Source organism: Micrococcus sp. IITD107 (assembly GCF_041927415.1).
GTDB lineage: Bacteria > Actinomycetota > Actinomycetes > Actinomycetales > Micrococcaceae > Citricoccus > Citricoccus terreus.
The window spans coordinates 56075-111576 of record NZ_JBHFFN010000006.1 but is presented as its reverse complement, the minus strand read 5'-3'; the positions used below and the strand labels follow the sequence as shown (position 1 = coordinate 111576).

At 69.3% G+C, this 55502-nt stretch carries 54 protein-coding genes and 1 tRNA gene (2 of these 55 running past the window's edge); 21 read left to right on the top strand and 34 right to left on the bottom strand.

Annotation, left to right across the window (positions count from 1 at the left end; translation table 11 throughout):
- Both ACEXHE_RS11400 and ACEXHE_RS11395 read left to right on the top strand, forming a co-directional pair.
- Window positions 1-74 carry the final stretch of a hypothetical protein gene (locus tag ACEXHE_RS11400; protein ID WP_260062167.1) on the top strand. The gene continues 340 nt to the left of window position 1, outside the view, so only the last 74 of its 414 coding nucleotides appear in the window; its start codon lies off the left edge, out of view; it ends in the stop codon at window positions 72-74.
- On the top strand, window positions 71-250 hold the full coding sequence (locus tag ACEXHE_RS11395) for a hypothetical protein (RefSeq protein WP_260062166.1): 180 nt from the start codon (window positions 71-73) through the stop codon (window positions 248-250). Before ACEXHE_RS11400 ends, ACEXHE_RS11395 begins: the two co-directional genes overlap by 4 nt.
- An 11-nt stretch (window positions 251-261) precedes the next feature.
- Here the strand turns inward: ACEXHE_RS11395 and ACEXHE_RS11390 are convergent, their stop codons facing one another.
- Window positions 262-2190 carry a heavy metal translocating P-type ATPase gene (locus ACEXHE_RS11390; RefSeq protein WP_374785875.1) on the bottom strand — a complete coding sequence of 643 codons (1929 nt, stop codon included), beginning with the start codon at window positions 2188-2190 and terminating at the stop codon, window positions 262-264.
- Between the two features lie 310 nt (window positions 2191-2500).
- Here ACEXHE_RS11390 and ACEXHE_RS11385 point away from each other — a divergent pair, with 310 nt between their 5' ends.
- Window positions 2501-3004, top strand: a complete 504-nt coding sequence (locus ACEXHE_RS11385) for an Hsp20/alpha crystallin family protein (protein WP_091697266.1) — start codon at window positions 2501-2503, stop codon at window positions 3002-3004.
- Window positions 3005-3134: 130 nt separating this feature from the next.
- Here the strand turns inward: ACEXHE_RS11385 and ACEXHE_RS11380 are convergent, their stop codons facing one another.
- Window positions 3135-5360 carry an NADP-dependent isocitrate dehydrogenase gene (locus ACEXHE_RS11380; protein ID WP_374785874.1) on the bottom strand — a complete coding sequence of 742 codons (2226 nt, stop codon included), beginning with the start codon at window positions 5358-5360 and terminating at the stop codon, window positions 3135-3137.
- Window positions 5361-5469: 109 nt separating this feature from the next.
- Complete coding sequence (locus ACEXHE_RS11375) at window positions 5470-5982, bottom strand: hypothetical protein (protein WP_374785873.1); 513 nt, start codon at window positions 5980-5982, stop codon at window positions 5470-5472.
- Between the two features lie 157 nt (window positions 5983-6139).
- Here ACEXHE_RS11375 and ACEXHE_RS11370 point away from each other — a divergent pair, with 157 nt between their 5' ends.
- On the top strand, window positions 6140-6961 hold the full coding sequence (locus ACEXHE_RS11370; protein WP_374785872.1) for a LuxR C-terminal-related transcriptional regulator: 822 nt from the start codon (window positions 6140-6142) through the stop codon (window positions 6959-6961).
- Here ACEXHE_RS11370 and ACEXHE_RS11365 read toward each other — a convergent pair.
- From ACEXHE_RS11365 to ACEXHE_RS11350, 4 genes are all read right to left on the bottom strand, one after another.
- A complete protein-coding gene (locus ACEXHE_RS11365; RefSeq protein ID WP_374785871.1) occupies window positions 6915-7364 on the bottom strand; it encodes a hypothetical protein in 450 nt (149 codons plus the stop codon). The genes ACEXHE_RS11370 and ACEXHE_RS11365 overlap by 47 nt on opposite strands.
- Window positions 7365-7549: 185 nt before the next feature.
- A complete protein-coding gene (gene mgtE, locus ACEXHE_RS11360) occupies window positions 7550-8905 on the bottom strand; it encodes a magnesium transporter (protein ID WP_245760687.1) in 1356 nt (451 codons plus the stop codon).
- Window positions 8906-9004: 99 nt separating this feature from the next.
- Complete coding sequence (gene purH, locus ACEXHE_RS11355; RefSeq protein WP_374785870.1) at window positions 9005-10741, bottom strand: bifunctional phosphoribosylaminoimidazolecarboxamide formyltransferase/IMP cyclohydrolase; 1737 nt, start codon at window positions 10739-10741, stop codon at window positions 9005-9007.
- 128 nt (window positions 10742-10869) lie between these two features.
- Window positions 10870-12594: a CHAD domain-containing protein gene (locus ACEXHE_RS11350; RefSeq protein ID WP_374785869.1), complete on the bottom strand. Its 1725-nt coding sequence runs from the start codon at window positions 12592-12594 to the stop codon at window positions 10870-10872.
- 172 nt (window positions 12595-12766) lie between these two features.
- On the opposite strand from ACEXHE_RS11350, the gene ACEXHE_RS11345 reads away from it, so the two are divergent.
- Window positions 12767-14155 carry an MFS transporter gene (locus ACEXHE_RS11345; protein WP_374785868.1) on the top strand — a complete coding sequence of 463 codons (1389 nt, stop codon included), beginning with the start codon at window positions 12767-12769 and terminating at the stop codon, window positions 14153-14155.
- Between the two features lie 165 nt (window positions 14156-14320).
- On the opposite strand, the gene ACEXHE_RS11340 is transcribed toward ACEXHE_RS11345, so the two are convergent.
- On the bottom strand, window positions 14321-15007 hold the full coding sequence (locus ACEXHE_RS11340; RefSeq protein ID WP_374785867.1) for a DUF6308 family protein: 687 nt from the start codon (window positions 15005-15007) through the stop codon (window positions 14321-14323).
- A gap of 157 nt (window positions 15008-15164) precedes the next feature.
- On the opposite strand from ACEXHE_RS11340, the gene ACEXHE_RS11335 reads away from it, so the two are divergent.
- Window positions 15165-15812, top strand: coding sequence for a cysteine hydrolase family protein (locus ACEXHE_RS11335; RefSeq protein ID WP_260061954.1), 648 nt, complete (start codon window positions 15165-15167; stop codon window positions 15810-15812).
- Here ACEXHE_RS11335 and purN read toward each other — a convergent pair.
- Complete coding sequence (purN, locus tag ACEXHE_RS11330) at window positions 15803-16411, bottom strand: phosphoribosylglycinamide formyltransferase (protein WP_260061955.1); 609 nt, start codon at window positions 16409-16411, stop codon at window positions 15803-15805. The genes ACEXHE_RS11335 and purN overlap by 10 nt on opposite strands.
- Before the next feature lie 575 nt (window positions 16412-16986).
- Here purN and ACEXHE_RS11325 point away from each other — a divergent pair.
- The 5 genes from ACEXHE_RS11325 to ACEXHE_RS11305 are packed head-to-tail and all read left to right on the top strand — an operon-like array spanning window position 16987 to window position 20768.
- Entirely contained in the window at window positions 16987-17811 is an 825-nt protein-coding gene (locus ACEXHE_RS11325; RefSeq protein ID WP_260061956.1) for an ABC transporter ATP-binding protein, read from the top strand.
- Window positions 17808-18524, top strand: a complete 717-nt coding sequence (locus ACEXHE_RS11320; RefSeq protein WP_260061957.1) for an ABC transporter permease — start codon at window positions 17808-17810, stop codon at window positions 18522-18524. The genes ACEXHE_RS11325 and ACEXHE_RS11320 overlap by 4 nt, the downstream gene beginning before the upstream one ends.
- Window positions 18521-19204, top strand: a complete 684-nt coding sequence (locus tag ACEXHE_RS11315) for an ABC transporter permease (RefSeq protein WP_091697292.1) — start codon at window positions 18521-18523, stop codon at window positions 19202-19204. Before ACEXHE_RS11320 ends, ACEXHE_RS11315 begins: the two co-directional genes overlap by 4 nt.
- A gap of 60 nt (window positions 19205-19264) precedes the next feature.
- Complete coding sequence (locus ACEXHE_RS11310) at window positions 19265-20230, top strand: ABC transporter substrate-binding protein (protein ID WP_374785866.1); 966 nt, start codon at window positions 19265-19267, stop codon at window positions 20228-20230.
- A 22-nt stretch (window positions 20231-20252) separates the two neighbouring features.
- Window positions 20253-20768 (top strand): hypothetical protein, encoded by a 516-nt coding sequence (locus ACEXHE_RS11305; protein WP_374785865.1) that lies wholly within the window; start codon window positions 20253-20255, stop codon window positions 20766-20768.
- On the opposite strand, the gene ACEXHE_RS11300 is transcribed toward ACEXHE_RS11305, so the two are convergent.
- Both ACEXHE_RS11300 and ACEXHE_RS11295 read right to left on the bottom strand, forming a co-directional pair.
- A complete protein-coding gene (locus tag ACEXHE_RS11300) occupies window positions 20678-22264 on the bottom strand; it encodes a DUF6350 family protein (RefSeq protein ID WP_374785864.1) in 1587 nt (528 codons plus the stop codon). The two genes, ACEXHE_RS11305 and ACEXHE_RS11300, sit on opposite strands and share 91 nt — an antisense overlap.
- A gap of 88 nt (window positions 22265-22352) precedes the next feature.
- The gene (locus ACEXHE_RS11295; RefSeq protein ID WP_356968310.1) at window positions 22353-23090 is read right to left on the bottom strand and encodes a sulfite exporter TauE/SafE family protein; all 738 of its coding nucleotides are present in this window, start codon (window positions 23088-23090) and stop codon (window positions 22353-22355) included.
- A gap of 143 nt (window positions 23091-23233) precedes the next feature.
- Between ACEXHE_RS11295 and ACEXHE_RS11290 the strand changes: the two genes are divergently transcribed.
- From ACEXHE_RS11290 to gdhA, 3 genes are all read left to right on the top strand, one after another.
- Window positions 23234-24430: a glycosyltransferase family 4 protein gene (locus ACEXHE_RS11290; protein ID WP_374785863.1), complete on the top strand. Its 1197-nt coding sequence runs from the start codon at window positions 23234-23236 to the stop codon at window positions 24428-24430.
- Between the two features lie 37 nt (window positions 24431-24467).
- Window positions 24468-25505, top strand: a complete 1038-nt coding sequence (locus ACEXHE_RS11285; protein WP_374785862.1) for an aldo/keto reductase — start codon at window positions 24468-24470, stop codon at window positions 25503-25505.
- 115 nt (window positions 25506-25620) lie between these two features.
- Window positions 25621-26961, top strand: a complete 1341-nt coding sequence (gene gdhA, locus ACEXHE_RS11280; protein WP_374785861.1) for an NADP-specific glutamate dehydrogenase — start codon at window positions 25621-25623, stop codon at window positions 26959-26961.
- Window positions 26962-26982: 21 nt separating this feature from the next.
- Here the strand turns inward: gdhA and ACEXHE_RS11275 are convergent, their stop codons facing one another.
- The 6 genes from ACEXHE_RS11275 to ACEXHE_RS11250 all read right to left on the bottom strand — a co-directional run bounded on the left by ACEXHE_RS11275 (window position 26983) and on the right by ACEXHE_RS11250 (window position 31409).
- Window positions 26983-27273, bottom strand: a complete 291-nt coding sequence (locus ACEXHE_RS11275; protein WP_374785860.1) for a type II toxin-antitoxin system RelE/ParE family toxin — start codon at window positions 27271-27273, stop codon at window positions 26983-26985.
- On the bottom strand, window positions 27270-27503 hold the full coding sequence (locus ACEXHE_RS11270; protein WP_091697312.1) for a type II toxin-antitoxin system ParD family antitoxin: 234 nt from the start codon (window positions 27501-27503) through the stop codon (window positions 27270-27272). The genes ACEXHE_RS11275 and ACEXHE_RS11270 overlap by 4 nt, the downstream gene beginning before the upstream one ends.
- A 66-nt stretch (window positions 27504-27569) precedes the next feature.
- On the bottom strand, window positions 27570-28097 hold the full coding sequence (locus ACEXHE_RS11265) for an acyl-CoA thioesterase (RefSeq protein WP_374785859.1): 528 nt from the start codon (window positions 28095-28097) through the stop codon (window positions 27570-27572).
- On the bottom strand, window positions 28090-29289 hold the full coding sequence (locus ACEXHE_RS11260) for an App1 family protein (protein WP_374785858.1): 1200 nt from the start codon (window positions 29287-29289) through the stop codon (window positions 28090-28092). Before ACEXHE_RS11260 ends, ACEXHE_RS11265 begins: the two co-directional genes overlap by 8 nt.
- 42 nt (window positions 29290-29331) lie before the next feature.
- Window positions 29332-30861: an MDR family MFS transporter gene (locus ACEXHE_RS11255; protein ID WP_374785857.1), complete on the bottom strand. Its 1530-nt coding sequence runs from the start codon at window positions 30859-30861 to the stop codon at window positions 29332-29334.
- A complete protein-coding gene (locus ACEXHE_RS11250) occupies window positions 30858-31409 on the bottom strand; it encodes a winged helix DNA-binding protein (RefSeq protein ID WP_356968318.1) in 552 nt (183 codons plus the stop codon). The genes ACEXHE_RS11255 and ACEXHE_RS11250 overlap by 4 nt, the downstream gene beginning before the upstream one ends.
- 146 nt (window positions 31410-31555) lie before the next feature.
- On the opposite strand from ACEXHE_RS11250, the gene ACEXHE_RS11245 reads away from it, so the two are divergent.
- Both ACEXHE_RS11245 and ACEXHE_RS11240 read left to right on the top strand, forming a co-directional pair.
- On the top strand, window positions 31556-32509 hold the full coding sequence (locus tag ACEXHE_RS11245; protein WP_374785856.1) for an inositol monophosphatase family protein: 954 nt from the start codon (window positions 31556-31558) through the stop codon (window positions 32507-32509).
- A gap of 177 nt (window positions 32510-32686) precedes the next feature.
- Complete coding sequence (locus ACEXHE_RS11240) at window positions 32687-33163, top strand: pyridoxamine 5'-phosphate oxidase family protein (protein WP_245760688.1); 477 nt, start codon at window positions 32687-32689, stop codon at window positions 33161-33163.
- 73 nt (window positions 33164-33236) lie between these two features.
- On the opposite strand, the gene ACEXHE_RS11235 is transcribed toward ACEXHE_RS11240, so the two are convergent.
- The 3 genes from ACEXHE_RS11235 to ACEXHE_RS11225 form a co-directional block, all read right to left on the bottom strand.
- Window positions 33237-34982, bottom strand: a complete 1746-nt coding sequence (locus ACEXHE_RS11235; RefSeq protein WP_374785855.1) for a thiamine pyrophosphate-binding protein — start codon at window positions 34980-34982, stop codon at window positions 33237-33239.
- Window positions 34979-36010 (bottom strand): agmatinase, encoded by a 1032-nt coding sequence (speB, locus tag ACEXHE_RS11230; protein WP_091697326.1) that lies wholly within the window; start codon window positions 36008-36010, stop codon window positions 34979-34981. Before speB ends, ACEXHE_RS11235 begins: the two co-directional genes overlap by 4 nt.
- An 87-nt stretch (window positions 36011-36097) precedes the next feature.
- Window positions 36098-36673, bottom strand: a complete 576-nt coding sequence (locus ACEXHE_RS11225; protein ID WP_374785854.1) for a helix-turn-helix domain-containing protein — start codon at window positions 36671-36673, stop codon at window positions 36098-36100.
- Window positions 36674-36829: 156 nt separating this feature from the next.
- On the opposite strand from ACEXHE_RS11225, the gene ACEXHE_RS11220 reads away from it, so the two are divergent.
- Window positions 36830-38392, top strand: coding sequence for a sodium:solute symporter (locus ACEXHE_RS11220; protein WP_374785853.1), 1563 nt, complete (start codon window positions 36830-36832; stop codon window positions 38390-38392).
- Here ACEXHE_RS11220 and ACEXHE_RS11215 read toward each other — a convergent pair.
- The gene (locus ACEXHE_RS11215) at window positions 38370-38765 is read right to left on the bottom strand and encodes a DUF202 domain-containing protein (RefSeq protein ID WP_260061983.1); all 396 of its coding nucleotides are present in this window, start codon (window positions 38763-38765) and stop codon (window positions 38370-38372) included. The two genes, ACEXHE_RS11220 and ACEXHE_RS11215, sit on opposite strands and share 23 nt — an antisense overlap.
- 7 nt (window positions 38766-38772) lie before the next feature.
- A complete protein-coding gene (locus tag ACEXHE_RS11210) occupies window positions 38773-39234 on the bottom strand; it encodes a YidH family protein (protein ID WP_091697334.1) in 462 nt (153 codons plus the stop codon).
- Between the two features lie 85 nt (window positions 39235-39319).
- Between ACEXHE_RS11210 and ACEXHE_RS11205 the strand changes: the two genes are divergently transcribed.
- Window positions 39320-40453 carry a VIT1/CCC1 transporter family protein gene (locus ACEXHE_RS11205; RefSeq protein ID WP_356968337.1) on the top strand — a complete coding sequence of 378 codons (1134 nt, stop codon included), beginning with the start codon at window positions 39320-39322 and terminating at the stop codon, window positions 40451-40453.
- 287 nt (window positions 40454-40740) lie between these two features.
- On the opposite strand, the gene ACEXHE_RS11200 is transcribed toward ACEXHE_RS11205, so the two are convergent.
- From ACEXHE_RS11200 to ACEXHE_RS11175, 6 genes are all read right to left on the bottom strand, one after another.
- Window positions 40741-42174, bottom strand: coding sequence for an L-serine ammonia-lyase (locus ACEXHE_RS11200; RefSeq protein ID WP_374785852.1), 1434 nt, complete (start codon window positions 42172-42174; stop codon window positions 40741-40743).
- 63 nt (window positions 42175-42237) lie between these two features.
- Entirely contained in the window at window positions 42238-42642 is a 405-nt protein-coding gene (locus tag ACEXHE_RS11195) for an acyl-CoA thioesterase (protein WP_374785851.1), read from the bottom strand.
- Window positions 42643-42724: 82 nt separating this feature from the next.
- Window positions 42725-43639, bottom strand: a complete 915-nt coding sequence (gene sucD, locus ACEXHE_RS11190; RefSeq protein ID WP_091697342.1) for a succinate--CoA ligase subunit alpha — start codon at window positions 43637-43639, stop codon at window positions 42725-42727.
- 24 nt (window positions 43640-43663) lie between these two features.
- Window positions 43664-44827 carry an ADP-forming succinate--CoA ligase subunit beta gene (gene sucC / locus ACEXHE_RS11185; protein WP_091697345.1) on the bottom strand — a complete coding sequence of 388 codons (1164 nt, stop codon included), beginning with the start codon at window positions 44825-44827 and terminating at the stop codon, window positions 43664-43666.
- Window positions 44828-44991: 164 nt separating this feature from the next.
- On the bottom strand, window positions 44992-47544 hold the full coding sequence (pcrA, locus tag ACEXHE_RS11180; protein WP_091697348.1) for a DNA helicase PcrA: 2553 nt from the start codon (window positions 47542-47544) through the stop codon (window positions 44992-44994).
- Between the two features lie 79 nt (window positions 47545-47623).
- Complete coding sequence (locus ACEXHE_RS11175) at window positions 47624-47827, bottom strand: zinc ribbon domain-containing protein (protein ID WP_260061991.1); 204 nt, start codon at window positions 47825-47827, stop codon at window positions 47624-47626.
- An 81-nt stretch (window positions 47828-47908) separates the two neighbouring features.
- On the opposite strand from ACEXHE_RS11175, the gene ACEXHE_RS11170 reads away from it, so the two are divergent.
- A complete protein-coding gene (locus tag ACEXHE_RS11170; RefSeq protein ID WP_356968347.1) occupies window positions 47909-48607 on the top strand; it encodes a hypothetical protein in 699 nt (232 codons plus the stop codon).
- Window positions 48608-48669: 62 nt separating this feature from the next.
- Window positions 48670-48743: transfer RNA gene (locus ACEXHE_RS11165), tRNA-Arg, on the top strand.
- 150 nt (window positions 48744-48893) lie between these two features.
- Here the strand turns inward: ACEXHE_RS11165 and ACEXHE_RS11160 are convergent.
- The 6 genes from ACEXHE_RS11160 to ACEXHE_RS11135 all read right to left on the bottom strand — a co-directional run bounded on the left by ACEXHE_RS11160 (window position 48894) and on the right by ACEXHE_RS11135 (window position 54286).
- Entirely contained in the window at window positions 48894-49118 is a 225-nt protein-coding gene (locus ACEXHE_RS11160) for a hypothetical protein (protein WP_374785850.1), read from the bottom strand.
- A 54-nt stretch (window positions 49119-49172) separates the two neighbouring features.
- Window positions 49173-51047: an ABC transporter ATP-binding protein gene (locus ACEXHE_RS11155; RefSeq protein ID WP_374785849.1), complete on the bottom strand. Its 1875-nt coding sequence runs from the start codon at window positions 51045-51047 to the stop codon at window positions 49173-49175.
- Window positions 51044-51373, bottom strand: a complete 330-nt coding sequence (locus tag ACEXHE_RS11150; RefSeq protein WP_374785848.1) for a molybdopterin-guanine dinucleotide biosynthesis protein — start codon at window positions 51371-51373, stop codon at window positions 51044-51046. Before ACEXHE_RS11150 ends, ACEXHE_RS11155 begins: the two co-directional genes overlap by 4 nt.
- Window positions 51374-51419: 46 nt before the next feature.
- On the bottom strand, window positions 51420-51914 hold the full coding sequence (locus ACEXHE_RS11145; RefSeq protein ID WP_336705500.1) for an HNH endonuclease: 495 nt from the start codon (window positions 51912-51914) through the stop codon (window positions 51420-51422).
- A gap of 308 nt (window positions 51915-52222) precedes the next feature.
- On the bottom strand, window positions 52223-53275 hold the full coding sequence (locus tag ACEXHE_RS11140) for a C40 family peptidase (RefSeq protein ID WP_374785847.1): 1053 nt from the start codon (window positions 53273-53275) through the stop codon (window positions 52223-52225).
- A gap of 294 nt (window positions 53276-53569) precedes the next feature.
- Window positions 53570-54286, bottom strand: coding sequence for a metal-dependent transcriptional regulator (locus ACEXHE_RS11135; protein ID WP_374785846.1), 717 nt, complete (start codon window positions 54284-54286; stop codon window positions 53570-53572).
- 189 nt (window positions 54287-54475) lie between these two features.
- Here ACEXHE_RS11135 and serC point away from each other — a divergent pair, with 189 nt between their 5' ends.
- Window positions 54476-55502 carry the 5' portion of a phosphoserine transaminase gene (serC, locus tag ACEXHE_RS11130; RefSeq protein ID WP_091697369.1) on the top strand. Its footprint extends 101 nt past the window's final position, so 1027 of the gene's 1128 nt are visible here — the first part of the coding sequence; its start codon is at window positions 54476-54478; its stop codon lies off the right edge, out of view.

Genomic DNA, 55502 nt, shown 5'->3' with positions numbered 1-55502 from the left:
CCGCCGAGGACGACGTGATGACAGAGGCTGAACCGCTCAGCGACAATGGATCAGACGAAGGAGGCCTCTCATGACTGATCAGCAGAGCCGAGCCACAGGAACCGGACAGCGCGCCGCAGCCGGTCGGTACGAGGTCCGCCTCCCGTCACACGGCGGGAAGATCGTCTACGCCCGCACCCTGAACGAGAAACGCGTCTTGGAGACCGCGGAGCGGATCATCGCCAAGGCGGAACAGAAGCTCAGGAGCTGATCAGCCCCGTATCACGTACCTGCCGCCTCCCGGATCGACGCCAGCTCGGGATCGGCCAGGGAGCTGAAGTCCTTCAGCTCGCCGCGTCCGGCGCGCATGGCCCGCAGGGCGTTGAGGATCGCGACGACGTCCACCACCTCCTGGAACAGGGCCCCGACGATCGCGGGGATCACTCCGAAGGCGGCCACGCCCATCAGCACCAGGGACAGCGCGATGCCCACCCAGATGGACTGCTGGGCCACGGCCAGGGTGCGCTGACCCACCGAGACCGCCACCGCCGCACGGGAGATGTCGTCCGTCAGGATCACCACGTCCGCAGACTCGGAGGCGGCCGTAGAGCCCCGGGCGCCCATGGCCACGCCCACATCCGCCACGGCCAGGACCGGGACGTCGTTGACGCCGTCGCCCACCATCATCACCGGGCGGGGCTGGACCTCGCCCACCAGGCGCACCTTGTCCTGGGGCAACAGCTCGGCCTCCACCTGGGTGATGCCGGCCTGGGCGGCGATGTGCCGAGCAGTGGTCTGCGCATCGCCGGTGAGCATCAGGGTGCGGTGCACGCCGAGCCGGTCCAGCTCCCGCAACGTGGCCGAGGCATTGCCCCGCAGCCGGTCCGAGAGGATCAGCGTGCCGGCGAAGACCCCGTCCACGCCCACATACACCGCGGACTCTCCGGGGTGCAGCTCCGCCTGAGTCAGCTCCGTGGTGTGCGCGCGGACATAGGCGTGCTTGCCCACGATCACCGTGCGGCCTTCGAGCGTGGCGATGACCCCGTTCGTGGCCTCCTCACGGGCATCGTCCGAGGTGGCCAGCACCAGGCCTCGAGCCTCAGCGCCGGTGCGGATGGAGTCCGCCAACACGTGCACGGAATACTGCTCCGCGGAGGCGGCCAGCCGCAGCAGCTCGTCCTCGCCCAACCCCGCGCCGGGATCGGGACGGACGGCGAGCAGCTCCGGCCGGCCGTACGTCAGGGTGCCGGTCTTGTCGAACGCGGCGGTCTGCACGGAGCCCAGCTTCTCGATGATCCCGCCGGACTTCACGATCACACCGTTCTTGGCAGCCCGGGACATCCCGCCCATGAACGCCACCGGTGCGGCGATCAGCAGCGGACACGGGGTGGCCACCACGAGCACCTCTGCGAAGCGGACCGGGTCACCGGAGAACCACCAGGCCAGCCCGCCGATCAGGTAGGCCACCAGGGTGAACGGGACAGCGTAGCGGTCAGCGAGCCGGACCATGGGTGCCTGAGACTCTGCGGCGTCCTTCACCAGGGCCAGGATGCGCGCGTACTGCGAGTGCTCGGCCGTGGCCGTGGCGATCACGGTCACCGCCTGCTGGCCGTTCAGCGAGCCCGAGAGCACCGCATCACCGCTGGACCGGGTCACCGGCAGGGACTCCCCGGTCAAGGACGACTCATCGAAGTCCGCGACCACATCCACGCCTTCGGCACCTGCCGCCAGGGTGCCGTCCACGGGGACCACCTCGGCCGGGCGCACCAGCAGACGGTCACCGGGCTGGACCTGCTCCAGCGGCACATCCTGGACCGAACCGTTGGCCTGCAGCAGATGGGCCACCCGCGGGGCCCGCTCCAGCAGGGCGGACAGATCTTTCTTCGCCCGCCCAGCGACATAGTCCTCCAGCGCTTCCCCGCCGGTGAGCATCAGGCAGACCACCAGGGCGGCCAGGTATTCGCCCACGACGACGGTGGAGACGATCGCGGTCACGGCCAGGATGTCGATGCCCCAGTGCCCTCGCATCAGGTCCCGGACCATGCCCACCGAGGTCCACGCGGCGGTGCCCAGGGCGAAGACCGAGGCAATGAGCTGGGCCAGCTGCTGCTGGCCGGACAGTTCCAGCAGGATCACCACGATCAGGGCTCCCAGGGTGGCCAGCACCCACGGGTAGCTGCGCAGGGCACCGGTGATTCGCTGGACAGCCATGACGACCTCCTCGTTTCCCACGTCATCGTCGACACGTCGATTCTGGCCCGGAATGCCGGGGAACTCCACGAAGGTGAGGCAATCCTGAGCGGCGAGGGGCCGTCGTCGGGCCCTTGTGGTGAGGGGGTGGAACAGGACAGGCTGGACCGGGGCCGTCGGCTCCCTCTCGTCCGCTGACTCCTCGAACCTGGGAGTCAGCTGGGAGAATCCAAGTTGAGTGAATAAGACTCAACTCTGTACGGTTGAACCAGATGAGCGGCTCGGACCACCGGGGCGCGACCACCCTTCATCAACACCTCAGGAGGACCTCATGGCCACCCGAATCGATCCCTTCCGCGAGCTCGACCGCATGGCCAGCCAGCTGCTGTCTGGCCGCGGGCTGCGCCAGATGCCGATGGACCTGTACAAGGACGGCGAGAAGTACGTGGTGGAGGCAGATCTGCCCGGCGTCGACCCGTCCTCGGTGGACATCGACGTGGACGGCCAGCTGCTGACCATCCGCGCCGAGCGCAAGGCCTCCACTGAGCGTGAGGGCACCCAGTGGATCACCCGCGAGCGCGAGACCGGCTCCTACGTCCGTCAGCTGAACCTGGGTCAGGACGTGGACCTGGAGAGCATCAGCGCCGACTACAACGCCGGCGTGCTGAAGGTGACCATCCCGGTCTCCCCCAAGTCCCAGCCGCGCAAGATCAAGGTCAACGTGGGCGGAGGCACCGAGACCATCCAGGCCCAGTCCTCCACCGGCGCCGGCTCCCCCGGCCTGTCCTCCGAGGACCGCGGCCACACCGCACCCCAGGTGGACCCGAACCACTGATCTGACTGATCTGATCCGGGTCTGATCCCGGACATGAAACTGGAGGTCAGTTATCCGCGGCAAACCCTCGTTTCCGAGGGAATGCGGCGGATGACTGACCTCCAGTTGCGTTGAGCGTGTGAGACGTGGATCAGCGGGCGGCCAGGCCGTCCACGATCCGGTTCAGGGTGGCCGAGGGGCGCATGGCCTCCGAGACCTTCTCCTTGGACGGGCTGTAGTAGCCCTCGATCTCCACCGGGGAGCCCTGGACGCCGTTGAGCTCGTCCACGATCTTCTGCTCATTGGCGGTCAGCTGCTCGGCGATCTCCGCGTAGGCCTGGGCCAGCTCGGCGTCGTCGGTCTGCTTGGCCAGCTCCTGGGCCCAGTACAGAGCCAGGTAGAAGTGCGAACCGCGGTTGTCCAGCTCACCCACCTTGCGGGACGGGGAACGGCCCTCCTCCAGGAACGTGCCGGTGGCGCGGTCCAGGGTGTCGGCCAGCACCTGGGCGCGGGCGTTGCCCTGGGAGACGGCCTCATGCTCGAAGGAGACAGCCAGGGCCAGGAACTCGCCCAGGGAGTCCCACCGCAGGTGGTTCTCCTCCACGAACTGCTGCACGTGCTTGGGGGCCGAGCCGCCGGCACCGGTCTCGAACAGGCCGCCGCCGTTGATCAGCGGGACGATCGAGAGCATCTTGGCCGAGGTGCCCAGCTCCAGGATGGGGAACAGGTCGGTCAGGTAGTCGCGCAGCACGTTGCCGGAGACGGAGATAGTGTCCTCGCCGCGGCGGATGCGCTCCAGGGTGAAGGCGATGGCCTTCTCCGGTGCCATGATCTCGATCTGCAGGCCGTCGGTGTCATGGTCCTGCAGGTACTCGGTGACCTTGGCGATCAGGTTGGCGTCGTGCGCACGGTTCTCGTCCAGCCAGAACACAGCCGGGGTCTGGGAAGCGCGGGCGCGGGTGACGGCCAGCTTGACCCAGTCGCGCACCGGCACGTCCTTGGTCTGGCAGGCGCGCCAGATGTCGCCGGCCTCGACCTCGTGCTCCATCAGGACCACACCCTTGCCGTCCAGCACCTGCACGGTGCCGGCGGTCTCCAGGATGAAGGTCTTGTCATGCGAGCCGTACTCCTCGGCCTTCTGTGCCATCAGGCCCACATTGGGCACGGTGCCCATGGTGGTGGGGTCGTAGGCGCCGTGGGCACGGCAGTCGTCCAGGACCACCTGGTAGATCCCGGCGTAGGAGGAGTCCGGCAGCACGGCCAGGGTGTCCTGCTCGTTGCCGTCCTTGTTCCACATGTGGCCGGAGGAACGGATCATGGCCGGCATGGAGGCGTCCACGATCACGTCCGAGGGCACGTGCAGGTTGGTGATGCCCTTGTCAGAGTTGACCATGGCCAGGTCCGGACCGTTCTGGTAGGCGGCCTCGATCTCGGCCTTCACGCCCTCGGCGACCTCGGGGTCCAGGGCGTCCAGGCCGGAGAGGATCGCGGCCAGGCCGTTGTTGGCGCTCAGGCCGGCCTCGGCCAGCTGCTGGCCGTACTTCTGGAACAGGCCCGGGAAGTAGGCCTTGACCACGTGGCCGAAGATGACCGGGTCGGAGACCTTCATCATGGTGGCCTTCAGGTGGGTGGAGAACAGCACGCCCTCGGAGCGGGCCCGCTCCACCTGGGCGGCCAGGAACTGATCCAGGGCCTTGGCGCTCATGAAGGTGGAGTCCACGACCTCGCCGGCCAGGACCTTCAGTCCGTCCTTGAGCACGGTCTTCTCGCCGTCGGCGGTGACCAGCTGGATGGTGAGGGTGTCGTCCTCGGCGATGACCACGGACTTCTCGTTGTGGAAGAAGTCGTCGGCGTCCATGGTGGCCACGTTGGTCTTGGAGTCGGCGGTCCAGGCACCCATGGAGTGGGGGTGCTTCTTGGCGAAGTTCTTCACCGACTGGGGGGCACGGCGGTCGGAGTTGCCCTCGCGCAGGACCGGGTTCACGGCCGAGCCCTTGACCTTGTCGTAGCGGGCGCGGGCGTCCTTCTCATCCTCCGTCTTGGGCTCGTCCGGGTAGTCCGGCAGGTCGTAGCCGTCGGCCTGCAGCTCCTTGATGGCGGCCTTGAGCTGCGGCACGGAGGCGGAGATGTTCGGCAGCTTGATGACGTTGGCGTCGTCGTCCTTGACCAGCTCACCCAGCTCGGCCAGAGCGTCGTTGGTCTGCTGGTCCTTCGGCAGACGGTCGTTGAACACGGAGACGATGCGGCCGGCCAGGGAGATGTCCCGGGTCTCCAGCTCCACGCCCGCGGTGGAGGCGAAGGCCTGGACGATCGGCAGCAGCGAGGCGGTGGCCAGCATGGGCGCCTCGTCCGTGTAGGTGTAGATGATCTTGGACATGCAGACGTCACTCCTCAGTGGGGAGCGAGATCTGTCGCCCCCGGGTTTCGCGTGATGGTCACTCGGCGTCCACTCTACCGGCGCGGCGAGGCTGACACCGCTTGAAGAATCACGACGACGGCCGGCCGCCATCTGCACCCTCGGTGCCGGACTGGTACCAGTCCGGTTCACGGCGCCCACCGGCGCCCTGTCCGCTGTCCGGCAGGGGCTCACCGTTGAGCGTGGTGCCTCGAGGAGCGGCCGTTCCTGACGCCGGTGGCACAGGCGGTTGACCCTGGTACGCGGTCCGGTTGAGCTCACGGGCCAGATCCATGGCCTCACGGCGCCGCTGCTCGGACTGAGCGGCACCGCTGAACGCAGTGAACCCTCCGACCAGGAAGAACACGGCGAAGAGGATGCCCATCATCCCGAAGAAGGTGCCCAGCGCGGACAGGGCCGCGCCCGCTCCCGCGAGCAGGATGACACCGCCGATCACGCCCGGCGTGGTCCAGGCCTCTCCCCGTCCCTTCCGGGCGCCGGCGGAGCGCAGCACCGTCATGGCCACCATGGACAGGGCCATGCCGATCCCCAGGCCGGCGAATCCGGCGAACGGGCTCATCAGCCCCGGCCCTATACCTGACATGCCACCCATGTCCATCGGTCCCGCTCCCTCTCGCGCCGTCGTCGTGCCGCCCATCCTAGAGGTGACGAGGCGTGGACGGGTCCAGCGCGCGGTGGGATGCTGTCAGCACGGCTTGGGCCGCGCGGGAGGAGTGGACCGAGCGCTGCGGAGGTGCCCGGTGGACTCGTCCCGACTGCTGATGGATGTGGCCGAGCACGTCCTGCAGGTGAGCACTGCGGAGACCGCCCTGACCGAGCTCAGCCGCGGGCTGATGGAACGGACCGGGGCCGACCGCGCGGCCCGGGTCCAAGTGCAGCCCGACGGCCGAGTCTCCTGGTTCCTGAACGGGACATCCGTGCCAGCGGAGCTGCCCTCGCTTCCCCCGCCCGAGGAGCTGGCACAGCACCCCCTGCACCGCTTCCATCTGGGACCGGGCGGAGGGGCTCCGGCGCTGCTGACCGAGGTGATCCGGTCCGGGTTCGCCGTGCCGGTGCGGACCCGCCGGATCATCGACCAGCTGGGGCTGAGCATCCACCAGCTCTCCATACCGGTGGAGCACCCCTGCCCCGAGACGGGGTACCAGGGCTGGGTCATGGTGGGTGCGGACGGTCTGGCGCCGGACGCACCGCTGGTGGCCAGGGAGGCACAGGGACTGCTGTGTGGACTGGACCGGCACATCCGGCTGCTGCAGGTGCTGCCACCCGGCCCGCCCACCGGTCAGATGCAGATCAGGCTGACCCCGCGGGAGAGGGCCGTGCTCCTGCTGCTGGCCACCGGGCTCACCGCCCAGGGCATCCCGGTGCGCCTGACCATCTCCCCCCGGACGGTCCACAAGTACCAGGAGCACCTCTACCGCAGACTCGGCGCGGTGGACCGTCTCTCCACCGTGCTCCGGGCGCAGGAGGCAGGACTGCTCCCGGAGCCCGTGGGGACTGACGTAGACGGGGTGCTGCTCACCCGCTCACACAGTCCTGCAGATGACCCATCAGTGAGACGGTGAGGTCCTGGAAGTCGGCTTCGGTGAGATAGCTGAACGGCTGGGGCTCCTGGCCCTTCTGGTAGGCACCGCTGCCGACGGTGGTCTTGATGTGGATCAGCGGCTCCTGGGGCATGCCGCGCGATGTCCTGAAGTCCTCCACGGCCTCATCGGCCACCCAGGCGCAGGCCTGCTGGTGCTCCGGTGGGATCAGGAACTGGGCGCCCATGTCACTCAGTGGCATCCACGGGGTGCCGCCCTTGAGGTGCTGGGCGTGCGCGGCGGCTGACCAGTCGTCCTTGTAGCAGTGGTGCGCGGAGGCGGCGGTGGCGCTGGCCAGCAGAGCGACGGCGGCCAGGCCGGCGCCGACCTGGACCCGGCGGGAGACCGTGCGGCCCAGAGGTCGGGGATGTGGGGTGGTGCTCATGACGGATCCTGTCCGGAGGGGCTCCTGCCTGATGCCGATGCACTGCCTCCAGCCTCCTCCGCACCGGGCGAGGCCGGTATACGCCGTGGTGCGTACGGCCTCACACCTCTGATCACGTGAACGCTGGAGGTCGCGACTCGCCGAGGAGAGCGACCTCCAGCGTGCACGTGTTGGAGTGTGGGGGATCAGATGCCCAGGACCGCACGGGCGATCAGGAAGTAGACGACCAGACCCAGGGCGTCGACCACGGTGGTGATGAACGGATTGGAGAACACGGCCGGGTCCACACCGATGCGCTTGGCCACGATCGGCATCAGCGATCCGACCGTGGCGGCGACGGTGCAGATGGCCAGCAGGGTCAGCCCGATGACCAGCCCGATCCCCCAGGAGTAGACGAGCCCGGCGATCAGCAGGCCCACGGTGCCCAGGGCCGTGCCGAGCATCAGCCCCACCAGGAACTCGCGGCGCAGGACGCGCAGGGCATCCCTGGCGCGCACATCGCCCAGGGCCAGCGCGCGGGTCACCGTGGTGGCGGCCTGGTTCCCGGTGTTGCCGCCGGTGCCGATCAGCAGCGGGATGAAGATCGAGAGGACCACCAGTTGCTCCAGGGTCTGCTCGAACACCTCCAGCACCTGGACCGTGAGCGTGGCCCCGACAGCCAGGACGAGCAGCCAGACCACACGGGAACGCACCAGCCGGGTCACCGGAGTGGACAGATAGGGCTGGGCCAGCGGTTCGGCACCGGCCGAGCGGGCAGAGTCCTCAGACTCCTCGTCCTCCAGGATGCCCACGGCGTCGTCCAGGGTGAGCACTCCCACCAGCCGTCCGGTCTCATCGGTCACCGGCAGCGCCAGCAGGTGGTGCTCGGCGCTGAGCCGGGCCGCCGTCTCGTCATCCTCAGTGGCCAGGACCGACGCGCCAGCACTGGCGGCCAGCTCTTCCACCAGGTCCTCACCGGCAGCGCAGACCAGGTCAGCCAACCCCACCGTGCCCAGCACCTTGTGGTCGGCGTCGACCACGGGCAGACCCACCAGTCGGTCCCGATGTCTGTCGGCGATCCGGGCCTCACGGATCTGGCGGAGCGCGTGCTCGGCGGTGGTGCCGGCCTGGAGCTGGACCAGCACCGGGCTCATCCGCCGTCCCACCGAACCGGACGGGTAGCCCAGCACCCGCCCGGCGTCGGCACGCTGCTGCGAGCCCAGTCCGGCCATCAGCCGACGGGCCACCTCGGCGGGGACCTCGTCCAGCAGCCGGGCCTGGCTCGAAGCGTGCAGCTGACCGAACATCTGCTGCAGGTTCTCATCCCGCAGACCGCGGATCAGCTGGGACTGCTGGCGCGGGTCCAGGGCAGCGAAGACCTGGACCGCCAGCTCCTTGTCCAGCAGCCGGAACACGATCGGCACCTGGTGCGGGTCACTGCGGTCCAGGAACCGTTCGACCTCGACCGGACTGAGTTCGCGCAGCAGCCGCCCGGCGTCAGTCAGCCGTTCCTGGCGCAGGGCAGAGCGCAGCGCCACCTCCTGGTCCAGTTCCTGATCCACGGTCCCCTCCCCATCACGTGCACGCTGGAGGTCGCGACTCGCCGAGGAGAACGACATCCAGCGTGCACGTGATCATGAGGTGGGGCTGTTCTGCGGGGATCAACCGTGGAAGAAGTGGCGGGCCCCGGTGAAGTACATGGTCACCCCAGCAGCCTCGGCTGCGGCGATGACCTCTTCATCACGGATGGACCCGCCGGGCTGGACCACGGCCTTCACTCCGGCGTCGATCAGGATCTGCAGGCCGTCGGCGAACGGGAAGAACGCGTCCGAGGCGGCCACCGCACCGCGGGCACGCTCCGGGGCACCGCTGGCCGTCACGTTCTCAGCACCGCCGGCGGAGGTGATCTCCTGCGCGCCGGTCTGGGCCGCACCCAGGGTGTTGGCCCGCTCCACGGCCAGACGGCAGGAGTCCAGACGGTTGACCTGACCCATGCCCACGCCCACGGTGGCACCGTCGCTGGCCAGCAGCACGGCGTTGGACTTGGCGGCCCGCACGGCACGCCAGGCGAAGGCGAGATCGGCCAGGGTCTGATCGTCCGCGGCGGCACCGGCGGCCAGGGTCCAGGCCGCGGGGTCGTCCCCGGCGGCGTCGATCGCATCACGGGCCTGCAGCAGCATGCCGCCGGAGACCTGCTTGTACTCCACAGTGTCCCGGGCGTAGCCCTCCGGCAGCTGCAGCAGGCGCAGGTTCTTCTTGGCCGAGAGGATCTCGAGCGCCTCAGCGCTGAACTTCGGGGCCACCACCACCTCGGTGAAGATGTCCTTGACCGCACGGGCCATCCCGGCGGTCACCTCGCGGTTGGCGGCGATCACCCCGCCGAACGCGGACACCGGATCACAGGCGTGGGCCTTGCGGTGCGCCTCGGCGATCGGATCCTCCACCCCGTGAGCGTTCTCCTCCGCCACGGCCACACCGCACGGGTTGGCGTGCTTGACCACGGCCACGGCGGGCTGGTCGAAGTCGAAGGCGGCACGCAGGGCGGCGTCCGCATCCGCGTAGTTGTTGTAGCTCATCGGCTTGCCGTGCAGCAGCTCGGCCTGGGCGATCCCCGGAGCGGCCCCGTCCTCCACATAGAGGGCGGCCTTCTGATGCGGGTTCTCGCCGTAGCGCAGGGTCTCCGCACGCTGCAGGGTGACCCCCGCATAGGGCGGGAACAGGGAGACCTGGTGGGTGCCGCCGTCGGGAAGCTCCTGCCCGGTCTGCTGGGAGGCGAGCTCCTCCTCGTCCTCCCCCTCGAACTGGGCGGCGGTCCAGGAGGCGACCGCGTTGTCATAGGCGGCGGTGTGCGCGAAGGCCAGGGCGGCCAGTCGGCGGCGAGCCATCAGGTCGAACCCGCCGCTCTGCGCTGCGCTGACCACATCCCCGTAACGCGCCGGGTCCACCACCACGGCCACCGAGGGGTGGTTCTTCGCGGCGGCGCGGACCATGGAGGGCCCGCCGATGTCGATCTGCTCCACCACCGCGTCCTGCCCGGCACCGGAGCGCACGGTGTCCACGAACGGGTAGAGGTTGACCACCACCAGGTCGAAGGGCTCCACGTGCATCTGCTCCAGCTGGGCCACATGATCCTCGCGGCGGCGGTCGGCCAGGATGCCGGCGTGCACCAGCGGGTGCAGGGTCTTGACCCGGCCGTCCAGGCACTCCTGGAACCCGGTGACCTCGGAGACCTCGGTGACGGGCACGCCCGCGGCGGAGATGCGCTGGGCGGTGGACCCGGTGGAGACGATCTGCACGCCGGCCTGATGCAGCCCGGAGGCCAACTCCTCCAGCCCGGTCTTGTCATACACGGAGATGAGGGCTCGCTTCAGCGGGACGCGGTTAAGCTGGATGGTCACGGCGGTGTGCTCCTGGGGCTGGATTCCGAAGTGGTGACGCGGCGGTTCCGCTGGCGGGAGGGCCTGACGGCACTTCCCGACGACGGCACGCAGGGCGCGCAGTCCAGTCTAGGTCCGCTGGGGCCCGGTCAGCCTGCAGATGTCCCCGCCAGGCGAGCGAGCAGCTTCTCCGCCTTCTTCTCCTGCTTGGCCTGCACGGGCAGCTCGGCGGCGTAGAGGATCCCGTAGCCGAAGGTGTCCTCACCACGCTTCTCCGCCCGGCGGGCCGTGGCCAGCACGTGCTCCTGGAACATGATCGAATCACGGTGGATGCCCAGGGCCTCCTGCAGCTTCTTGGCGGCCTTCATCCGGTCCACCAGCTCGGCGCCCCACTCCAGCCCGGCGGCATCCCGCACGGCGGTCACGGCGTAGCGCAGCCGCTTGGCCTCCTTGCGGACCTCATGCATCAGCTCGATCCGCTGCTCCGGGTCCTGCTCCTGTTCGGCGGTGCGGGCCAGTTCCAGCACGGACTCGACCTGCTGGACGGCCAGGGGCTCGAGGGCGGCCAGTGCCTCGGCTGCCTCGCCTGTCTCGCCGGAGCTGTCCGTCCCGGCGGCGAGCGGCACCTGCCGGGCGTACTCGTCGATCACGTCCAGCACGGCGAAGTACTCGGCACCGCGCATCTGCTCCAGCAGCTCGTCATGGGCGGCCTGGAACTCCTCCTGCTTGGCCCGGCGCAGCCGCTTGACGGTCCGGGCGGAGACCAGGGCGGCCGCGGGTCCCTCGGGTCCCCCCGGCAGGGCATCGACCTTCTCCTGGACCTGGTCCCGCACCACTTCGGCGTCCCGGGCGGTGGAGAGCAGCCGGCCCAGCTGCTTCAGACCCTCGTTGACCCGGGCCGTGGCCTCGGTCTCCAGCAGTGGCTCGTAGGTCTGCAGGATCGAGCGGAGGGTGCGGCTGACCACGCGGAACTGGTGGATGGCGTCCTCCACGTCCCGGCGCATCAGCGGGTCCCAGCCCTTGAGCATCTTCACCTGGGTGCGGACGGTGCGGGTGAGCACGTCCTGCAGGGTGGTGGGGTCCTCCACCGCGGCCGGATCCAGCGGATCGTCCAGCCTGCCCACCACCTTCTCCACCTTGGACCCGGCAGGCGAGGGTTTCGCGCCGGCGGCCTCCAGCACTCCCCCGACGGCGTCCAGGAACCTGACTGTTCCGGTCACCGCGTCCTGCGGGTCACGGTCCGGGCGGTCGGCGTCCTCAGCGTCGCCCTGGCCGCTGATCTGCTCGGTGGTCTCCACCCCGGCCGCGACCTCCTGGGGTGCCAGAGCCGTGTCCAGCAGCTCGGCGTCCACGATCTCCAGCTCCCACTCCCGCCAGTGCTGGATGCGAGACTCGGCCCGGCGCCCCACGGCCATGGCGGCCACCTGGTCATCGGCCAGTTCGGCCATCGGACGGCCCTTGGCATCGACCAGGTCCACCACCGCGCGCAGGGTGTTCAGCTGGGCCACGGGGCGCAGTCTGCGGCCCCGCACATGCACCTGCACCAGGTCCAGGATCCGCCGCGGGACCTTCACCTGATCCGGCCGGGCGCCGGCACGGTCGGCCTTGCCCAGCGGCTCGTGCAGCTCCAGTCGATGCTCACCGGAGGCGATCTTCACGTGCCACCCCTCATCCGGCCCGCCGGTGCGGCGCCGCAGGGTCACCCGGTTCGCCGCCAGCGCACGGTCAGCCGTGTCGAAGTAGACGGCCTCCAGCGCCACCGGTGGGCGGTAGTGCACCCGGGACACCCCGGCCACCCCGCTCAGCTTCGGCAGGGCCAGCTGACCCACCACGTCGTACTTGCGCTCGATCTCCACCTGCATACCGGTACCCATGCACCCATTATCCGCCCGGCGCCTCACACAGCGTCAGGGGAATGTGAGCCGCGCTATAGTCTCCCCATCGGCCGACGGGCCCGGGCACCTGCCGGTGCGACCGTCGTCGTGCATCTGAATGCTCGCACCACTCATGGCGCCGCTGGTATGGCGCCCCGCTCAGGAAGAAATGATGAGTCACTCCCCCAGCTCGGCGCCCTCTGGCGCGTCCACCCTGCCCACCGGTGAAGAAGTCGTCCAGAACCTGCCCTGGCGGTGGAACACCCAGGGCCGGGTGTTCCTGGTGGGCGGACTCGGCTTCATGTTCGACGCCTGGGACGTCACCCTCAACGGCGTGATGATCCCCCTGCTGAGCAAGGAGTGGGACCTGGAGCCCGGCCAGGCCGCCTGGATCGGCACCGCGAATCTGATCGGCATGGCGCTGGGCGCGTTCGTGTGGGGCACCATCGCGGACCGGATCGGCCGGCGCAAGGCCTTCACCGCCACCCTGCTGATCTTCTCCCTGTTCACCCTGGCCGGCGCGCTGACCGGGGACATCGTCTGGTTCGCCGTGTTCCGGTTCATCGCCGGGTTCGGCCTGGGCGGCTGCATCCCGGTGGACTATGCCCTGGTGGGTGAGTTCACGCCGCGCAAGCACCGCGGACGGGTGCTGACCGCCATGGACGGCTGGTGGCCGATCGGCGCCGCCGCCTGCGGGTTCCTCTCCGCCTGGCTGGTGGCCACTTGGGGTCACTGGCAGCTGCCGCTGCTGGCCATGGTGCTGCCGGCGCTGCTGGTGTTCTTCGTGCGCCTGTTCGTGCCCGAGTCCCCCCTGTTCCTGATCCAGCAGGGGCGGGAGAAGGAAGCCCGGGCGGTGATCGATGACATGGTCCACCGCGTGGGCCTGCCCCCGCAGGAGTACGTGCTGCCTCCGGTCCCGGCGCCCAAGCCCCTGACCCTGGGCTCTCTGGGTGAGCAGGTGGCCATGCTGTGGCGCTACTCGTCCCGGATCACGTTCGTGGCGTGGAGCCTGTTCTTCACCATCATGCTCGTCTACTACATCGCCCTGCAGTGGCTGCCCAAGTTCCTGATCGACGCCGGCTACGAGCAGTCCCGCGCGTTCATCACCACCGGCGGCATGGCGGCCGTGGGCCTGCTGGGCGTGATCGTGGCGGCCTGGCTGGTGGAGCACACCGGCCGCAAGTGGCTGCTGGGCGTCACGGCGATCGCCTCCTCCTTCCTGATGGCCTGGCTGGCCGCCATGCTGGATGTCCCGACGGCGGTCCTTCCCCTGGTCTTGGCGTTCGGCTTCGTGGTCCAGCTGGCCATTCCCGTGCTGTACACCTACGTCTCGGAGCTGTACCCCACCGAGCTGCGCGGGTCAGGCTTCGGCTGGGCCTCAGCGGTCTCCCGCATCGCCGCGGGCGTGGGCCCGCTGATCTTCGTGACCTGGATGGTCCCGGCGATCGGACTGGCCTGGTCCTTCGTGGTCACCGGGTGCCTGGTGGTCGTAGCCGTGCTGCTGATGGCGTTCATGGCACCGGAGACCACCGGCAAGGAGCTGGAGGTCACCGAGGCGTGAGCGGGCAGGAGTGAGTGGCCAGGGGGCTGTTCCGGGCCGCTCCGCCTGGGCCAGGACGTCGATGTCACACCTCGTGGTGCGCACAGCGCTCATGCCCCACACCGGGTGTGACATCGACTCCCTCTGGCGATCGTCGGCAGGTCCGAGGGTGCTGGAGGGGTGGCCTCAGTCCTCGTCTGCGACGGTCTCCGCCACGTCACCTGGCCCCCTGTTGTCCTGCCACAGGACAATGTCGAGAACGCGCAGGAGTGAGAGATGATGCTGCCCCGTTGCGGCTCTCACGCGTCTCAATGAAGCCACGAGGTCCACTCCTTCCGGCCCGGTGAGGGCTCCACGCCATATCTGCCAGTATTCGCCGGAATGGCGCAGGTGCACGGCTTTACGGACGACCGAATCGTAGATGGGGATGAGGCGCGGGCGTTTGCGCGCCATGATCTTGCTGGCCGTGGTCTCGCCCACCCCCCACCGACCTGCAGACGAGCCGTTCTGACGCAGCAGATCCCAGAGCTGAGCACCCGGGGATTCATTGCTCCCCATGAGTCCCTCGAACTCGTTCTCCGACAGCTCATGAAGGTCAGTGTTGGAGGGCAACCGTGCCAGCAGTTCAGAGATGTCATCTGCACAACGCCCTGTGATTCCCACAGCCGCCTGGGCCGGCACATGGACGGACAGCATGGACACCGCGGTGAGGTCGTCGGCTGTGATGCGATCAGGGGCGACAGCTCCGCCCCCACCGAAGGTTTCGAAACGTGAGCCGGTGAACACAGGACGCCCGTTGTTCGCCATCTGGAAGTACTCGCGGATGTGACGCTCTGCGCTCCCAGCTGCCCTCTGCCATGCTTCGTACAACATTGTCTCTCCCCTGACCGATCGCATACGCCGAATCTAGGTTAACCTCGGCTGGCCTCCCGGGCTCCAGGAAGAATCTCGCTTTCTGCCCCTGGAGCCCGCCCCCACCCGGGGTCTGCGGACCTAGACTTCTGGGATCCCTTCACCCCGAGGAGTCCCCATGGCAGACCAGACCGATCCGTCCGACGCAGAGCACCACGACGACCAGCCGATCCTGCGCGATCCGGCCCACCCGGACAAGGGCACCGGCATCGCCGTGGTGTTCATCGACCTGCAGAAGGGGTTCTTCGAGGACCCGGCGCTGCAGGACAACCGTGAGCTGATGGTGCTGGAGTCCAATCGGCTGGCGGCGATGGCTCGCGCCGGCGGGCACGAGATCGTGGTGGTCAGCACAGTGCATGACCGCCGACGCTCCACCTGGACCCTGAAGATGCTCGAGGACGACCAGGGGTTCAACTTCGCCGGGACCGACCAGGCTTCCCTGCTGGATGGACTCGAGCTCGACGCGGCCGTCCACGTGGAGAAGACCCGGGACAGTGCCTTCCACGGGACCTCGCTGGCCCAGCGCCTGCGGACCATGGGCGTGCAGCGTCTGGTGCTGGCCGGTGTGACCGCGGAGTCCTGTGTCTCAGCGACCGGGCGGGATGCGTTCTCCCATGACTTCGACGTGGTCTACGCCCGTGAGGCCATCGCCTCGAGCGACTCAGAGCGCGGCTGGCGCGTGGTCGATGAGTCCTGTGAGTCCTACCGGCAGACGGTCCTGGACCGCCCGGATCTGGAGCGGCTGCTCGGCACAGGTCAGGACTGAGCCGTGGCGGTGCCGCTGAAGTAGTCCTCGGGCCTCTTGCCCCCGGCCAGCTCTCCCAGCACGGTCAGCAGCAGGTGACGCTCCTGGACCTTGATCCGCTCGTGCAGGGTCTCCTCCGTGTCCCCGTCCACCACCGGCACGGCGGCCTGGGCGAGGATGGGCCCGGTGTCCACGCCGGCATCGGCGATGTGCACGGTGCACCCGGCGATCTTCACGCCGTACCGCAGAGCATCCCGCACGCCATGGGCCCCCGGGAAGGCGGGCAGCAGCGCGGGGTGGGTGTTGAGGTACCGTCCGCCGAACTCGGCCAGGAAGGCCTCTCCCACGATCCGCATGAACCCGCTGGAGAGCACATAGTCCGGTGCGTAGCTGGAGCACTTCTCGGTCAGCGCCTGGTTCCAGGCGCTGCGGTCCGAGAACTCGGCGAAGTCGACCACGAAGGTCTCGATGCCTGCTCGAGCGGCTCGGTCCAGCCCGCCGGCGTCGGGGCGGTCTGCTCCCACCGCGGCGATCTCCACGTTCAGCTGACCGGCCGCGACGGCGTCGATCACCGCCTGGAGGTTGGTGCCGGATCCGGAGACGAGAGCCACGATGCGCATGCCTCCATCGTAGGGTGGCGCAACGCTGGGTCATTCCCCGTCAGGGAGACCCGAGGATCCAGGGCGATGAACCCCGGACCCCGGTGCATCACCCGCGCTACGCTGTGCGCATGTGTCTTCCTGATCGCTCGCGGGACAGCATGTCGCACCGTGAACTGCGAAATGAATCCGACCGCGTGCTTCGTACTGTCAGTGGGGCGTGCACGTTTGTACCGACCAACAGCGAGGTTCCCGTGGGACGCTTAGCGCCGCTTGGAGCGGTCGATGACGGACTCAACATCTCCCGCCCTGCGCGTCGGAGAGCGGGTTGGAAGGCACTGGGTATCCACCGGAAGCAGATGGATCGAACGGCGTCCCAGATGCTGGACGAGCTGCGAGGGGATCGACTGTGAACGCGGTAAGCACCCTCTACCTCGACACCTCAGCGTCAGGTGCCCTGCTCGTCGACCAGCCGCAGCGCGCGGGATCGGCTTGGAGATGATCACCTCAGGCAGTGCCGGCCGACTTCGGACCACGTGAGCAGCCACAAGACTGCCCCACCCGTGCAACGGACATGATGCCCCTAGTGTTGACCCATGATCTCCTACAGGTCCGTCACCAAGCGCTACCCGGACGGCACCGTGGCCGTGGACGACTTCTCCCTGGAGATCCCCGACGGCTCCTTCACGGTCTTCGCCGGCTCCTCGGGCTGCGGCAAGACCACCCTGCTGCGCATGGTCAACCGGATGGTGGACCCCACCGCCGGCACCGTGACCGTGGACGGCCAGGACGTCTCCACGCATGACCCCGTGACTCTGCGCCGTCGCATCGGCTACGTCATGCAGAACTCCGGACTGCTCCCCCACCGCACCGTGGCCCAGAACATCGCCACCGTGCCGCGACTGAACGGCATGAACCGGCGCGACGCCGAGGACCGGGCCACCGAGATGATGCGCCTGGTCGGTCTGGATCCGTCCATGGCGCACCGCTACCCGGCCCAGCTCTCCGGCGGACAGCAGCAGCGCGTGGGCGTGGCACGAGGTCTGGCCGCCGACCCTGACATCCTGCTCATGGACGAGCCCTTCGGCGCAGTGGACCCCCTGGTCCGCGCCGAGCTGCAGCAGCAGATGCGCGAGCTGCACGAGCGCCTGAACATGACCGTGGTGTTCATCACCCATGAGATGGACGAGGCCCTCACCTTGGGCGATCGGATCGTGCTGCTGCGCACCGGAGCCCAGATCGCCCAGCAGGGCACCCCCCAGGAGTTCCTCACCGAACCCGCCGATGACTTCGTGCGGGAGTTCTTGGGGCTGGACCGCGGCCAGCGCACCCTCACCCCGCGCCCGGGCCCGAACGGATCGGTCCTGCTGGTGGACTCCCACGGCCGGCCCGCCGGACTGCTGGAAGGCCAGACCCCGTGAACTGGGTGATCGAGAACATCCCCCTGATCGCCGACCGCACCTGGGCCCACCTGGCCACCAGCATCCCGGCGATCATCCTGGCCCTGCTGATCTCGATCCCCCTGGGCTGGGTGGCCCACCGGTTCCGCCCCGTCAAGGGCACCCTGCTCGGCGCGGCCGGACTGATGTACGCCATCCCCTCCCTGCCGCTGTTCATCGTGCTGCCCATCCTGATCGGCACCGGTGTGCGGGATGTGGTCAACGTGGTCATCGCCCTCACGCTCTATGGGATCGCCCTGCTGGTGCGCAGTGTGGCCGACGGACTGGACAGTGTCCCCGCCGACGCCCGCAACGCCGCCCTGGCCCTGGGCTATCCCCCGCTGCGCCGGTTCTTCGCCGTGGACCTGCCCCTGGCCGGCCCGGTGATCCTGGCGGGTCTGCGCGTGGTGGCCGTGTCCACGCTCTCGCTCTGCACGGTGGGTGCGGTGCTGGGCATCCCCTCGCTCGGACTGCTCTTCACCGACGGATTCCAGCGCGGGATCCTGGCTCAGGTGGTGACCGGGATCGTGATGACCGTGGTGCTGGCCCTGCTGGCCGATCGACTCCTCGTCCTGGCCGGGCGGCTCGTCATGCCGTGGACCCGCCCCATCGGCACAGGTGAGCGTCCCAGCGCTCGCCGCCGGCCGTCGTCGGGACGCCTGGGGATCTCCCAGGCGCCGGAGGTGCGGGCATGAACCAGCTGCTGGAGGCCTTCGCCTGGATCTCTGAGCCCTCGAATTGGACCGGCCCGTCCGGGATCCTGGCCCGCTCAGGCGAGCATCTGGGCTACACCCTGCTGACCCTGCTGATCGCTGCGGCCATCGCGGTGCCGATCGGCTGGTGGGTGGGCCACACCGGGCGTGGACGTGGCCTCACCGTGGCCCTCTCCGGCGCCGCCCGGGCCCTGCCGACTCTCGGCTTGGTCACACTGATGGGGCTGCTGCTGGGGATCGGACTGATCGCCCCGCTGACCGCGTTCGTGGTGCTGGCGATCCCCTCCGTGTTGGCCGGAGCCTATGCAGGATTCGAGGCGATCGACCGAGGAGTGGTCAACGCCGCCCGCGCGCAGGGCTTCACCGAGTCCCAGATCCTCTGGCGTATCGAGGCACCGCTGGGACTGCCCCTGCTGATCGGCGGACTGCGCTCGGCCGCCCTGCAGGTGGTCGCCACCGCCACCCTCGCGGCGTACGTGGGGGCAGGTGGGCTCGGCCGGTATCTGTTCCTGGGCCTGAAGACCCAGGACTACGCCATGATGCTCGGTTCCTCGCTGATCGTGGTGGCCCTGGCGATCCTGCTCGAGCTCGCCTTCTCCGCCGCCGCCTGGCTCTCCGTCCCCACGGGCGTGAAGGTGGCACGCCGTGGCGCCGCGGCGTAGCGTCGTAGCACCACAGACCGCAGACGGATCACACCCCGCCGCCCCGGAGAAGGACACCCCATGAGCACCACACCCCGCACCGTCATCAGCCGCCCCCTGTTCGCCGGAGTCGGCCTGGCCGCCCTGCTGGCCCTGTCCGCCTGCGGCAGCTCCGACCCTCTCGGCGGCGGTTCCAGCTCGCCCGCCGGGGACACCGGCACCGCCTCCGGCCCGGCCGAGGGTCAGACCCTGGTGATCGGTTCCCAGCAGTACTACTCCAACGAGATCATCGCCGAGCTCTACGCCCAGGCCCTGGAGGACGAGGGCTACACCGTGGACCGGCAGTACCAGATCGGCCAGCGCGAGGTGTACCTGCCTGAGGTCGAGTCCGGCGCGATCGACGTCTTCCCCGAGTACTCCGGCAACCTGCTGCAGTACTACGACAAGGACACCGAGGCCGCCTCCGCCGAGGAGGTCAACACCGCGCTGACCGAGGCCCTGCCGGAGGGGTTGAGCGCCTTGAAGCCCGCCGAGGCCACCGACCAGGACTCCTACAACGTCACCCAGGAGTTCGCCGACGAGCACGGCCTGTCCTCGCTGGCGGACCTCTCCACGGTCGGCTCGGCCCTGAAGGTCGCCGCCAACTCCGAGTTCGAGGCCCGCCCCTACGGCCCCCAGGGGCTGTCCGAGACCTACGGTGTGGACGTCACCGTGGTCCCCGTGGAGGACTCCGGCGGACCACTGACCGTCAAGGCCCTGACGGACGGCGACGTCCAGCTGGCCGACATCTACTCCGCAGACCCGTCCATCGAGACCAACGGCTTCGTCACCCTGGAGGATCCGGAGAACCTGATCCTGCCGCAGAACATCACCCCGATCGTCTCGGACAAGGTGGACCCGGGCGCGGCGGCGGCCATCGAGGAGGTCAACGCCCTGCTCACCACCGAGGAGCTGATCAGCCTGAACCGCACCTCCGTGGAGGACCAGGCCGCCAGCAAGGATGTGGCGCGGACCTGGCTGGAGGAGCAGGGACTGCTGGAGGGCTGATCCGGGCCAGTAGGGTTGGACGGTGAGCCATTCCGCCCCGCCCCAGCAGTCCGCACCCCCGCAGCCACCGGCACCGCGCCCCGATCCCTCCTCCGGCACGCCCGAGGAGCAGCTGGAGCGCTACCGCCGCGTGCGCACACCCCTGCTGTGGCTGATGGGCGTGCTGCTGCTGACCTACCTCTCCAGCAGCCTGGTCCTGCCGTGGAAGGGCCTGACCCTGCTGCTGGCGGCGATCGGCATCGGCCTGGGCGTGCTGGTGATCGCCCGGTCCGGCCGGATCGTCTCGACGTGGGTGGTCCGTGCAGCCGCGGTCTTCGCCATGCTCGGCTGCGCCATGTTCGCCCTGGTGGTCACCGCCCAGATGGTCTTCTGGAGCGCCACCGCCGAGCACGAGTCCTGCATGGCCGGCGCGCTCACGGACCGGGCCCGGGTGGCCTGCGAGAACGCCTACTTCTCCGAGCTCGGAGTCTCTTCACCCTCAGAATCCGGTCCGACGCCGGCCCCGTCACCTGAGGGCTCCACCTCACCGGAGGACTGACCTCGCCGCAGGCGGCGCATCCGCGCCGCGAGGCGGTGCTTGACGGTGCTGGAGCCGGAGGGCTGATCGTCCGCCGGGGCCTCGTCCGAGGCATCGTCGGCGGCAGTGACCTTCTCGGACTCGCCCTCGCTGGAAGCCGCGCCGTCCTGCGTACTGGCCGGGCCGTCGTCGTGCCCGTCCTCTGCAGGTTCCTGGCCCAGCCAGGAGTCCGGGACCACATAGCGGTACTTCTCCCAGAGCGGCGCCGCCAGGTAGCCGATCATGGCGCCCACGCCGATCTCCGCGCCGAGCAGCAGGGCGGCCACCCAGGGATTCGGGCCGAGGTCAGTGAGCCGTCCCACTCCCAACGAGCCCCGCGAGAGCCACAGCGGCAGGATCACCGTGAGCGCGGTGGCCAGTGCCACCAGCAGTCCCATGGCCAGCGTGGAGAGGCTGAGGGAGATCCAGCGGGCCTGGAACTTCAGTTCGAGCCACTCGTCCAGGTGGTTCTCGGCCTCACGCAGCAGCCACCACCCGGCGAGCGCACCGGCCAGGACCGGCAACAGCAGGAACAGCCAGCCGAAGCCGCCGATCTCCGTGGGAACGGCCACCAGCAGCGGCAGGGCCGGCTGCGGGCCCACCGCGGTGACCAGGGGCGAGACCAGTGTGTCCTGACCCAGAGCGAATCCGGCACCGGAGGTCCAGGCCAGGGACCACATGGACAGGTTCGGCATGATGCCCAGCTGGACGCCCGTCAGGGCGGCACCACCCCAGACCCCGGCCTCCAGCTGCTGGTACACCTGGGCCAGGTCCCCCCAGTGCACGGCCAGCTGGACGGCGAGCAGGGCCGAGGCCAGCCCGAAGGCGGCCAGCAGGCCCACGCCTGCAGCGCGCACCACGGACCAGACGTAGGACCCGGCCCAGCGGGAGTACTGCGAGCGCTTCGAGATCCGCTCGGCCAGGTCCACGCCGATCAACCGCCCCCAGGTGCCCGCCTCCCGGCGGACACCGCCCATCACGGCCAGGGTGTGCAGGGCGGTGGGGATCAGGGCACCCCAGAACGGGTTGATCGCCACCATCCCGTTGCCCACCAGCAGGGAGGTGATCAGGGCGAAGACGGCGTAGGTGCCGGCCGCGCCCAGCAGGGCCTGCCAGAGCTGGTCGGTGTAGGAGGCCCGTCCCAGGCGCCGTCCGGCCCGCCACCCCAGCCAGAGGGGGATCAGTGCCAGCCCCCAGGCCAGGAACCAGAACGTGCCCGTGACCGGCTCGGACGAGACCGTGGGCAGGTCCATGGTCAAGTGCAGGGGGACGCCGTGCAGGGCCAGCCAGCCCTGGCCGGCCATCTGGGCGATGAAATCCACCGAGGTGTCACGGAACCCGCCGCCGAGCCAGACTCCGCCCAGCACCAGGACCACCAGGACGGCGGAGGCCAGTGCCGCCAGCAGTGCCTCCACACCTCCCTGGAGCCAGAGGGGCATGGGCAGAGAGAGGCGAAGGGTGCGGGTGCGTGGGTTCATGTCACCGTCCATGGTGCCACCGCGGCAGGCTCCTCCCGGTCAGGGCGCACCGGCTGACGTCCCGTGGGCCAGGCGATGCCGGTCACGCTCAGGCAAGCAGCCCGAGGACGCCCTGCACCAGGGCCAGCGCGGCTCCGATGAAGCCGATCACGATCACCAGGATCCGCACGATGCGGTCCGGCAGGTGCGGCTCCAGCTTCTCCCCCACCCAGATGCCAGCGACGATCGCCACGATGGACCCGACCCAGCCCCACCACGGCAGCTCCGGCATCTGCGCCGGGTCCAGCAGCAGTTTCATGCCGAAGCCCACCACCCCGATCACCACGAAGAACGGCTGGATGGTGGCCGCGAAGGTGCGCAGGTCCCATCGGGACACCAGGGCGTAGGCGGTCAGGGCAGGACCGCCGACACCGGCGACCGCACTGGTCAGTCCGGCGGCCGCACCGGTGGCGTACTGCAGGCCGATGCCGTCTCGCGGCCGACCGGAGGCTCGCATGCCCACAGCCACCCCCAAGCCGACGATCACCAGCAGACCCACGGCGATCGACATCGGGGCGGTGGGCAGCACCAGGGTCAGCAGGACCCCGGGGACGGTGGCCACCACCGCCGGGATGACCAACCTGCGCAGGATGACCGGGTCGATCCGGGATCGCACCCGGGGGATGATCATGGCCGGGGCCACCGCGCCGAGCAGGTTCACGAACAGCACTCCCCCGTGCGGGCCCAGCAGCACCACCATGAAGGGGGCCAGCATCATCGCGAACCCGATCCCGGCGATCCGCTGGAACACGGCACCGGCGAAGGTCGCCAGCACGATCACGGTCACCAGTCCTGCATCCACCCGGCGGACGTTACCAGCACGGGTGGACTCTCCCTGTTCCTGTCCGTCACCGACTGTTCATCGACCCGCCACGGCGAGGCCACCCCCTGGGGGTCGACCGGCAGGAGTGTCTCCGTAGTCTCCAGAGTGTGAGAGTCGCTGTGGTCGCTGAGTCCTTCCTCCCGCACATGAACGGGGTCACCCACTCGATCCTGCAGGTGATCCGTCATCTCAAGGCCCGGGGCGACGAGGTCATGGTCATCGCCCCCACCTCCTCCTGGCTGGATGATGAGGCCCCCGCTGAGGTGGAGGGCTTCCCGGTCCACCGGCTTCCCTCCGTCCCGCTCTCGGGCTACTCCTCCGTGCGGGTGGCCGCGGGCACTGTGGCCCGCGTCCGGAGGATCCTGGCCGACTTCGCCCCGGACATCGTGCACATCGCCTCCCCGTTCGTCCTGGGCTGGCGAGCCGTGCAGGCCGCGTCCTCCCTGCAGCTGCCCAGCGTGTGCATCTACCAGACCGAGATCCCGGCCTACGCCGCCCGGTACGGCGCACCCTGGCTGGAGGAGGTGCTCTGGCAGCACGTGGAGCGGATCCACGATCAGGCCACCATCACCCTCTCCCCCTCCAGCTTCTGCACCGATCAGCTGCACCGGCGCGGCATCCAGCGGGTGCACCGGTGGGGCCGCGGCGTGGACACCCAGCGCTTCCACCCCGGCAAGCGGGACGAGGCCCTGCGCGCCGAGCTGGCCCCGACCGGCGAGCGGCTGATCGGCTTCGTGGGCCGGCTGGCCGCGGAGAAGCAGGTCGAGGACCTGGCCGTCCTCACAGATCTGCCCGGCACCCGGCTCGTCATCGTCGGGTCCGGCCCCCTGAAGGAGTCCCTGCGGCGGCGGCTTCCCGGAGCCCACTTCGCCGGGTTCCAGGGCGGGGAGGACCTGGCCCGGCACATGGCCAGCCTGGACCTGTTCGTCCACCCTGGGGAGTCGGACACCTTCGGCCAGACCCTGCAGGAGGCCATGGCCTCGGCGGTGCCGGTGGTGGCGGTGGGCCGCGGCGGCCCCCTGGACCTGGTGGACCCCTCCCGCACCGGTTGGCTCTATGCCCCCGGTGATCTGGCGGGCCTGCGGGACCGCGTCACTGACCTGGTGTACGACGACGGCAAGCGGGCCGCGTTCTCCGAGGCCGCCTTCGCCACGGTGCAGGGACGCACCTGGCCGGTGCTCTGCGAACAGCTGATCGGTCACTACGAGCGGGCCATTCGAGTACGCGAGCGCCAGAGAGGCGTCCAAGCCCGCACCTATCTGCGCCAGAGCTCCGGCTGGGACGGTGGGGTGCTGCCTCGCTGATGAGCCCGGGGAGCCTGAACGCCCCTACGCTGGGGCCATGAGCACACCCGCAGCGCTGACCTCTGATCTGTCCACACCGCGTCGCCTCGGCCACAGCACGGTCCGCCCAGTGGGCCTGGGCTGCATGAACATCAACCACGGCTTCTCCTCCCGGTTCCTGTCCGAGCAGGAGGGCGTGGACTTCGTCCGGTCGGCCCTCAACGCCGGCGTGGACCACCTGGACACGGCGGCCCTGTACGGCGGCGGGCGGAACGAGGAGGTCGTCGGGCAGGCCTTGAAGGGCAGGCGCGACCAGGTGTTCCTGGCCTCCAAGGGCTCGCTGCTGCCCGCCGGTGACCCACGAAGGCTCGACGGCAGCCCGCAGGACCTGCGTCGCCAGCTCGAGGACTCCCTGCGCCGATTGAAGGTGGAGACGCTCGACCTCTACTACCTGCACCGCCTGGACCCGCAGGTCCCCGTGGAGGAGAGCGCCGGGGCGATGGCCGAGTTCATCGCCGAGGGCAAGATCCGCGCCTACGGACTCTCCGAGGTCTCCGGTCCCACCCTGGAGCGTGCTCACGCCGTGCACCCGGTGGCCGCCGTGCAGAACGAGTACTCCCTGTGGACCCGCAACCCCGAGTGGGGGCTGCTGCGGGCCTGCCGCCGCACCGGGACCACTCTGGTGGCCTTCTCACCGGTGGCCCGCGGCTTCCTGGCCGGCGCGGTCACCGACCCTCAGGCCCTGCCGGAGGAGGACATCCGCCGTTCCCAGCCACGGTTCTCTGCGGAGAACTTCCCTCTGAACCTGGCCCTGCTCGACCCGCTGCGCGCTGAGGCCGAGCGGATCGGCTGCACTGTGGCCCAGCTCGCCCTGGCCTGGCTGCTGGCCCAGGGCACCGATGTGGTCGCGATCCCCGGGACTGTCTCCCTGGAGCATCTGCGCGAGGACCTCGACGCCGAGCAGGTGCAGCTGAGCGCGGTGGATGTGGAGCGATTGGACGCGATCGTCAACCACTCGACCGTCCGCGGCCACCGGTACGGCCCGGAGGCGCGGAAGCAGGCCGACACCGAAGACACGCCGCCCACCCACGGCTGAGCCGGTCATGTCATGCAGGCCACACTGCAGCCTGTGCTCAGCCCCACTGGGTACAGTGGACCCGGCACCGGCCCCCGGCGATTCGCCTCGGGCCCACCCGAGAGTGAGGACGACCATGGAAGCTGGCCTGGAGACGCTGCGGCGAGAGGTGTTCCACCGCAACCCCGGCGAAAGTGAGTTCCACCAGGCCGTGACCGAGGTCTTCGAGGCACTGGGCCCGGTGGTCAAGCGGCACCCCGAGTACGTGGAGTCGGGCATCCTGCGCCGGATGTGCGAGCCCGAACGCCAGATCATCTTCCGGGTGCCGTGGGTCGACGACGAGGGCGGCATCCAGATCAACCGCGGCTTCCGCGTCGAGTTCAACTCCGCCCTGGGCCCCTACAAGGGCGGACTGCGGTTCCACCCCTCGGTCTACCTGGGCATCATCAAGTTCCTGGGCTTCGAGCAGATCTTCAAGAACGCACTGACCGGCATGCCGATCGGCGGCGGTAAGGGCGGTTCTGACTTCAACCCCTCCGGCCGTTCCGACGGCGAGGTCATGCGCTTCTGCCAGTCCTTCATGACCGAGCTCTACCGCCACATCGGCGAGTACACGGACGTTCCCGCCGGCGACATCGGCGTGGGCGGACGAGAAATCGGCTACCTCTTCGGCCAGTACAAGCGCATCACCAACCGCTTCGAGGCCGGCGTGCTCACCGGCAAGGGCATGTCCTGGGGCGGCTCCCTGGTGCGCCCCGAGGCCACCGGATACGGCGCCGTCATGTTCGCCGACCAGATGCTCCGCACCCGCGGACAGTCCATGGACGGGCAGAAGGTCCTGGTGTCCGGCTCCGGCAACGTGGCGTTGAACGCCATCGCCAAGTCCCAGTCCCTGGGCGCCACCGTGCTGACCGCCTCTGACTCCTCCGGTTACGTGGTGGATGAGGACGGGATCGACCTGGAGCTGCTGCGCCAGGTCAAGGAGACCGAGCGCGCCCGCATCGGCGAGTACGCCGAGCGCCGCGGCGGCAAGGCGCGGTTCGTGCAGGACGGCACCGTCTGGGATGTCCCGGGCACGGTGGCCATCCCCTCCGCCACGCAGAACGAGCTGGATGACCGCTCGGCCAAGACGCTGCTGGAGAACGGGATCGTTGCCGTGGCAGAGGGCGCGAACATGCCCTCGACCCAGAAGGCCACCGAGATGTTCCTGGCTGGCGATGTGCTCTTCGGACCCGGCAAGGCCGCCAACGCCGGCGGCGTGGCCACCTCCGCACTGGAGATGCAGCAGAACGCCACGCGCGACACCTGGAGCTTCGACTTCACGCACGAGAAGCTCGAGCAGATCATGACCGACATCCACGACCGCTGCCTGACCACCGCCGAGGAGTACGGCTCTCCCGGCAACTATGTGGCCGGGGCGAACATCGCCGGGTTCGTCAAGGTCGCCGACGCCATGCTCGCTCAGGGCGTGGTCTGAGCGACCGCCTTCACGTTCTGACTAGAGGTGCCTACCAGGGTCCATCCGCTGGTGGAGAATGCGGATGACGTCGACGGTGGCCTCGGTCTCCACGTAGAACACGAGATGGCTCCCGATGGCATAGCGCCGATAGCCCGTGCGGACGTCGTCGCACTGTCGCCCGAGGGAAGGATCAGCCGCGATACGTTCAACAGCACTCCACAGGTCGCCGATATACGTCTCGGCCTGGCGCAGATCCCACTGTTCCTCGGTGTAGTCCCAGATCTGCGAGAGATCTCGCTGAGCCGCTGGAGTGAGTCGGTAAGGCTTCACGGCCGCTTGGCCGAGATGAAGGCGTCGAAGTCGAACTCCTCCGGTTCCCCGGAGTTCTCACCCGCCACCAACGCCGCTCGCAGGGCCGCAAGGTGCGCCTCCTGGTCTTCAAGCAGCCGAAGTCCGGCGCGGACGACCTCGCTGGCCGACCGATAACGACCGGAGGCCACCTCTCGGCCGAGAAAGTCGACGAAATGGTCGTCCAAGCTGATCGACGTGTTCTGAGCCATGGCCCAACGGTACCAAGAAATGGTATTCAGGCGGTGAGGTCAGCGCCCAGGGCGTGGTCTGAGCGCTCAGCCCTGCAGGGCCGCAAGGGCCGCGCGCTGCTGGTCCGTGAGGCGGACCGGGCGGCCGGTGCTCGGGTCGGCGAACACCATGGTGGTGGTGGCGCTGACGCACTCTGTGCCCTCCACCCCGTCCCGCACGGAGTAGGCGATCTCCACCGAGGCGCCCTTGACCGCTGAGACCCAGACCCATACCTGGACCGGGACCGTGCGGTACTCCAGGGGTTTGCGGTACTTCACCGTGTGCTCGGCGATCAGCGCCTGGGTGCCTTCCGGCATGCCCTCGCCCAGCAGTGACACCGGTGCGGCCAGCCCGGGGGCGCCGGTCCCACCGGGGACGCCGAACGCGCCGATGCGCGCCTCCTCCAGCACCCGGGCGACCTGGACATTGTTCACATGCCCGTAGGCATCCATGTCTGCCCAACGCAAGGCGACCTGGACCAGGACAGCCGGGTGGCCGTCGTCGGGATGAGACAGGACCTGTCCTGTCTGACCACTCAGCACGAGGTCCGGAAGCGAGGAAGTAGGGTCAGCCACGGGCCTGCTCAGCGTGGACAGAGCCTTCCGAGGTGTCCCCCTTGCCGCCGCGCGGCCAGGTCAACGGAGTCTCGCTGGCGGTCTCCGGGTCCACCAGGCCCAGTTCCTCGAGCTGACCGGCCAGGGCGGCGCCGTCCGGTCCGTAGCACCACGGCACGCCCGGCGTGGTGTCCCGAGTGTCCGAGGCACGACCACCGGCCAACAGGGCCTCAGACGGGGTCAGCTGACGGATCACGATAGCGCGGACCTTGTCCGGGTGCCGGCGGGCGAAGTCGGCATAGATCTCCGGGTCGTGCTGGCCGTCATCTCCGACCAGCAGCCACTTCATGTGCGGGAAGTCCTGGGCCAGACGCTCCAGCTGGGTGACCTTGTGCTCCATGCCGGAGCGGAACCAGCGGTCCTCGGTGGGACCCCAGGCGGTCAACAGCAGCGGACCGAACGGGTAGAGGTTGCGCGAGAGGAACCGGGAGAGGGTCTGGGCCACATTCCAGGCGCCCGTGGAGAGATAGATGACCGGCGAACGCGGGCTGGACTCCAGGACCCGGTGCAACAGCACGGCCATCCCCGGGGTGGGAGTGCGGGCATGCTCATCCAGCACGAAGGAGTTCCAGGCGGCCAGCAGCGGACGGGGCAGCGCGGTGACCACCACGGTGTCATCGATGTCCGAGACCAGACCGGTGGTGACGTCATCACGGACGATGAAGATGTCCGAGGTGGAGACCTCCCCGTCAGCAGCGGCCAGCTGGATGGTCTGCCAGCCCGGCTCCATGGCGACCTCGACGCGGGCGTCCACCACACCGCCGCGGTCGGCCCGCACGGTGAAGGTCTGCTCGCCCACGTGCACCTCGACCTCGGCGTACGGGACCGGAGGCGAGACGAAGTTGCGCCAGCCGCGCACCCCGTCCTCCACCACCTTGGCCAGACGACGCCCGTTCTCGAACGCCTCATCCGGGGCCATCACCACGCGGGAGAGCACACGGATCCAGGAGGTGGTGCCGTACCCGGTGAAGGAGAGCACGGTGGGCTGGTTGCCTCGGCGGATGGCGAAGTTGCGGCGCATCTCCTCGAAGCGGTGCTGGACGGAGGTGGCCAGGCGCTCCGGGGCCGAGGGGCCGCGGCGTTCCAGCAGAGGCGAGACGATCTCCGCCGTGGTGTACCGCTGGTCCGGGGACTGAGAGGGGGTGTCAGACATGCCTCCAGTATTCCGTACCGGAGGGGTCCAGGGCACACCGGGTCAGACCGTGCGGCGCAGCGGGACCTCCTTGATCAGCAGCACCGCCACCACCGTGGGCAGGGCGATGAACGCCGCAGCCAGGAACAGGGTGCCTGAACCGTTGGAGTAGATGGAGGACATCTGCTGGGCGGAGGCGGCTCCGATCAGCTGGATCGCCATGATCGAGCCCAGCACCGAGTTGCCGATGGCCCCGCCCACGGTGCGGAAGAACGCCACCGCCGCCGAGGCCGCCCCGATCTCCGTCACCGAGACGGTGTTCTGCACCGCCAGCATCACGTTCTGCACCACCATGCCCAGGCCGAGGCCGACCAGGAAGATCTTCACGCCGATCACCCAGAACAAGGTGGCCTCATCCACCGAGGCCAGCCAGAAGGTGGCGGCCACAGCCACGGTGGAGCCGACCACCAGGTAGATCTTCCAGCGCCCGAACCGGGTGATCAGCTGCCCGGTGGCGATGGAGCCGATCAGGTTGCCGGCGATCAGCGGCAGGGTCAGCAGCCCCGAGGCGGTGGGCTCCAGTCCGCGGCCGTTCTGGAAGTACAGTCCCAGGTAGGCCGGCAGGGAGAACATCAGCACGGCGGAGCTGATGGCCGCGATGATGGCCAGCAGGGTGGTGCGGCTGCGGAAGATGCCCAGGCGCATCACCGGCTCCTTGGACCGGGACTCCACCATCAGGAACAGCACCACCAACACGAGCACGGCGCCGACCAGGGCGGCGGACTGCCAGGAGACCCAGGGGAAGTAGTCCGGGTTGCCGGCGAAGGACACCCAGATCAGCAGCAGGCAGGTGGCCAGAGCCAGCAGCGTGGCGCCCCACCAGTCGATGTGCACCTCGCGGCGGTGGTGGACCAGCTTGAGCGTCTTGGCGATCACCACCATGGCCAGCACGGCCAGGGGCACGCCCACCCAGAAGGTCCAGCGCCAGCCGATGGTGTCCACGATCAGACCTCCCAGCAGCGGACCGGCCGCCGTGGCCGTGGCCATCACGGCGCCCATGTAGCCGGCGTAGCGGCCACGTTCACGCGGGGAGATGATCGCACCCATGATCGCCATGGACAGCGCGCCCAGGCCGCCCACACCGATGCCCTGCACCACGCGCCCGGCGATCAGCATCTCCATGTTCGGTGCCGCTCCGGCGATGATCGAGCCGGCGATGAAGATCAGCAGGGTCAGCTGGATCAGCTTCTTCTTGTCCACCAGGTCGGCCATCTTGCCCCAGATCGGGGTGGTGGCCGCATTGGCCAGCAGGGTTCCGGTCAGCACCCAGGAGTACTGGATCTGGTTGCCGCCCAGGTTGTTCACGATCACCGGCAGAGCGGTCACCACGATGTTGATCGAGAGCATCGAGGCGAAGAATCCGGCCAGGATGCCGGTGAGCGCCTCGAGGATCTCCTTGTGGCTCATCTGCCGGGTGCTGGCCGGCTGGACGGGGATGGTGCCGGTCAACGGGGCCTTCACCCGCTCCTCGGGCTCGTGCTGCTCCGGTTCGTCCGGCGTCTGGAGCTCAGGGGTGCCGGGAGTGCGGCTCATGCGGTGTCCTTCGAATCTGTCAGGTCTGTTCGGCTCGGGGCGGCCACGGAGGGCAGGGCCTGAGTGCTCGGTGGCGGGACGGTGGGGCGTGTGGGTGACTGTCCGATCATCTCGGCCAGTCCGTCGCGCATCTCCTCAACCACTCCGCGCAGGGCCGTCACGGCCGAGTCGGCGGTGGTGGCGTCCATCTCCGCCAGGGACTTCTGGATCACCGTGATCCGGCGTTCGCGCAGGGCCAGCACGGTGGCCCTGCCCTCTTCGGTCAGCCGGATCCGGGCCGCGCGGGCATCATCCGGGTCCGGCTTCCTGCTGATCAGACCGTTCTGCTCCAGATCGGCAAGCTGACGTGACTGCGGCGCCGCCCCGATCCCCAGCCACTCGGCGATGTCCTTGGCCCGCGCCGGTTCGTTGCGCAGCAGGTAGAACAGGGTGGCCTGCGCACCGGGGCCGGGGTCATCGGGCTGACGGTGGGCTCGGAATCCCCAGCGGAGCACGCGGTCGAGCATCTGCAGCGTGCCGAACAGCTCCTCCGCCGTCTCATGACTCATGCCCACCGCACACCCCTCCTTTAGTTGCCTTCGGCAAGCAAGTGTACGACTGGTTGCCTCAGGCAATCAAATCCGCGAGGTCGCGCGGGGACTCGACCGGCCGTCGTCGGGAAGCCCTGAGCGGACCGCGCACCTAGGCTGGCCTCATGGCCGTCACCTCCACTCCTTCCCCTGCTGAGCTGCGCCGGATCGCCTGCGACGCCGCCGCCACCTGTGCCCCGGAGCTGGCCCGGGCCTTCCGGTCCACACCCGCCGAGCTGCAGGTGGCGACCAAGCGCAACACCCACGACCTCGTCACCCTGCATGACCGCGCCACCGAGGACGCGCTGGTGGCGTTCCTGGAGCAGGCGGTGCCCGGTTCACGCTTCACCGGCGAGGAGGGCGGCTCCCGCGGAGGTCACGGGCTTCCCGACGACGGCCCCGTCACCGAGGCGACCGGCTCGCCGGCAGCAGCGGGCGGGCAGGTGGAGTGGATCATCGACCCGATCGACGGGACCTCGAACTTCGCGCACGGCTTCGCCATGTTCTCCGTCTCCATCGCCGCCGCAGTGGACGGCGAGGTGGTGGCCGGAGTGGTGCTGGACCCCGTGGGAGGGCTGGAGTTCTCGGCGGACGACTCCGGCGCGTACCTGAACGGCGAGCGGTTCGGAGCGGGTGCGCCCGTGGCCGAGCCCGAGGGCGCTGGGCCGGTGGATGAGTCCTCACTGAACGTGGTCACCTCCTACCCCTCGGCCGAGGCGCTGGAGCTGGACGGCACTGCCGCGCTGGAGCGGTTCGGGCGGCTGGTGGACACCTACGCCACGGTGCGCCGGACGGTCTCCGGGGCTCTGGAGTGCGCGTTCACCGCGATCGGCTGGGCGGATGTGACCCTGGGCGTGGACACCAACCCGTGGGATGTGGCCGTGGGCCAGCTGCTGGTGCGCCGGGCCGGCGGGACCTACGTGCCCCGGTTCTATGACACGGACGGACCGGAACGGCGGGCCGCCCATCTGGCCCCCTGCTATGTGGCGGTGGCGCCCGGGCGGCGGGCCCCCACCGCAGTGCGGGTGCTGGAGGAGACGGTCACCGCCCGCCGTGCCGCCGGATACCGGGGTCGGTGACCCGCGGTTCCACACCCCCGGACCGGAACGTCACCGTCCCGCAGGACGAGGAGTTTCCGGTGAGGCGGTGCGGAATCGTCAGGCAGCCGGGACCCTGTGCGGGCACCCCTGGCCGGGGGACCGCTGACAGGGCAGAATGGGAAGCACGAACATGAGACACGAGCACAGGAGGCCGCGATGACCGAGTCCACCGCCAACGCCCGCACCCACGGAGTGCTGTCCATGTTCGAACACGAGGACGGCGAGCCTGTCCTGGTGCTGGATGACGCCCAGTGCTGGAAGCTGCTGGAGCACACCCGGCACGGTCGCTTGGGGCTTCGGGTCAACGACGAGCTGGATCTGTTCCCGGTGAACTTCGTGGCCCGCGATCAGAAGATCTACTTCCGCACCGCGCCGGGCAGCAAGCTGGCCGAGCTGACCATCAACCCCAAGGTGATCGTCCAGGCTGACGGCATCCTCTCCGATCAGGGCTGGTCCGTGCTGGCCCGCGGCACCGCCCGCGTGCTGGAGAACGAGGACGAGATCGAGTTCGCCGAGGGCCTGGGCATCCAGCCGTGGATCCCCACCTACAAGGACTTCTACGTGGAGGTGGACGTGTCCCGGGTGACCGGCCGCCATTTCATCTTCGGTGAGCAGCCCGAGCGCTTTGAGTAGTCGCTGACGGCTTCACCGCAACCGCTGACCCCCGGCCGCTGACGCGATGACCGGGGGTCAGTGGTGTCTGGGATCAGTCCTCCAGGTGGCTGGGGGCCCACATCTTCAGGCGGGTCTGGACCACGACGACGTTGGGCCCCTCCCCCGCAAAGGCGCGGGTGAGTGCCGGGCCGACCTCCTCCACGGGGACGGCCTCCGCCGGGACGCCGAAGGACTCGGCGAGCGCGACGAAGTCCGGGCGGGCCAGCTCCGTGGCAGTGGCCTGGCCGAAGGTGTCCTCCATGTACTCGCGCAGGATCCCGTACCCGCCGTCGTCCACGATCAGCCAGGTCACCGCGGCATCGTGCTGCCGGGCTGCGGCCAGCTCCGCGATCGAGTACATGGCCGAACCGTCACCGGCCACGGCCAGCACCCGCCCGTCGGCACCGGAGCGCCCCTGGGAGGCCAGGCCGAGTGCTCCGCCGAACGCCGCCGGGAAGCCGTAGCCCAGTCCGCCGGCCCCCTGGGCGGAGTGGAACTGCCCGGACTGCGCGTCCCAGACGTTCCACGCCCAGTAGGCGGCGATCGTCATGTCCCAGAAGGTCTGCATGCCGGAGGGCACTGCCGAACGGACGTCGGCCATGAAGCGCTGCTCCCGGTTCAGGTCCTGTCCCTCCAGGCGCTCCTGGACCTTCCGGTTGACCTCGGCCACCACCTGCGGGGCACTGCGCCCGCGCCACTCCGCGCCAGCCCAGGTGCCGTCGTCGGGTGATCCTGCCGCGCCCTGCCCTGCCGCGGCCTCCAACGCGTCCGCCAGGGCACCCAAGGCCTGGCCGGCGTCGGCACGCACACCCAGGGTGGGGAAGTTGGTCTCCAGCACGCGGGGCTCGGCGTCGATCTGGATCAGCTTGCCGCGCGGCTCCAGGGTGAAGTAGTTCGAGGTCACCTCGCCCAGGGAAGATCCGATGACCAGCAGCACCTCGGCGTCCTCCAGCACCTCGGTGACATGCCGGTCCTCCACCCAGGAGCCCATGGAGAGCTCGTGGTCTGAGGGGAAGGCGCCCACGCCGCCGGGGCTGCACACCACGGGGGCCTGCAGCAGCTCGGCCACCCGCAGCAGCTGCCGTTCTGCCTCAGCACCGGAGCGCCGCACGCCTCCGCCGGCCACGATCGCCGTACGGGTGGACGCGGCCAGCCAGCGCACCGACTCGGCCACGAGCTCCTCGCGCGGAGGGTGGTCGTAGGGCACGGCCAGCGCATCCTGCACGGGCGGGACCATGACCTCGCCCAGCAGCACGTCCTGGGGGACCTCCACCCACACCGGCCCCTGCGGAACGGTGATGGCGTCCGCCCAGGCATCCTGAATGGCCGAGGGGATCCCGGAGGCGTGGTGCACGGTGATCTGGGACTTGGTGACGTTGCGGGCCGAGGCCTTCTGGTCATCGAGCTGGTGCAGCATGCCCTTGCGGCGAGCGCCGAGTCCGGACAGCGGGATCTGTGAGGCCACCACCACCAGGGGCACCGCCGTGGCGTAGGCCTCCTGCAGCCCGGCCAACGAGGTCAGCGCGCCGGGTCCGGTGGAGAGGAACAGCACGCCCACCTCACCGGTGGCGCGGGAGTAGCCGTCCGCGGCGAAGGCGGCATTGTTCTCCACCCGGTTGGAGACGAACTGCAGGTCGGACCGGGACAGGGCGTCGAACAGGCCCAGGGCATGCTGACCGGGGATGCCGAACACCGTGCGGGCGCCCAGGGCCTGCAGGGTCTCCACCACCAGGTCTCCGCCGTTGCGCTGATGCTCAGCCGGCTGGTTCGGCTGGTTCGGCTGGTTGTGCTCGCTCATGCGGTCTCCCCCGTCTGCTGGGTACCCTCGGCACCCTCAGCACGGCCAGCCCGCAGGTCGGCCATCAGGCTGATCAGGTCGTAGGCCACGTGGGAGGCGGCGATCCCGGTGAGCTCAGCGTGGTCGTAGGCCGGGGAGACCTCCACCACGTCGGCGCCCACCAGGTTCATCCCGCGCAGGCCACGGATGATCTCCAGCAGCTCGCGGCTGGTCATGCCACCGGCCTCCGGAGTGCCGGTGCCGGGGGCGTGAGCGGGATCCAGCACGTCGATGTCCACGGAGATGTACAGCGGGCGGTTGCCGATCCGGTCGCGCAGCCGGCCGACCACCTCGTCCACGCCCTGGCGGAAGACGTCCGAGCTGGTGACGATCCCGAAGCCGAAGCGGCGGTCGTCCTCCAGATCCTTCTTGCCGTACAGCGGACCGCGCGTGCCCACGTGGCTGATCGCCTCGGTGTCCAGGATGCCCTCCTCCACCGCCCGCCGGAACGGGGTGCCGTGGGTGTACTCGGCGCCGAAGTAGGTGTCCCAGGTGTCCAGGTGCGCGTCGAAGTGCAGCAGCGCCACGGGCTCACCGGCGCGCTGGGAGGCGGCACGCAGCAGCGGCAGGGCGATGGTGTGGTCCCCGCCCAGGGTCATCAGCGAAGCGCCGTCCTCGGTCAGGTCCAGGGCGTCCTGCTGCACGGCCTCGATCGCCTCGTGGATGTTGAACGGGTTCACGGCCATGTCCCCGGCGTCGGCCACCTGGACCTGGGCGAACGGGGAGGTGTCCGTGGCCGGGTTGTACGGGCGCAGCAGCCGGGAGGACTGGCGGATGTGCCCGGAGCCGAAGCGGGTGCCGGAGCGGTAGGAGACACCGGCGTCGAAGGGCACGCCCACCACCTTGATGTCCGCGCTCTGCCCAGCGGCGGCCACCTCGTCGAGGCGGGGCAGCAGCGCGTAGGTGGGGGCGCCGCCGAAGCGCGGCACCAGGGCGGAGTTGACGGGTCCGATGTTCCCGTTCTCGGTCACGCGGGGGATCTCCAGCATGGTCGGGTCCTTTCAGCAGGGTTTCTGTCTCAGGGTCGAGGGCAATCAGGGGTTCAAGGGGTTCAGGTCTTCAGGAGTGCGGCACGGTCACCGGGAGCGCCTTCCGGCCAGGATCCAGAGCACGACGGCGGCTCCGTCGCCCGGGTTCTGCCAGGAGTGCGGTTCCGTGCCAGGGAACGTCACGGTGTCCCCGCTCTGCAGGGTCAGCTCACCGTCGGGCGTGATGAGGGTGAAGGGGCCGTCGATCACGTGCAGACTCTCCACCGTGCAGTCCACGGTGTACAGGTCGTTCTCCCCGCGGCCACCGGGGGCGACCACCGCGCGGATCACCTGCAGCTCGCGCTGGCCGGGCGGCGTGACCAGCTGTTCGGTGATCCCCTCGCCGCCCAGGCTGACCCGGGGTGCATCGGCCAGACGCACCACGGAGAGCTCAGGGGCGTCGAGCACCTCTCCGGGGGCCACGCCCAGCACCTGGCAGATCGAGATCAGGCTTGTCACCGAGGGACTGGTCAGGTCCCGTTCCACCCGGGAGAGGAACCCTTTGGTCAGCCCGGCGAACTCGGCCACCTGGTCCATGGTCAGATGCCGGTCCTGGCGCAGCTCACGCAGTCGCCGGCCGAGCGCCTGCCCAGTGCCAGTCGGCTGGATCGGCAGGGACTTCACGCGGACTCAGCCCGGCGGTCGCCCACAGCAGGTTGTCCAGAAGTAAACATGGGTTTACCGTATACCCGTCACGGTGTGGTGGACAACACAGCCGTCCACCGCTGTGCATCCGTCCGCCCCGCCTCCCCCTCCTCCCTCCCACCTCTGAGGTTCCCCATGCAGACGTTGAACATCGTCATCATCGCCGTCTATCTCCTGAGCATGCTGCTCTTCGGCTGGTGGGGTCGGCGCCGCACCCAGGGCAGCTCCGACTACCTGCTGGCCGGCCGTCGCCTCGGCCCCCTGCTCTACACCGGCACCATGAGCGCCGTCGTGCTCGGCGGAGCCTCGACCGTCGGCGGCGTCGGCCTGGGCTATGTCCACGGCATCTCCGGCATGTGGCTGGTGACCGCCATCGGGGTCGGCGTCCTGGCCCTCTCCCTGCTCTTCGCCCCGGTGCTGCAACGCCTGAAGATCTACACCGTCTCCCAGATGCTCACCCTGCGCTACGGCTCGGAGGTCACCCAGGTCTCCTCCATCGTGATGCTGGCCTACACGCTGATGCTCGCCGCCACCTCCACCGGCGCCTACGCCTCGATCTTCGTGGTGCTCTTCGGCTGGGACCGCTGGCTGGCCATCGTGGTCGGCGGCGCCATCGTCCTGGCCTATTCGGTGATCGGCGGGATGTGGTCCATCACCCTGGCGGACATGGCCCAGTTCCTGATCATGACCCTGGGCATGTTCGTGCTCATGCTGCCGATCTCCCTGTCCCAGGCCGGCGGTCTGGGCAGCATGCAGGAGCGGCTGTCCGCGGAGTTCTTCGACATCGGCGGCATGGGGCTGCAGTCGATCATCACCTACTTCGTGATCTACACCCTGGGCCTGTTGATCGGCCAGGACATCTGGCAGCGCGTGTTCACCGCCCGCTCCCCCGAGGTCGCCCGCTGGGGTGGCACCGCCGCCGGCATCTACGTGATCCTCTACGGCGTGGCCGGTGCCCTGATCGGCATGGCTGCGGCGGTGGTCCTGCCCGGCATCGAGGTCAAGGACGATGTCTTCGCCTCGGTGGCCCTGCAGATGCTCCCCATCGGCCTGGGCGGGCTCGCCCTGGCCGCAGCCGTGGCCGCCATGATGTCCACCGCATCCGGCGCCCTGATCGCCGCCGCCACCGTGGCCCGCGCCGATGTGGTGCCCTTGATCCGCGGCATCCTGGCCGGGCGACGTCCGGCCACGCTGGACGCCGAGGCCGCCCGCCGCGAGGCCGATCAGGAGATCTCCGAGGCGCAGCGCTTCGAGGAGGACGTGGACTCCAACCGCTGGTGGGTCCTGGGACTGGGCGTCTTCGTGCTGGTCCTGGCCGTGATGGTCCCGGATGTGGTCGCGGCCCTGACCATCGCGTACGACATCCTGGTCGGCGGACTGATGGTGGCGATCATCGGCGGACTGGTCTGGTCCCGGGGCACCGGCGCCGGGGCGGCCTGGTCCATGCTGGCCGGCACCGTGGGCACGCTGGCCACCATGATCACCCTCGAGGTCCAGGGCGATGAGCCCTTCGCCGGCGTGTACGCCAATGAGCCGATCTACGTCGGTCTGATCGCCTCGGCCGTGGTCTACGTGGTGGTCAGCCTGCTGACCCGCCCCACGCATCCCACGGTGCTGGAGGCCTGGCGTCGCCGCCGTGCGGAGGGCGGCGAGGAGTTCATCCCCGGTTCCTCGGTCACAGCCACCACACCGCACTGATCCCCAGGGCGCTGAGCACCACCACCAGGGACAGCATCCACAGCACCGCCCAGACGTCGGCGCGCACCCGCTCCTGACGGATCCCGTGGGACTGCAGGGCGTAGCGCCGGCGCTGGGTGAGGTGGATGGCCATCCCGGCCACCGCGCACAGCAGTGCCGGGACCAGGGTGATCGGCCCCTCGGTGGGGTACCAGCGCAGGAACATCATCGAGGCCACGAACAGGGCCAGCAGGGTCCTGCCCCAGCTCATCACGGTCCGCTCCGGCTGCAGACCCGGGTCCTCGTGCAGGGGCGGCGGTGACGTGCGTGGTCTGAGCGTGTATCGGATCCGGGCACGGCGCTGACCTCGCCCCGCCGCAGCTTCCGTTCTCATCGGCACCTCAGGAGGGCCGGACCAGGACGAAGACCACCAGCACGACGGCGGCCAGGGCACCTCCCACGGCCAGCACCGGCACCAGCAGGGGCAGGGGCAGAGGACGGCCGGTCCGCATGGCCCGCTCGACCCTCACCCACCGGAAGCCGGCGGTCACCGCGATCAGCGCGGCCAGCGCCAGCAGCGTGGATCCCATCGCCTTGCGCGTCAGCTCGTCGAACACCGCCCCGGTGAAGGCCTCCACGGCGATCCCGCCGGCCAGCAGCGCCAGCGAGGTGCGGATCCACGCCAGGAAGGTCCGCTCGTTGGCCAACGTGAAGCGAGGATCAGGCTCCCTCCCGCCACCCAGGACGGAGCCGGCCACCCTCCCGCGGGATGCGGACGGTGAGACGCCCGCGGAAGCGCCGGAGCCGCCGTCGGGCTGGTCTGAGCCGGTGTCCGGCGAGGCGGTCTGGGAGCGCGAGGTCATGCCCTCCATGCTACGGCGGGCCCGGCGTAGACTGTCTGATCGGCTGGCATCCCAGCCGTCCCCTCCCCGTCCACGGAGCCGTTCCATGCCCTCGTCCGCCGCCCCTGAACCGTCGGCAGCCGCCGTCGATCCCTCTCCGGATCAGATCCGCCGGTGGCGGCGGTACCTGGCCGACGAGATCGCCGAAGGTGACATCTACCGTCAGATCGCCGCCCGTAAGGACGGGGCCGAGCGGGACATCCTGCTGGGACTGGCCGAGGCCGAGCGGCGCCACGAGAATCACTGGCGGACCCTGCTGGGCGAGCACGCAGAGAAGACCGTCCGCCCCTCCGTGCACCGGATCCTGCTGCGCTGGCTGGCCCGGATCTTCGGCTCCGTGTTCGTGCTGGCCCTGGCCCAGCGGGCCGAGTCCGATTCGCCCTACGCCCAGGACCAGGACGCCGCTCCGGGCATGGCCGCTGATGAGGCCATCCACGAGGAGGTCGTGCGCGGGCTGGCCGCTCGGGGCCGCGAGGAGCTGGCGGGGAACTTCCGTGCGGCCGTGTTCGGCGCCAATGACGGCCTGGTCTCCAACCTCGCCCTGGTGATGGGCATCGGCGCCACCGGTGTCTCCAACCAGGTGGTGCTGTTCACCGGGATCGCCGGCCTGCTGGCCGGCGCGCTGTCCATGGGCGCCGGCGAGTTCGTCTCGGTGCGGTCCCAGCGCGAGCTGCTGGACGCCTCCTCCCCCACTCAGATCACCCTGGACGCCGCCCGTGACCTGGACCTGGACCAGAACGAGCTCGAGCTGGTGTACCTGGCCCGGGGGATGGACCGTGAGGATGCACGCCACCGCGCCCAGGAGCGCTTGGGGTACTTCTCCTGTGACTGCAACCCGGCGTTCTCGGCCCGCCCGGACGGGTCCCAGGGGCCGGTGGACCGCTCGGCCGAGCACCGGGAGATCGGCAATGCCTGGGGAGCGGCCCTGTCCAGCTTCGGCTTCTTCTCCTCCGGGGCGATCATCCCGGTGCTGCCCTACATCTTCGGCCTGACCGGCCTGACTGCGGTGGCGGTGGCCGCCCTGCTGGTGGGCCTGGCCCTGCTGTTCACCGGCGGCGTGGTCGGACTGCTCTCCGGGGCCTCTCCGTTCAAGCGTGGTGTGCGCCAGCTGCTGATCGGCTTCGGCGCCGCAGCGGTCACCTACCTCCTGGGCCTGGCCTTCGGCACCTCGGTCGCCTGATACCACTGAACTGCCCCAGCCGAAGGATCGGCGGATGGGCAGTTCTCCCCATCGCGAGCCCGTCACGATCGGTCTAGGCTCACAGTGGGCGCCAGCCCTGCATCGGCTTCGCACAGGAGGGACTGTTGAGCCGGTCCTGCCGGAGGGGCATCGGGGGATGCATGGGGGCAGGAACGGGCTGGCGATCCGCGGAAGGGGGGTCACCTCATCCGCAGAGGCCATCGGATCGGAACGGGCTCCGGTGGCCTCTCCTCATCCCCCGCCGTGCGGGCAGCGTCTGAGCACGCTCAGCACTCGATCACGTTGACAGCCAGTCCGCCGCGCGAGGTCTCCTTGTACTTGATCTTCATGTCCTGGCCGGTCTCGCGCATCGTCTTGATGACCTGGTCCAGGGACACCGTGTGGCGGCCGTCGCCGCGGCGGCAGAGCCGGGCGGCATTGATGGCCTTGACCGATGCGATGGCATTGCGCTCGATGCAGGGAATCTGCACCAGTCCGCCCACCGGGTCACAGGTCAGGCCCAGGTTGTGCTCGATCCCCACCTCGGCGGCGTTCTCCACCTGACGTGGAGTCCCGCCCAGCAGCTGGCACAGGCCTGCCGCAGCCATGGAGCACGCCGATCCGACCTCCCCCTGACAGCCCATCTCAGCGCCGGAGATGGAGGCGTTCTCCTTGATCAGGATCCCGATGGCCGCCGCGGTCAGCAGGAACTCCACCACGCCGTCCTCCACCTGTTCCGGAGTCATCTCTCGAGTCAGGAAGTCTCGCCAGTAGTGCAGGACCGCCGGGATGATCCCCGCTGCGCCGTTGGTGGGAGCGGTCACGATCCGCCCACCAGAGGCATTCTGCTCGTTGACGGCCAGCGCGTAGAGGTTGACCCACTCCATGGCTCCCAGGGCATCGGGGGCACTGCCGTCCTTGGGGGCACTGCCGTCGCGAGGTGCGCTGAGCTCGAGCTGCTCCTTGAGCAGGGCTGCACGCCGGGGGACCTTGAGCCCTCCGGGGAGGGTGCCGGTGGACTCACACCCGGCCTCCACACAGTCCTGCATGACCTGCCAGATGTTCAGCAGCGCCGCGCGGGTCTGCTCCCAGGGGCGGAAGGCCTCCTCATTGCGCCGCATCAGCTCGGGGACGGAGATGCCCTCCCGTTCGCAGTGGGCCAGCAGCTCCTTGCCGGAGCCGAACGGCAGCGGCAGCCGCGTGGTGTCCTCGACCACGCGGTCTGCACCGGCCGCCTCGTCATCGACCACGAACCCGCCGCCGACGGAGTAGTAGACCCGCTCCACCACCACCTCGCCGTCCGCGTCATAGGCGGTGAAGGACATCCCATTGGGGTGGTACGGCAGGGACTTGCGCCGGTGCATCACCAGATCGGCCTCCGGATCGAAGGCCAGGTCCTTGCCGCCCTGCTCGGGCCCGCCAGCCAAGGACAGGCGCCGTTCGGCCTTCATCGACTCCACACGGGAGTTGGCCCGCTCGGTGTCCACCGTCTCCGGGTCCTCGCCCTCCAGTCCCAGCAGCACGGCCCGATCAGAGCCGTGACCATGCCCGGTGGCGCCCAGTGAGCCGAAGAGCTGGACGTGGATCCTCTCAGTGGCCTCCACCAGCCCGCGCTCCACCAGCCCCAGGGCGAAGCGCCGTCCGGCCCGCATGGGACCGACGGTGTGAGAGGAGGAGGGGCCGATGCCCACGGAGAAGAGGTCCAACACGGAGAGTGCCATAGTCCAGCAAGTCTTTCAGATCGATGACGCTGTGACCACCATCACCGGTAGGCGCGTGCCGAGTCAGTGTTCAGGTGCGGATTCGGAGATCTGATGCGCGTTCAACTGGTCTCGGATCGCGTCAGGGACGGCCTCGGGGCCGTCAGGTCCGACGACGACGTACACAACCTCTCCGGTTGCGCAGACCTGGCCATGCTGCAGTGCGCGCTCGGCGAGCGCGAAGGAGATCCGACCCACGCGGGCCACCGCGCATTCGATGGTGACCTCTCCCGAGAGCTCCAGCTCACGGTGGAACGTCACGGTGAAGGTCTTGATGACCAGCGGGGAGGACTGGACGTGATCGGAGTGGCGGAACATCGCGTAGATCTCCGCCCGGCCAGCCTCGAACCAGACGGGCAGCACCGTGTTGCTGATGTGCCCGGCCCTATTGGTCTCGCTCATCCGCGGGGTGATCTGCGTGGTGAACATCAGGTGGTCTCCGCTCCGTCAGAGACGGCCGCCCTCCCTGAGGGGAGGACGGCCGTCTGTCTGTTCGTGATGCAGGTGAGGGTCAGCCCTCGAGGATCTCGCGCATCAGCTGCGCGGTCTCCGAGGGGGTCTTGCCCACCTTCACGCCGGCGGCCTCCAGGGCCTCCTTCTTGGCCTGAGCCGTACCGGAGGAACCGGAGACGATGGCGCCTGCGTGGCCCATGGTCTTGCCTTCCGGTGCGGTGAAGCCGGCCACGTAACCCACCACGGGCTTGGTGACGTTGGCCTTGATGAACTCGGCGGCACGCTCCTCGGCGTCGCCGCCGATCTCGCCGATCATCACGATCGCCTTGGTCTCCGGGTCAGCCTCGAAGGCCTCCAGTGCATCGATGTGCGTGGTGCCGATGACCGGGTCGCCGCCGATGCCGATGGCGGTGGAGAAGCCCAGGTCACGCAGCTCGTACATCATCTGGTAGGTCAGGGTGCCCGACTTGGAGACCAGGCCGATGGGGCCGCGGTCGGTGATGTTGGCCGGGGTGATGCCGGCCAGGGCCTCGCCCGGAGTGATGACGCCGGGGCAGTTGGGGCCGATGATGCGGGTGGTCGGCTTGCCGTCTTCACCGGTGGTGGACTCGGCCAGAGCGTAGAACTCGGCGGTGTCCTGCACCGGGATGCCCTCGGTGATCACCACGAGCAGCGGCATCTTGGCCTCGATGGCCTCCACGGCTGCGTCCTTGGCGAACTTCGGCGGCACGAAGGCGACGGAGACGTCGGCTCCGGTCTTCTCCATGGCCTCGGCCACGGAACCGAACACGGGCAGCTCGACGGCGTTGCCGTCCTTGTCCGTGTGGGAGACGGTGGTGCCGGCCTTGCGGGCGTTGACGCCGCCGACGATGTTGGTCCCGGCCTTGAGCATCAGGGCGGTGTGCTTGGTTCCCTCACCGCCGGTGATGCCCTGGACGATGACCTTGGAATCCTTGTTCAGGTAGATCGACATATCTGTGTGGTCCGTCCTTCGTGCTTACTTGTTGGCCAGCTCGGCGGCCTTGTCGGCGCCTTCGTCCATGGTGGTGGCCAGGGTGACCAGCGGGTGGTTGGCCTCATCCAGGATGCGGCGACCCTCCTCGACGTTGTTGCCGTCCAGGCGGACGACCAGCGGCTTGGTGGCCTTGTCGCCCAGGATCTCCAGGGCCTTGACGATGCCGTTGGCCACAGCGTCGCAGGAGGTGATGCCGCCGAAGACGTTCACGAACACGCTCTTGACCTGCTCGTCGTTCAGGATGACGTCCAGGCCGTTGGCCATGACCTCAGCCGAGGCGCCACCGCCGATGTCCAGGAAGTTGGCGGGCTTGACGTTGCCGTGCTTCTCGCCGGCGTAGGCCACCACATCCAGGGTGGACATGACGAGTCCGGCGCCGTTGCCGATGATGCCGACCTGGCCGTCGAGCTTGACGTAGTTGAGGTCGTTCTCCTTGGCCTTGGCCTCCAGGGGATCCTCGGTGCGCTTGTCGACCAGGGCGGCGTGGCCCTCCTGGCGGAACTCGGCGTTGTCGTCCAGGGTGACCTTGCCGTCCAGGGCGAGGATCTTGCCGTCGCCGGTCTTCACCAGCGGGTTGACCTCGACGAGGGTGGCGTCCTCCTTCTCGAAGACACCCCAGAGCTTGACCAGGACCTCGGCGACCTGGCTGCGCAGCTCCTCGGGGAAGTTGGCCTCGGCCACGATCTTCTCGGCAGTGGCCTGGTCGATGCCGGTCAGTGCGGAGACGGGGACCTTGGCCAGTGCCTCGGGGCGCTCCACGGCCAGCTGCTCGATCTCCATGCCGCCCTCGACCGAGCACATGGCCAGGTAGGTGCGGTTGGCGCGGTCCAGCAGCACGGAGAAGTAGTACTCCTCGGCGATGTCGGCACCCTGGGCGATCATCACCTGGTGCACGGTGTGGCCCTTGATGTCCATGCCCAGGATGGCCTTGGCGTGCTCGTAGGCCTCGTCAGCGGTCTTGGCGACCTTGACGCCGCCGGCCTTGCCGCGGCCACCGACCTTCACCTGTGCCTTGACGACGGTCACGCCGCCGATCTTCTCAGCGGCCGCCTTGGCCTCTTCCGGGGTCTGCGCCACGATGCCGGCCAGCACGGGAACGCCGTGTGCCTCGAACAGATCGCGCGCCTGGTACTCATACAGGTCCACGGGTTGGAGTCCTTCTACGTTGAAGTCAGGGACGACCGGTTTCCGCAGGCGACGACATGGGCACGCCACACGTCCAGGAGTCTGGCTCGAGAATGCGTGGGTGTCCGGCGCGGCGGAGGCCGGCCGGAGGTCCGGGACACAGCCCGTTCCGTCCAGTCCCTACCTTAGTCGACCTTGGTCAGCGGCGCGTACCGGAGCAGCAGCCGCTTCTCGGTGCCGTCGAAGGTGACCTTGGCCACGGTCTTGTCCCCGCTCCCCTCCAGCGAGAGCACCGTTCCCCGCCCGAAGCTGGAGTGCTCGACGGCGTCACCCGGACTGAGTGCCACGATCTCCTTCTGCGGCTGCACCCGGGTGCGCGCCCCAGATCTGCCGGGCACCGTCAGTTCGGCATCCTCGGCGTAGCTTCCGGACGGGCGGGCCGGCCGGGCGGGAGCGGAGTCCTCCCGGTCATAGCTCCACCGGCGCTGGCTGGAGGCCCCCGCACCCCAGGATGATCCGGAGAACCGCTTGTCATAGCGAGAACCGGATCCGCCGTGGCCGCCGATCGACCCGCCGCCCCACCCGGAGCCGAAGCCAGCCGGCCGTGTGCTGCCCTCGCGTTCCCACTCCACCAGCTCCTCGGGGATCTCCCCCAGGAACTGGCTCGGCGGGTTGAACTGGTGCTGGCCCCACAGCGAGCGCGCCTCCGAGCGGGAGAGGAACAGCCGCTTCCGGGCACGGGTCAGGCCCACATAGGCCAACCGCCGCTCTTCGGCCAGTTCCTTCTCATCGGTCATGGACCGGGCATGGGGGAAGACCCCGTGCTCCATGCCGGTGAGGAAGACGACCGGGAACTCCAGGCCCTTGGCGGTGTGGAGGGTCATCAGGGTGACCTGGCCCAGGGCGTCGGCCAGCTCAGCGCCCTCCACATCCGGGGCGGTGGGCAGCTGGTCGGCGTCGGCCACCAGGGCCACCTGCTCCAGGAAGTCCCCCAGCGTCCCGTCCGGGTGGGTCTTCTCGAACTCGCGCACCACGGCCACCAGCTCGCCCAGGTTGTCGGCGCGGGATTCGTCCTGCAGGTCCTCGGAGCTGCGCAGGGCCTGCAGCATCCCGGTCTGCTCCAGCACCGCCTCCAGGACGGTGGCCGGCCCGGAGGTCTCGGCGATCTGGGCGAGGTCGTCCATCATCTGCACGAACTGTGCCACCGACTTGGCCGAACGCGTGGCCATGGCCGGTGCCTGGTCGGCCTGGCGCAGCGCCTCGAAGAACGTGGACCGATTCCGATCCTGCAGGGCGGCCACAGCACCCTCGGCCCGGTCCCCGATCCCCCGTTTGGGCTCGTTCAGGATCCGGCGCAGGTTGATGTCGTCGTCGGGGTTGTCCAGCACACGCAGGTACGCTAGGGCGTCCTTGATCTCCTTGCGGTCGTAGAACCGCGTGCCGCCGACCACCCGGTAGGGGATGCCCTTGGTGACCAGCCGCTCCTCAAGGGACCGGGACTGGGCGTTGGTGCGGTAGAACACCGCGACGTCGGCCGGCCGGATCCCGTCCTCGTCCTGCAGCCGGTCGATGGTCGAGGCGATCCATTCGGCCTCGGCTGACTCGTTCTCGGCGGCATAGCCGATGATCCGCTCCCCCGCGCCCTCGGCGGTCCACAGGTTCTTGGGCCGGCGTTGGGGGTTCTTGGCGATCACCGCGTTGGCCGCGTCCAGGATGTTCTGGGTGGAGCGGTAGTTCTGCTCCAGCTTGACGGTGGTGGCCTCGAGGTAGTCCTGCTCGAACTCCACGATGTTGCGGATGTCCGCACCGCGGAAGGCATAGATGGACTGGTCCGAGTCGCCCACCACGGTCAACGCGCCGCCCGCCGTGGCCACGCCCTCCGGCTCCCCCTCGGGCCCGGTGAGCAGGCGCACCAGGCGGTACTGGGCGTGGTTGGTGTCCTGGTACTCGTCCACGAGCACATGCCGGAAGCGGCGGCGGTAGTTGTCCAGCACGGCGGGGAAGGCCTCGAACATGTGCACGACCATCCCGATCAGGTCGTCGAAGTCCATGGCGTTGGCCTGACGCAGTCGCTGCGTGTACTCGGCGTAGACCTCGGCCACAGCCTGGGCGAACGGGTCTGAACCGGAGACGGTGGCCGAGTGGTCCTCGGCGTCCACGAGCTCGTTCTTCAGCGAGCTGATCCGGTTCAGCAGGGCCTTGGGGGCGAAGCGCTTGGGGTCCAAGTCCCGGGCCTTGGCGATCGAGGTCACCAGCCGCAGGGAGTCTGCAGAATCGTAGATGGAGAAGTTGGACTTGAGCCCGACGGCGGCCGCCTCGTTCCGCAGGATCCTCACGCAGGAGGAGTGGAAGGTGGAGATCCACATCTTCTGGGCGGCCGGGCCGACCAAGGCGGTGATGCGCTCACGCATCTCCGCGGCGGCCTTGTTGGTGAAGGTGATGGCCAGGATCTCATGGGGGCGGGCCTGGCCGGTGGCCAGCAGCCAGGCGATCCGGTGGGTCAGCACACGGGTCTTGCCCGACCCGGCACCGGCGACGATGAGCAGCGGCCCGCCGGTGTGCTCCACGGCGGCACGCTGCTGTTCATTCAGCCCCTGAAGCAGATCCTCGGCCGAACGGGACTCCAGCACCGCCGGGCCGCCGAAGCGAGGGCCCCTCGCCTCGGGATCGGCCGTCACGGGTGGCTGAGAACGAGGCGGGAACAGGCCGGGCAGGGAGGACTGGAGATGCTGGGACATGGTGGCGTCCACTCTACCGAGGGGCCGGACGAGATATGCGGGTGGGCGCCGTCACCGGATCGGGATCACAGCATCGTCATCAGAGGGGCGCAGTCTCCCCGCAGATGCGGCAGACCTCGCTCCGGCGCTTGCCCCAGCGCAGGATCGGGATGAAGAAGAGGGAGAAACGCTGATGGGTCTCGAGCCGCTCCCAGGTGGTGGTGTTGCCGCAGCGCGGACAGGTCCGGGTCTGGCCGGGACCGAGGGAACGCTGGCCGGGGCTCACACCGAAGATGAAGAACATACTGGCCACAGTAGAGACTGCGGCGGGGGCTCGTCACCGCCGTGGTGTTGGGCCTGGGAGAATGGAGAGTTGGAGGTCACTGTGTCGAAGAACAAGAAGAAGCGGTCGGGCAGCTCGTCTGCCGCCCGCACCCAGCGCCAGGCGCCGGAAACCGCCCAGGGTGGGGCGCCGTCGTCGTCCCCTGCCCCCGTGAAGCATCCCGGGGTATCGGTCTCGAGGGCCAAGGCGGACCTGGCCGCGGCCGGGCAGCAGGAGGGCAACCCCACCATGCTGGTGATCGCCCTGCTGGTGAGCACGGCGTTCATGTTCGCCTATCTGCACCTGCTCGTGCTGCAGCAGATGACCCAGCTCTCCGGCGGACTGGCCATGCCGGACTCGATGATGTTCGGATACGACTCCGGGTACATCGTCCAGCTGGCTGGCGCCATGGATGCCGATGCCCTGGGTCAGCTGAACTGGGTGCACAAGACGGCCGGGATCATCTTCCCGCTGATGTTCGGGCTCTCGGTGCTCGTGGTGGCCCTGTGGTCCCTGCCGCGCGGAACCGGACGAACGCTGACCATCGTTGCCGGGCTGCTGTTCGCGGTGGTGGACATCGGGGAGAACGTCGCGATCGAGGCGGCACTGGCCGCTGGGGGCGAGGGTGCAGGTCTGGCCGCCACTCTGACGGTGGTGCGGTGGATCCTGCTGATCGTGCTGACCGTGTGGATGACCCTGATGCTCGTCGGCCGCTGGCGGCGATCCGTGCGTGAACGGCAGGACCGTCCGGTCACTGCCTAGACGCTCATCGGTCTGGGTAGACTGTTCCGGTGCGGCTGGCCGTCATGCGGCCCCGCCGCCCGGCCCCTGTAGCTCAGTAGGATAGAGCGGCCCTCTCCTAAAGGGCAGGCCGTCGGTTCGATTCCGGCCAGGGGCACTCTCACTGCAGGGACGCATGCGTGCTGCAGGCCGTGCGCAGCTGGATCCGCAGGTCCTCCGGCTTGCGGCTGATATGCACTGTCCCTTCTGCTGACCGGCCTGTGGCCACCGCCTGATCATCCCGTGGCACCGCACTGTGGACGATCTCTTACCCCGTGCTCTCCAGTGCCTGCTGCAGCCGGTCCCGAGTCGCCTCAGCCTCCTCGTCCGGAACTTCGGTCATGACCACCACGCTGTAGTCCTTGCCACGGACCAGGTCTTCGTCCTCGTTCTGCGTGGTGCAGGTCTGGGGGTGGCTGGCGCTGCGCACGAGCTCGGCGTCATCGGGCTGGCCGTCCAGGAAGCGGTCCTCTCCTCCAGGATAGGGATGCACGCCAAAGGCGCCATGGGCAGAGCTCCCCATCAGGCCTCCGGGCACCAGACCGATTCACTCGACCACAGAGTCGTCGAACTGGGTGCGGTACAGCTCGGCGTACCGGCCTCCGGCGGCCAGCAGCTCGGCATGCGGTCCCTCCTCCAGCACGCGTCCGTCCTCCACCACCAGGATCCGGTCGGCCGAGCGGATGGTAGAGAGGCGGTGGGCGATCACGACGGCGGTCCGTCCGGTCAGTGCCTCGGCCAGGGCCTCCTGGACCGCACGTTCCGAGGTGGAGTCCAGGGCGGCCGTGGCCTCGTCCAGCAGCACCACGCGCGGGGAGGCCAGCAACAGCCGGGCGATGGTCATCCGTTGGCGTTCGCCTCCGGAGAGACGATAGCCCCGCTCCCCCACCACGGTGTCCAGCCCATCCGGCAGCCCCTCCACCACGCGGCGCAGCCGAGAACGGTCGATCGCATCCCAGATCTGTTCCTCCGTGGCATCCGGGGCGGCCAGAGTGAGGTTCCCGCGAATCGTGTCGTGGAACAGGTGTCCGTCCTGGGTCACCATCCCCACGGTGGCGTGCAAGGATTCGGAGGTGACGTCACGGATGTCCGTGCCGTTGTAGCGGATGGCGCCGGAGCCGACGTCGTACAGGCGGGCCAGCAGGGACGCGATGGTGGACTTGCCCGCCCCGGAGGTGCCCACCAGGGCATAGGTCTGCCCGGGCCGCACCGTGAAGGAGATGCCGTGCAGCACCTCCTGCCCACCGCGCCGGTCCAGCACCGCGACCTCCTCGAGTGAGGCCAGCGAGACCTGGTCCGCGCTGGGGTAGGAGAAGTGCACGTCCTCCACCTCCAGGGTGACCGGGCCGGCGGGGATCGGCCGGGCATCCGGGGCGTCCTGGATCAGCGGCTCCAGGTCCAGCACCTCGAAGACGCGGTCGAAGGAGACCAGGGCGCTCATGATCTCCACGCGCGCGTTGGCCAGACCGGTCAGCGGAGCGTAGAGCCGGGTCAGCAGCAGGGCCAGGGTGACCACATCACCGGGGTTGAGGGTTCCGGCGATCGCCTGCAGGCCGCCCACCCCGTAGACGGCGGCCAGCGCCAGGGCAGAGACCAGAGTCAACAGGGTGGTGAACACCGACTGCCGGACCGAGATGCTCACCCCGGCAGACCGTACCCGGTCCGCCCGCACGGCGAACTCGCGGGACTCCCGGTGCGGGTCGCCGAAGAGCTTGACCAGGGTGGCTCCCGGAGCCGAGAACCGTTCGGTCATCTGGTCGCCCATGGCCGCGTTGTGGTTGGCCCGGGTGCGGGTCAGCTCGGCCAGGCGCCGGCCCAGCAGCCGCGCAGGGATCAGGAACACCGGCAGCAGCACCAGCGAGATCAGGGTGACCTGCCAGGAGGTGGAGACCATCACCGCCAGGGTCAGCACCAGGGAGACCACGTTCATCACCACACCGGACAGCGTCCGGGAGATCGCGCTCTGGGCACCGATCACGTCATTGTTCAACCGCGAGACCAGGGCACCGGTGCGGGTGCGCATGAAGAACGCGACCGGCATCCGTTGCACGTGGTCGAACACGGCGGTGCGCAGATCGTAGATGATCCGTTCTCCCAGCTCGGAGGAGAGCCACCGAGTGACCACGGAGAGGGCGGCATCGGCCACCGCCACCGCGGCAATCAGCAGGGCCAGCCGGACGATCAGCGGTGCATTCTGACCGCCCACGATCGCGTTGACCACATCGCCGGCCAGGATCGGAGAGGCCACCCCGAGCACGGCGCCCAGCACGGAGAGGATCAGGAAGAAGATCAACTTGCCGCGGTACCGGGCGGCGAACTGCAGCGTTCGGCGGACTGTGCCCGGGGTCAGCTCCTGCCGGGCGGTCTCCTCACCCCTGCTCATCCGGTGCATGGACATCATCGCCGCGCGTTCCATGCTCATGCCGGATCCTCCTGCTGCTCGGCCCGGCCCTGGGCGATCAGCCGTTCCAGCGCCCGCAGTGAGGCCCGGTGGGCCCGTGCGAAGTCAGCCTGCCCCGTCCCCTCAGCCAGCCCCGCCGCGTACCCGGCGACGAACGCCGTGGAGGTGCCGGCGTCGGGATCCTGGGGGTGGGCAGCCCGAGCCTGCCCCGCCAGGGCAGCCACTCCGGCCAGGTCCGGCCGGGCCTGTCCCATCTCCATCAGCTCCAGCAGGCGCGTGGTCCAGGCGGGCGGGGTCGTCTCGTCAGGGCGGGCGCGAGCAGGGATGTCGGGCGTCGGATCTGTCACCGAGCCAGTCTAGGTCTGGGCGACTACGTCCCGCCTCGCCCCAGCGTCAGGCCGCGTGCACCAGGAAGGGAGTCCATTCTTCGATCGGGCGCTCCAGCTCACGGATCCGCCACTGGACACCACGGGGAGGTGCTGGCTTCACGCGCAGTGTCCATCCCAGCTGGGACAGCGACCGGTCACCCTTGACGTTGTTGCAGCTCAGGCAGCAGGCCACCAGGTTCTCCCAGGAGTCCTGGCCCCCACGCGAACGAGGATGGATGTGGTCCACGGTGGTGGCGTTGGCCCCGCAGTAGGCGCACTGGTGGGCGTCTCGGCGCAGCACGCCTCGGCGCGAGACGGGGATCTGCTCGGCGTGGGGCACCCGCACGTATCGGTGCAGCAGGATGACGGTGGGTCGGCGCAGAACACAGGAGGGCCCGACGACGGGCTCCCCGCCATGGGCGAGCAGGCTCGCCTTCCCGGCAGCCACCAGCAGCAGGGCTCGGCGGCAGGTGATGACGGACAGCGGCTCGTAGCCTGCATTGAGGACCAGTGTGCGCATGGGCGTACCTCGCGGCCTGTTCGCGCCGCGGGCGCCGGATCGTCCACCGGGCCAGCACCCGGGTCGCCGGCGTCTGCGGTGAGTCTCGGGGTGACGATCACCACCAGAGTACGGCCATCACGGAGCCGAACGGCCCGGCGGCCCCCGCGGTGGGGCGTGTCCTGCCGGGAGTTCACCGACTTTTCACACGTGCGCCTCCGCGCCGTCGATCGGCGCGTCCCCAGAACGGCCACAGGGGTCCGTCCCGAAGGACGAACCCCTGTTCGCAGTCATGCAGTGCGGCCCTGGGCCGCGACCTGCGTCGGTGATCAGCCGACGTAGGTGTAGTAGCCCATCAGCGGGTTGCGGGACACCGAGTGCAGGAAGGTGCCCGTGGACGGGTTCTGGGCGCCGATCATCATGCCGTTGCCGACGTAGATGCCCACGTGGCCGCCACCGTTCTGGAACACCAGGTCGCCCGGCTTCGGGGAGGAGGTGCGCACGAACTGACCGGATCCGCGGATGGCCGAGGTGGAGGACGGGATGGAGATCCCGGCCTGGCGGTAGGCCCACGAGGTGAAGCCGGAGCAGTCCCAGCCGGCGCGGGTCTTGCCGCCGTAGACGTAGGGCACGCCGATGCCGGAGTAGGCGGCCGAGACGACGCCGGCCATGTTGCCGGTGGCGCGAGGAGCCGGGGCCTGCTGCTGGGGTGCGGCGGCAGCACGAGTCTGCTGAGCCTGGGCGCGCTGCTGGCGCTGCTGCTCGGCGGCGCGAGCCTGAGCACGCTCGGCCTGGGCGCGCTCGGCGGCGCGAGCTTGAGCACGCTCGGCCTGGGCGCGCTCGGCGGCGCGAGCCTGGGCACGCTCGGCCTGGGCACGCTCGGCGGCGCGAGCCTGGGCGCGCTCAGCCGCATCGGCCTGAGTGCGCTGCTGGGCAGCGGGGGCCTGCTGCGCCGGGGCGACAGGAGCTGCCTGGGTCTGAGTGGCGGTACGGGCAGGGGCCTGCTCGGCCGGAGCTGCAACGGGGGTCTCGCGGACCACCGGAGCCGGGGCGGGCTCGGGCTCGGGAGCCGGGCGGGAGGTGACCTCGGGACGGTCCAGCTTGACCTTGACGTCCTTGGCGGCGGTCACGTTCACGGCGGTGAAGGAGGTGCGCTCGATCTCCAGGCCAGCGGCCGGGATGGAGGTGGTCTCACGCACGGCAGGGGCGGAGCCCTGGGCGGGAAGGCCGATGCTCAGGACCAGGCCGGACGCAGCGGCGACGACGGCGGCCTGACGGCCGACGGTGCCTGCGTTGGAGGCGACAGCCTGGGAGACGGTCTCCAACGGGTTGGAGCGGACCGGGGTGGCCCGGTGACGGGCGGCGGTGGTGCGCTTGCTCATGTGAGTGAACCTCTCTCACGTGCTTCAGGGCGTGCCCGTCCCCCGCCATGATCGAATGACTGCGAAGTGATCACCGGAGGTCGCGGGGGATGGAGCAGACCTTCGGCCAGCGCCGTGGTCCTGCGGACGTGGCGCCGGATCTAACGTATATCAAACGTTTATAAATGTCACGTTCAGGTCACGACCTCTGGGGAGAACTGCGGTGCACCTCGTGAAAAACCGCGGAATCACGCGGATCTGGACGGTCACGTAACAGTGACGGATTCATCACAGATCGTGAACTTCACGGGACGCTCAGCGGGCAGGGACCACGCGGATGTGCGCGGCTATCTCGGCGGACAGCTCGAGACCGCCGGTGCCAGAACCCTGGTCCTGCGCGCCCTGTCCCGGCGCGGCCTTCACGGAGACGTATCCGTCCACCGGACCTGCCTGGATCACCGCACCGGGCAGCACCCCGGCGCCCGCCAGATCACCCAGCAGCTCCGGGTCGGTCTGCACCGCCTCGGTCAGGCGCAGGACGCGGTAGGCGCCCGGGCGTTCCAGCGCCACCGTGAGCAGCTCCCCCGGGTCGGCGTGGGGGTCCACGCTGACCTGCCCCAGGGCCTCCAGACCGGGGATCGGATTGCCGTACGGTGAGTCCACCGGGTTCTCCAGCAGTTCCAGCAGCCGGCGCTCCACCTGCTCACTCATCACGTGCTCCCACCGGCAGGCCTCTTCGTGGATGTAGGCCCAGTCCAGTCCGATCACGTCTGCCAGGAGGCGCTCAGCCAGTCGATGCTTGCGCATCACGCTGACGGCCTGGGCGCGGCCGCCCTCGGTCAGCTCCAGGTGCCGGTCCTCCCCCACGGTCAGCAGTCCGTCACGTTCCATCCGGGCCACGGTCTGGGAGACGGTGGGGCCGGAGTGGTCCAGACGCTCCACGATCCGGGCGCGCAGAGGAGTGATGCCCTCCTCCTCGAGCTCGAGGATGGTGCGCAGGTACATCTCAGTGGTGTCGATCAGATCTGTCACGGGGGCGCATCCTCTCTGGCGGCTCGTCCGGACGGCAGGCCTCGAGTCATCCTAGTCATCCCCTCAGCCGCAGGGGGGCTCCGTCCACGGGACGTCTCTGACACGCAACGGGCCCGACCTGTCCGGTGCGTCAGAATGGACAGCGAGGCGGCCGCCGTCGCAGGAGCGGCCCGGAGCACAGGAGTCCCCATGAGCGCACCCGAGGTGTCCATCCCCCAGGATCTGCTTCCCCAGGACGGTCGGTTCGGCGCTGGCCCGTCCAAGGTCCGCCCGGAGCAGGTCCAGGCCCTGACCGCCGCCGGACGCAGCCTGTTGGGCACCTCGCACCGTCAGGCCCCGGTGAAGGACCTGGTGGGCCGTGTGCGATCCGGCCTGACCGACCTGTTCAACGCCCCCGAGGGGTATGAGGTCATCCTGGGCGTCGGCGGGTCCACCGCCTTCTGGGATGCGGCCTCCTTTGGGCTGGTCCGCGAGCGCGCCCAGCACCTCTCGTTCGGCGAGTTCGGCTCCAAGTTCGCCAAGGCCACCCAGAACGCCCCGTTCCTGCAGGACTCCACCATCCTCACGGCCGAGCCCGGCACCCGTCCCCAACCGCAGGCCGAGGCCGGAGTGGACGTCTACGCCTGGCCGCAGAACGAGACCTCCACCGGTGTGGCAGCGCCGGTCCGTCGCGTGGACGGTGCCGATCAGGACGCGCTGGTGCTGATCGACGCCACCTCAGCCGCCGGCGGGCTGCCGGTGGACCTGTCCCAGACCGATGCCTACTACTTCGCGCCGCAGAAGAACTTCGCGTCCGACGGTGGCCTCTGGCTGGCAATGTTCTCTCCCGCGGCCCTGGAGCGGGTCGAGCAGATCAAGGGCTCGGGCCGGTGGATCCCGGACTTCCTGGACCTGAAGACCGCCGTGGACAACTCGCTGAAGAACCAGACCTACAACACCCCTGCCCTCAGCACCCTGGTCATGCTGGAGGACCAGGTGCGGTGGATGAACGAACAGGGTGGTCTGGCGTTCACCACCGCCCGCACGGCAGACTCCTCGAACCGGGTGTACGACTGGGCCGAGGCGTCCAGCTTCGCCACCCCGTTCGTGACCCGGCCGGAGGACCGCTCCGCCGTGATCACCACGGTGGACTTCGAGGACTCCGTGGACGCCGCCCAGGTGGCGAAGATTCTGCGCGCGAACGGTGTGGTGGACGTGGAGCCGTACCGCAAGCTGG

Bases quoted from the DNA above. Each gene is read 5' to 3' on its own strand.
- ACEXHE_RS11395 (WP_260062166.1), top strand. From the start codon at position 71: ATGACTGATCAGCAGAGCCGAGCCACAGGAACCGGACAGCGCGCCGCA.
- ACEXHE_RS11390 (WP_374785875.1), bottom strand. From the start codon at position 2,190: ATGGCTGTCCAGCGAATCACCGGTGCCCTGCGCAGCTACCCGTGGGTG.
- ACEXHE_RS11385 (WP_091697266.1), top strand. From the start codon at position 2,501: ATGGCCACCCGAATCGATCCCTTCCGCGAGCTCGACCGCATGGCCAGC.
- ACEXHE_RS11380 (WP_374785874.1), bottom strand. From the start codon at position 5,360: ATGTCCAAGATCATCTACACCTACACGGACGAGGCGCCCATGCTGGCC.
- ACEXHE_RS11375 (WP_374785873.1), bottom strand. From the start codon at position 5,982: ATGTCAGGTATAGGGCCGGGGCTGATGAGCCCGTTCGCCGGATTCGCC.
- ACEXHE_RS11365 (WP_374785871.1), bottom strand. From the start codon at position 7,364: ATGAGCACCACCCCACATCCCCGACCTCTGGGCCGCACGGTCTCCCGC.
- ACEXHE_RS11350 (WP_374785869.1), bottom strand. From the start codon at position 12,594: ATGGGTACCGGTATGCAGGTGGAGATCGAGCGCAAGTACGACGTGGTG.
- ACEXHE_RS11345 (WP_374785868.1), top strand. From the start codon at position 12,767: ATGAGTCACTCCCCCAGCTCGGCGCCCTCTGGCGCGTCCACCCTGCCC.
- ACEXHE_RS11340 (WP_374785867.1), bottom strand. From the start codon at position 15,007: ATGTTGTACGAAGCATGGCAGAGGGCAGCTGGGAGCGCAGAGCGTCAC.
- ACEXHE_RS11335 (WP_260061954.1), top strand. From the start codon at position 15,165: ATGGCAGACCAGACCGATCCGTCCGACGCAGAGCACCACGACGACCAG.
- purN (WP_260061955.1), bottom strand. From the start codon at position 16,411: ATGCGCATCGTGGCTCTCGTCTCCGGATCCGGCACCAACCTCCAGGCG.
- ACEXHE_RS11325 (WP_260061956.1), top strand. From the start codon at position 16,987: ATGATCTCCTACAGGTCCGTCACCAAGCGCTACCCGGACGGCACCGTG.
- ACEXHE_RS11315 (WP_091697292.1), top strand. From the start codon at position 18,521: ATGAACCAGCTGCTGGAGGCCTTCGCCTGGATCTCTGAGCCCTCGAAT.
- ACEXHE_RS11310 (WP_374785866.1), top strand. From the start codon at position 19,265: ATGAGCACCACACCCCGCACCGTCATCAGCCGCCCCCTGTTCGCCGGA.
- ACEXHE_RS11300 (WP_374785864.1), bottom strand. From the start codon at position 22,264: ATGAACCCACGCACCCGCACCCTTCGCCTCTCTCTGCCCATGCCCCTC.
- ACEXHE_RS11285 (WP_374785862.1), top strand. From the start codon at position 24,468: ATGAGCACACCCGCAGCGCTGACCTCTGATCTGTCCACACCGCGTCGC.
- gdhA (WP_374785861.1), top strand. From the start codon at position 25,621: ATGGAAGCTGGCCTGGAGACGCTGCGGCGAGAGGTGTTCCACCGCAAC.
- ACEXHE_RS11270 (WP_091697312.1), bottom strand. From the start codon at position 27,503: ATGGCTCAGAACACGTCGATCAGCTTGGACGACCATTTCGTCGACTTT.
- ACEXHE_RS11260 (WP_374785858.1), bottom strand. From the start codon at position 29,289: ATGTCTGACACCCCCTCTCAGTCCCCGGACCAGCGGTACACCACGGCG.
- ACEXHE_RS11255 (WP_374785857.1), bottom strand. From the start codon at position 30,861: ATGAGCCGCACTCCCGGCACCCCTGAGCTCCAGACGCCGGACGAACCG.
- ACEXHE_RS11250 (WP_356968318.1), bottom strand. From the start codon at position 31,409: ATGAGTCATGAGACGGCGGAGGAGCTGTTCGGCACGCTGCAGATGCTC.
- ACEXHE_RS11245 (WP_374785856.1), top strand. From the start codon at position 31,556: ATGGCCGTCACCTCCACTCCTTCCCCTGCTGAGCTGCGCCGGATCGCC.
- ACEXHE_RS11240 (WP_245760688.1), top strand. From the start codon at position 32,687: ATGACCGAGTCCACCGCCAACGCCCGCACCCACGGAGTGCTGTCCATG.
- ACEXHE_RS11235 (WP_374785855.1), bottom strand. From the start codon at position 34,982: ATGAGCGAGCACAACCAGCCGAACCAGCCGAACCAGCCGGCTGAGCAT.
- speB (WP_091697326.1), bottom strand. From the start codon at position 36,010: ATGCTGGAGATCCCCCGCGTGACCGAGAACGGGAACATCGGACCCGTC.
- ACEXHE_RS11220 (WP_374785853.1), top strand. From the start codon at position 36,830: ATGCAGACGTTGAACATCGTCATCATCGCCGTCTATCTCCTGAGCATG.
- ACEXHE_RS11215 (WP_260061983.1), bottom strand. From the start codon at position 38,765: ATGAGAACGGAAGCTGCGGCGGGGCGAGGTCAGCGCCGTGCCCGGATC.
- ACEXHE_RS11210 (WP_091697334.1), bottom strand. From the start codon at position 39,234: ATGACCTCGCGCTCCCAGACCGCCTCGCCGGACACCGGCTCAGACCAG.
- ACEXHE_RS11205 (WP_356968337.1), top strand. From the start codon at position 39,320: ATGCCCTCGTCCGCCGCCCCTGAACCGTCGGCAGCCGCCGTCGATCCC.
- ACEXHE_RS11200 (WP_374785852.1), bottom strand. From the start codon at position 42,174: ATGGCACTCTCCGTGTTGGACCTCTTCTCCGTGGGCATCGGCCCCTCC.
- ACEXHE_RS11195 (WP_374785851.1), bottom strand. From the start codon at position 42,642: ATGTTCACCACGCAGATCACCCCGCGGATGAGCGAGACCAATAGGGCC.
- sucD (WP_091697342.1), bottom strand. From the start codon at position 43,639: ATGTCGATCTACCTGAACAAGGATTCCAAGGTCATCGTCCAGGGCATC.
- pcrA (WP_091697348.1), bottom strand. From the start codon at position 47,544: ATGTCCCAGCATCTCCAGTCCTCCCTGCCCGGCCTGTTCCCGCCTCGT.
- ACEXHE_RS11175 (WP_260061991.1), bottom strand. From the start codon at position 47,827: ATGTTCTTCATCTTCGGTGTGAGCCCCGGCCAGCGTTCCCTCGGTCCC.
- ACEXHE_RS11155 (WP_374785849.1), bottom strand. From the start codon at position 51,047: ATGAGCATGGAACGCGCGGCGATGATGTCCATGCACCGGATGAGCAGG.
- ACEXHE_RS11145 (WP_336705500.1), bottom strand. From the start codon at position 51,914: ATGCGCACACTGGTCCTCAATGCAGGCTACGAGCCGCTGTCCGTCATC.
- ACEXHE_RS11140 (WP_374785847.1), bottom strand. From the start codon at position 53,275: ATGAGCAAGCGCACCACCGCCGCCCGTCACCGGGCCACCCCGGTCCGC.